This is a genomic window from Arthrobacter sp. B3I4 (assembly GCF_030816855.1).
In the GTDB taxonomy this organism is placed as follows: Bacteria; Actinomycetota; Actinomycetes; order Actinomycetales; family Micrococcaceae; genus Arthrobacter.
The window spans coordinates 2944940-3002610 of sequence record NZ_JAUSYK010000001.1; the positions used below are offsets into that span (position 1 = coordinate 2944940).

General features: G+C 68.0%; 49 protein-coding genes, 1 tRNA gene and 2 pseudogenes (2 of these 52 running past the window's edge). 9 read left to right on the top strand and 43 right to left on the bottom strand.

The window, feature by feature from the left end; translation table 11 throughout:
• From dnaE to dinB, 23 genes and pseudogenes are all read right to left on the bottom strand, one after another.
• A protein-coding gene (gene dnaE, locus QFZ61_RS13950; protein WP_307037006.1) for a DNA polymerase III subunit alpha crosses the window boundary here: on the bottom strand, positions 1-2408 show its 5' portion. 1156 nt of this gene lie to the left of the window's left edge; only the first 2408 of its 3564 coding nucleotides appear in the window; the start codon lies at positions 2406-2408; its stop codon lies beyond the left edge, outside the window.
• Between the two features lie 51 nt (positions 2409-2459).
• Positions 2460-3413 carry an RluA family pseudouridine synthase gene (locus QFZ61_RS13955; protein ID WP_307037008.1) on the bottom strand — a complete coding sequence of 318 codons (954 nt, stop codon included), beginning with the start codon at positions 3411-3413 and terminating at the stop codon, positions 2460-2462.
• Positions 3406-4155: a signal peptidase II gene (lspA, locus tag QFZ61_RS13960; RefSeq protein ID WP_307037010.1), complete on the bottom strand. Its 750-nt coding sequence runs from the start codon at positions 4153-4155 to the stop codon at positions 3406-3408. Before lspA ends, QFZ61_RS13955 begins: the two co-directional genes overlap by 8 nt.
• Before the next feature lie 86 nt (positions 4156-4241).
• On the bottom strand, positions 4242-4925 hold the full coding sequence (locus QFZ61_RS13965) for a DivIVA domain-containing protein (RefSeq protein ID WP_307037011.1): 684 nt from the start codon (positions 4923-4925) through the stop codon (positions 4242-4244).
• 150 nt (positions 4926-5075) lie between these two features.
• On the bottom strand, positions 5076-5384 hold the full coding sequence (locus QFZ61_RS13970; protein WP_307037013.1) for a YggT family protein: 309 nt from the start codon (positions 5382-5384) through the stop codon (positions 5076-5078).
• 150 nt (positions 5385-5534) lie between these two features.
• Positions 5535-6065 carry a cell division protein SepF gene (locus tag QFZ61_RS13975; protein WP_307037015.1) on the bottom strand — a complete coding sequence of 177 codons (531 nt, stop codon included), beginning with the start codon at positions 6063-6065 and terminating at the stop codon, positions 5535-5537.
• Between the two features lie 112 nt (positions 6066-6177).
• Positions 6178-6918, bottom strand: a complete 741-nt coding sequence (locus QFZ61_RS13980; RefSeq protein WP_307037017.1) for a YggS family pyridoxal phosphate-dependent enzyme — start codon at positions 6916-6918, stop codon at positions 6178-6180.
• On the bottom strand, positions 6915-7694 hold the full coding sequence (locus QFZ61_RS13985) for a polyphenol oxidase family protein (protein ID WP_307037019.1): 780 nt from the start codon (positions 7692-7694) through the stop codon (positions 6915-6917). Before QFZ61_RS13985 ends, QFZ61_RS13980 begins: the two co-directional genes overlap by 4 nt.
• A gap of 126 nt (positions 7695-7820) precedes the next feature.
• Positions 7821-9035 carry a cell division protein FtsZ gene (gene ftsZ, locus QFZ61_RS13990; RefSeq protein WP_307037020.1) on the bottom strand — a complete coding sequence of 405 codons (1215 nt, stop codon included), beginning with the start codon at positions 9033-9035 and terminating at the stop codon, positions 7821-7823.
• A gap of 197 nt (positions 9036-9232) precedes the next feature.
• On the bottom strand, positions 9233-10147 hold the full coding sequence (locus QFZ61_RS13995; RefSeq protein ID WP_307037022.1) for an FtsQ-type POTRA domain-containing protein: 915 nt from the start codon (positions 10145-10147) through the stop codon (positions 9233-9235).
• The gene (murC, locus tag QFZ61_RS14000; protein WP_307037023.1) at positions 10140-11552 is read right to left on the bottom strand and encodes a UDP-N-acetylmuramate--L-alanine ligase; all 1413 of its coding nucleotides are present in this window, start codon (positions 11550-11552) and stop codon (positions 10140-10142) included. Before murC ends, QFZ61_RS13995 begins: the two co-directional genes overlap by 8 nt.
• Before the next feature lie 26 nt (positions 11553-11578).
• On the bottom strand, positions 11579-12733 hold the full coding sequence (gene murG, locus QFZ61_RS14005; protein WP_307037025.1) for an undecaprenyldiphospho-muramoylpentapeptide beta-N-acetylglucosaminyltransferase: 1155 nt from the start codon (positions 12731-12733) through the stop codon (positions 11579-11581).
• 268 nt (positions 12734-13001) lie between these two features.
• Positions 13002-14351, bottom strand: a pseudogene (ftsW, locus tag QFZ61_RS14010) (putative lipid II flippase FtsW); the annotation flags it as partial.
• A 2-nt stretch (positions 14352-14353) separates the two neighbouring features.
• Complete coding sequence (murD, locus tag QFZ61_RS14015; protein WP_307037030.1) at positions 14354-15955, bottom strand: UDP-N-acetylmuramoyl-L-alanine--D-glutamate ligase; 1602 nt, start codon at positions 15953-15955, stop codon at positions 14354-14356.
• Positions 15937-17046, bottom strand: a complete 1110-nt coding sequence (gene mraY, locus QFZ61_RS14020) for a phospho-N-acetylmuramoyl-pentapeptide-transferase (RefSeq protein WP_307037032.1) — start codon at positions 17044-17046, stop codon at positions 15937-15939. Before mraY ends, murD begins: the two co-directional genes overlap by 19 nt.
• On the bottom strand, positions 17043-18530 hold the full coding sequence (gene murF / locus QFZ61_RS14025) for a UDP-N-acetylmuramoyl-tripeptide--D-alanyl-D-alanine ligase (RefSeq protein ID WP_307037034.1): 1488 nt from the start codon (positions 18528-18530) through the stop codon (positions 17043-17045). Before murF ends, mraY begins: the two co-directional genes overlap by 4 nt.
• 6 nt (positions 18531-18536) lie before the next feature.
• A complete protein-coding gene (locus QFZ61_RS14030; RefSeq protein ID WP_307037036.1) occupies positions 18537-20204 on the bottom strand; it encodes a UDP-N-acetylmuramoyl-L-alanyl-D-glutamate--2,6-diaminopimelate ligase in 1668 nt (555 codons plus the stop codon).
• Positions 20205-20318: 114 nt separating this feature from the next.
• Positions 20319-22121, bottom strand: a complete 1803-nt coding sequence (locus QFZ61_RS14035) for a penicillin-binding protein 2 (protein WP_307037039.1) — start codon at positions 22119-22121, stop codon at positions 20319-20321.
• A 57-nt stretch (positions 22122-22178) separates the two neighbouring features.
• Positions 22179-22898 (bottom strand): hypothetical protein, encoded by a 720-nt coding sequence (locus tag QFZ61_RS14040; RefSeq protein WP_307037040.1) that lies wholly within the window; start codon positions 22896-22898, stop codon positions 22179-22181.
• Complete coding sequence (gene rsmH, locus QFZ61_RS14045; protein WP_307037042.1) at positions 22895-23896, bottom strand: 16S rRNA (cytosine(1402)-N(4))-methyltransferase RsmH; 1002 nt, start codon at positions 23894-23896, stop codon at positions 22895-22897. The genes QFZ61_RS14040 and rsmH overlap by 4 nt, the downstream gene beginning before the upstream one ends.
• Before the next feature lie 194 nt (positions 23897-24090).
• Positions 24091-24519, bottom strand: a complete 429-nt coding sequence (gene mraZ, locus QFZ61_RS14050) for a division/cell wall cluster transcriptional repressor MraZ (protein ID WP_160666519.1) — start codon at positions 24517-24519, stop codon at positions 24091-24093.
• A gap of 466 nt (positions 24520-24985) precedes the next feature.
• On the bottom strand, positions 24986-25357 hold the full coding sequence (locus QFZ61_RS14055) for a DUF3040 domain-containing protein (RefSeq protein WP_307037044.1): 372 nt from the start codon (positions 25355-25357) through the stop codon (positions 24986-24988).
• Positions 25358-25651: 294 nt separating this feature from the next.
• Positions 25652-26875 carry a DNA polymerase IV gene (gene dinB, locus QFZ61_RS14060; RefSeq protein WP_307037046.1) on the bottom strand — a complete coding sequence of 408 codons (1224 nt, stop codon included), beginning with the start codon at positions 26873-26875 and terminating at the stop codon, positions 25652-25654.
• 183 nt (positions 26876-27058) lie between these two features.
• Between dinB and QFZ61_RS14065 the strand changes: the two genes are divergently transcribed.
• Together QFZ61_RS14065 and QFZ61_RS14070 are read left to right on the top strand one after the other, a co-directional pair.
• Entirely contained in the window at positions 27059-27601 is a 543-nt protein-coding gene (locus tag QFZ61_RS14065) for a hypothetical protein (RefSeq protein ID WP_307037047.1), read from the top strand.
• The gene (locus tag QFZ61_RS14070; protein WP_307037048.1) at positions 27598-28692 is read left to right on the top strand and encodes a polyprenyl synthetase family protein; all 1095 of its coding nucleotides are present in this window, start codon (positions 27598-27600) and stop codon (positions 28690-28692) included. Before QFZ61_RS14065 ends, QFZ61_RS14070 begins: the two co-directional genes overlap by 4 nt.
• 192 nt (positions 28693-28884) lie before the next feature.
• On the opposite strand, the gene QFZ61_RS14075 is transcribed toward QFZ61_RS14070, so the two are convergent.
• On the bottom strand, positions 28885-29238 hold the full coding sequence (locus QFZ61_RS14075; protein ID WP_307037050.1) for an Rv2175c family DNA-binding protein: 354 nt from the start codon (positions 29236-29238) through the stop codon (positions 28885-28887).
• Positions 29239-29528: 290 nt separating this feature from the next.
• Between QFZ61_RS14075 and QFZ61_RS14080 the strand changes: the two genes are divergently transcribed.
• Together QFZ61_RS14080 and QFZ61_RS14085 are read left to right on the top strand one after the other, a co-directional pair.
• Positions 29529-30914 carry a LysM peptidoglycan-binding domain-containing protein gene (locus QFZ61_RS14080; protein WP_307037052.1) on the top strand — a complete coding sequence of 462 codons (1386 nt, stop codon included), beginning with the start codon at positions 29529-29531 and terminating at the stop codon, positions 30912-30914.
• 101 nt (positions 30915-31015) lie between these two features.
• Positions 31016-33229, top strand: a complete 2214-nt coding sequence (locus QFZ61_RS14085) for a Stk1 family PASTA domain-containing Ser/Thr kinase (RefSeq protein ID WP_307037053.1) — start codon at positions 31016-31018, stop codon at positions 33227-33229.
• Between the two features lie 12 nt (positions 33230-33241).
• On the opposite strand, the gene QFZ61_RS14090 is transcribed toward QFZ61_RS14085, so the two are convergent.
• Positions 33242-34693 carry a class II 3-deoxy-7-phosphoheptulonate synthase gene (locus QFZ61_RS14090; protein WP_373427160.1) on the bottom strand — a complete coding sequence of 484 codons (1452 nt, stop codon included), beginning with the start codon at positions 34691-34693 and terminating at the stop codon, positions 33242-33244.
• Between the two features lie 66 nt (positions 34694-34759).
• Positions 34760-35500 carry a 1-acyl-sn-glycerol-3-phosphate acyltransferase gene (locus tag QFZ61_RS14095; protein ID WP_307038217.1) on the bottom strand — a complete coding sequence of 247 codons (741 nt, stop codon included), beginning with the start codon at positions 35498-35500 and terminating at the stop codon, positions 34760-34762.
• Positions 35501-35723: 223 nt separating this feature from the next.
• On the opposite strand from QFZ61_RS14095, the gene QFZ61_RS14100 reads away from it, so the two are divergent.
• Positions 35724-36572, top strand: a complete 849-nt coding sequence (locus QFZ61_RS14100) for a carboxylesterase (protein ID WP_307037055.1) — start codon at positions 35724-35726, stop codon at positions 36570-36572.
• Positions 36565-37116, top strand: a complete 552-nt coding sequence (locus QFZ61_RS14105) for a hypothetical protein (RefSeq protein WP_307037057.1) — start codon at positions 36565-36567, stop codon at positions 37114-37116. Before QFZ61_RS14100 ends, QFZ61_RS14105 begins: the two co-directional genes overlap by 8 nt.
• 42 nt (positions 37117-37158) lie before the next feature.
• Here the strand turns inward: QFZ61_RS14105 and QFZ61_RS14110 are convergent, their stop codons facing one another.
• Complete coding sequence (locus QFZ61_RS14110; protein ID WP_307037059.1) at positions 37159-38247, bottom strand: ROK family glucokinase; 1089 nt, start codon at positions 38245-38247, stop codon at positions 37159-37161.
• Between the two features lie 186 nt (positions 38248-38433).
• Between QFZ61_RS14110 and QFZ61_RS14115 the strand changes: the two genes are divergently transcribed.
• Positions 38434-40254: a long-chain fatty acid--CoA ligase gene (locus QFZ61_RS14115; RefSeq protein WP_307037061.1), complete on the top strand. Its 1821-nt coding sequence runs from the start codon at positions 38434-38436 to the stop codon at positions 40252-40254.
• A 95-nt stretch (positions 40255-40349) separates the two neighbouring features.
• Here QFZ61_RS14115 and QFZ61_RS14120 read toward each other — a convergent pair.
• Positions 40350-43746 (bottom strand): annotated as a pseudogene (locus tag QFZ61_RS14120) (pyruvate carboxylase).
• Positions 43747-44063: 317 nt separating this feature from the next.
• Here QFZ61_RS14120 and QFZ61_RS14125 point away from each other — a divergent pair.
• Positions 44064-44915, top strand: a complete 852-nt coding sequence (locus QFZ61_RS14125) for a ParA family protein (protein WP_307037064.1) — start codon at positions 44064-44066, stop codon at positions 44913-44915.
• 115 nt (positions 44916-45030) lie between these two features.
• Here the strand turns inward: QFZ61_RS14125 and QFZ61_RS14130 are convergent, their stop codons facing one another.
• From QFZ61_RS14130 to gcvH, 5 genes are all read right to left on the bottom strand, one after another.
• Entirely contained in the window at positions 45031-45627 is a 597-nt protein-coding gene (locus tag QFZ61_RS14130; RefSeq protein ID WP_028275903.1) for a MerR family transcriptional regulator, read from the bottom strand.
• A 261-nt stretch (positions 45628-45888) separates the two neighbouring features.
• Positions 45889-46392 carry a bifunctional nuclease family protein gene (locus QFZ61_RS14135; protein ID WP_307037067.1) on the bottom strand — a complete coding sequence of 168 codons (504 nt, stop codon included), beginning with the start codon at positions 46390-46392 and terminating at the stop codon, positions 45889-45891.
• Complete coding sequence (locus QFZ61_RS14140; RefSeq protein WP_307038218.1) at positions 46392-47108, bottom strand: MerR family transcriptional regulator; 717 nt, start codon at positions 47106-47108, stop codon at positions 46392-46394. Before QFZ61_RS14140 ends, QFZ61_RS14135 begins: the two co-directional genes overlap by 1 nt.
• 23 nt (positions 47109-47131) lie before the next feature.
• Entirely contained in the window at positions 47132-47605 is a 474-nt protein-coding gene (locus QFZ61_RS14145; protein WP_307037069.1) for an FHA domain-containing protein, read from the bottom strand.
• A gap of 83 nt (positions 47606-47688) precedes the next feature.
• Entirely contained in the window at positions 47689-48075 is a 387-nt protein-coding gene (gcvH, locus tag QFZ61_RS14150; RefSeq protein WP_307037071.1) for a glycine cleavage system protein GcvH, read from the bottom strand.
• Positions 48076-48225: 150 nt separating this feature from the next.
• Between gcvH and QFZ61_RS14155 the strand changes: the two genes are divergently transcribed.
• Complete coding sequence (locus QFZ61_RS14155; protein ID WP_307037073.1) at positions 48226-49095, top strand: Fpg/Nei family DNA glycosylase; 870 nt, start codon at positions 48226-48228, stop codon at positions 49093-49095.
• 79 nt (positions 49096-49174) lie between these two features.
• On the opposite strand, the gene QFZ61_RS14160 is transcribed toward QFZ61_RS14155, so the two are convergent.
• From QFZ61_RS14160 to QFZ61_RS14205, 10 genes are all read right to left on the bottom strand, one after another.
• A tRNA-Pro gene (locus tag QFZ61_RS14160) sits at positions 49175-49251 on the bottom strand.
• Between the two features lie 162 nt (positions 49252-49413).
• On the bottom strand, positions 49414-50964 hold the full coding sequence (gene der / locus QFZ61_RS14165; RefSeq protein WP_307037075.1) for a ribosome biogenesis GTPase Der: 1551 nt from the start codon (positions 50962-50964) through the stop codon (positions 49414-49416).
• A complete protein-coding gene (locus QFZ61_RS14170; protein ID WP_307038221.1) occupies positions 50961-51659 on the bottom strand; it encodes a 1-acyl-sn-glycerol-3-phosphate acyltransferase in 699 nt (232 codons plus the stop codon). The genes der and QFZ61_RS14170 overlap by 4 nt, the downstream gene beginning before the upstream one ends.
• Before the next feature lie 49 nt (positions 51660-51708).
• Positions 51709-52437, bottom strand: coding sequence for a (d)CMP kinase (cmk, locus tag QFZ61_RS14175; RefSeq protein ID WP_307037077.1), 729 nt, complete (start codon positions 52435-52437; stop codon positions 51709-51711).
• The gene (locus QFZ61_RS14180; protein ID WP_307037079.1) at positions 52437-53546 is read right to left on the bottom strand and encodes a prephenate dehydrogenase; all 1110 of its coding nucleotides are present in this window, start codon (positions 53544-53546) and stop codon (positions 52437-52439) included. The genes cmk and QFZ61_RS14180 overlap by 1 nt, the downstream gene beginning before the upstream one ends.
• Positions 53547-53549: 3 nt before the next feature.
• Complete coding sequence (locus QFZ61_RS14185) at positions 53550-54740, bottom strand: pseudouridine synthase (protein ID WP_307037081.1); 1191 nt, start codon at positions 54738-54740, stop codon at positions 53550-53552.
• A gap of 106 nt (positions 54741-54846) precedes the next feature.
• Positions 54847-55482 (bottom strand): SMC-Scp complex subunit ScpB, encoded by a 636-nt coding sequence (locus QFZ61_RS14190; protein WP_307037083.1) that lies wholly within the window; start codon positions 55480-55482, stop codon positions 54847-54849.
• The gene (locus tag QFZ61_RS14195) at positions 55479-56327 is read right to left on the bottom strand and encodes a ScpA family protein (RefSeq protein WP_307037084.1); all 849 of its coding nucleotides are present in this window, start codon (positions 56325-56327) and stop codon (positions 55479-55481) included. Before QFZ61_RS14195 ends, QFZ61_RS14190 begins: the two co-directional genes overlap by 4 nt.
• A gap of 6 nt (positions 56328-56333) precedes the next feature.
• A complete protein-coding gene (locus tag QFZ61_RS14200) occupies positions 56334-57233 on the bottom strand; it encodes a ParA family protein (RefSeq protein WP_307037085.1) in 900 nt (299 codons plus the stop codon).
• A gap of 267 nt (positions 57234-57500) precedes the next feature.
• A protein-coding gene (locus tag QFZ61_RS14205) for a cation:dicarboxylate symporter family transporter (RefSeq protein WP_307037087.1) crosses the window boundary here: on the bottom strand, positions 57501-57671 show its 3' end. Its footprint extends 1200 nt past the window's final position; only the last 171 of its 1371 coding nucleotides appear in the window; its start codon lies off the right edge, out of view; it ends in the stop codon at positions 57501-57503.

The window sequence follows — 57671 nt, forward strand, 5'->3', positions numbered from 1 at the left end:
GCCTTCAGATACGCGGTCCAGTAGGAAATGACGCCGTACGCGGCCGAGTGCGCCTTGTTGAACGCGTAGTCGGAGAACGGCAGCAGGATGTCCCAGAGCGTTTTGACCGCGGCCATCGAGTAGCCGTTGTCCTGCATGCCCTGGGAGAAGCCGGCGAACTGCTTGTCCAGCTCGGACTTTTTCTTCTTGCCCATGGCCCGGCGCAGGATGTCGGCCTGGCCCAGGGTGTAGCCGGCGAGCTTCTGCGCTACGGCCATGACCTGCTCCTGGTACACGATCAGGCCGTAGGTGCCGCCGAGGATTTCGGCGAGCGGCTCCTCCAGTTCGGGGTGGATCGGGATGACCTCCTGGATGCCGTTCTTGCGCAGGGCATAGTCGGTGTGGGCGTTGGCGCCCATCGGACCGGGCCGGTAAAGGGCCAGCACGGCGGAAATATCTTCGAAGTTGTCCGGCTTCATCAGCTTCAGCAGCGACCGCATCGGGCCGCCGTCGAGCTGGAACACGCCCAGTGTGTCGCCGCGTGCCAGCAGTTCGTAGGAGGCGGCGTCGTCCAGGGCCAGGGATTCCAGGTCCAGGTCCTCGCCCCGGTTCATTTTGATGTTTTCCAGCGCGTCGGAAATGATCGTGAGGTTCCGCAGCCCGAGGAAGTCCATCTTGATCAGGCCGAGGCCCTCGGAGGTCGGGTAATCGAACTGCGTGATGACCTGGCCGTCCTGGAAGCGGCGCATGATCGGGATGACGTCGATGATCGGGTCCGAGGACATGATGACGCCGGCCGCGTGGACGCCCCACTGCCGCTTCAGTCCCTCAATGCCGAGGGCGGTTTCAAAGACCTTCGCCGCCTCCGGGTCAGTGGAAATCAGCTGCCGGAAGTCCCCGGCCTCGCTGTAGCGCTTGGATTCGGGGTTCTGGATGTCAGCGAGCGGAATGTCCTTGGCCATCACGGCTGGCGGCAGGGCCTTGGTCAGCTGCTCGCCCATGCTGAACGGGTAGCCCAGCACGCGCGATGAGTCCTTCAGCGCCTGCTTGGTCTTGATGGTGCCGTAGGTGACGATCATGGCCACGCGCTCGTCGCCGTACTTGCGCGTGACGTAGTCGATCACTTCGGAGCGGCGCCGGTCATCGAAGTCGACGTCGAAGTCAGGCATGGACACGCGGTCCGGGTTGAGGAAGCGCTCGAAGATCAGGCCGTGGTGCAGCGGGTCGAGGTCGGTGATGCGCATCGCGTACGCGACCATGGAGCCGGCACCCGAGCCACGTCCCGGGCCCACCCGGATGCCGTTGTTCTTGGCCCAGTTGATGAAGTCGGCCACGACGAGGAAGTAGCCGGGGAAGCCCATCGAGGTGATGACTTCCAGCTCATAGTCGGCCTGCTGGCGGACCTTGTCCGGGATGCCTTGCGGGTACCGGTAGTGCAGTCCCTTGTCGACTTCCTTGACCAGCCAGGAGGTCTCGTCCTCCCCCTCCGGGCAGGGGAAGCGGGGCATGTAGTTCGCTCCGGTGTTGAAGGACACCTCGCAGCGTTCGGCGATCAGCAGCGTGTTGTCGCAGGCGTCGGGGTGGTCGCGGAAAAGTTCGCGCATTTCCTGCGGTGACTTCAGGTAGTAGCCGCTGCCGGAGAACGCGAAGCGCGATCCGCCGTTGTCGTAGGTGGGCTCCAGCAGGGTGGAGCCGGACTGGATGGCGAGCAGGGCTTCGTGCGCCTTGGCGTCGTGCTCGTGCGTGTAGTGCAGGTCGTTGGTGGCCACCAGCGGCAGGTTCAGTTCCTTGGCCAGGCGCAGCAGGTCACCGGTGACGCGCCGCTCAATATCCAGGCCGTGGTCCATGAGCTCGCAGAAGTAATTCTCGGCGCCAAAGATATCGCGGAACTCGGCGGCCGCTTCGAGGGCCTCGCGGTACTGCCCGAGTCGGAGCCTGGTCTGAACTTCGCCGGACGGGCAGCCGGTGGTGGCGATCAGGCCTTCGGAGTAGGTGTTCAGCAGTTCCCGGTCCAGCCGCGGCCACTTGCCGAAAACCGAGTCGAGGGAGGCGATCGAGGAGGCCCGGAACAGGTTGCGCATGCCCGTGTTGTTGTAGCTCAGCAGCGTCATGTGCGTGTACGCGCCGCCGCCGGAGACGTCGTCTTTGCGCTGGTGCTCTTCGCCCCAGCGCACCCGGGTCTTGTCCCCGCGCGCGGTTCCGGGGCTGACGTACGCCTCGACGCCGATGATCGGCTTGATGCCCTGGTCCGTGGCGCGCTTCCAGAAGTCGAACGCCCCGAAGAGGTAGCCGTGGTCCGTTGTGGCGAGGGCAGGCATGCCCAGCCGCTCGGTTTCATCGAAGAGTTCCCCGAGCCGTGCCGCACCGTCCAACATGGAGTACTCGGTGTGGTTGTGGAGATGGACGAACGAGTTGTTGCTGGAAGTCACCGATTCATTCTAGTGCCGGGCACCGACACTTCCGTGCCCGGCACGCGGCGGCTACGCCTCCCCAGACTCCAGCACCTCAAGGGCGTACCGGAGGTCCTGCGGGTACTCGCTGGTCACGGTGACCCGCTCCCCCGTCCGGGGGTGGTCGAAGGACAGCTGGCGGGCGTGCAGCCATTGCCGGGTCAGGCCCAGGGTGGCGGCGAGCCGCGGATCGGCACCGTAGGTCAGGTCCCCGGCGCACGGGTGGCGCAGCGCGGAGAAGTGCACCCGGATCTGGTGGGTGCGGCCGGTTTCCAGGTGCACTTCGACCAGCGAGGCTTTGCCGAACGCTTCGAGCACCTCGTAGTGGGTCACCGAGTCGCGGCCGTCCTCGATCACGGCGAAGCGCCAGTCGTGGCCGGGGTGTCGGCCGATCGGGGCGTCGATGGTGCCGGCCAGCGGGTCGGGCAGGCCCTGCACGACGGCGTGGTAGACCTTGTCCACGGTTCGTTCCTTGAAGGCCCGCTTGAGCGCCGTGTAGGCGTTCTCGGTCTTGGCGACGACCATGACGCCGGAGGTGCCGACGTCGAGCCGGTGCACGATGCCGGCCCGTTCCGGCGAGCCGGAGGTGGAGATCCGGTATCCGGCGCCGGCCAGACCGCCGACAACGGTGGGCCCGACCCAGCCCGGGGACGGGTGCGCGGCCACGCCCACGGGTTTGTCGACGACGACGAACTCGTCGTCGTCGAGCAGGATCTTTAAGCCTTCCACAATTTCCTCCACGACTTCCAGGGGGTCCCGGCGGTCCGGCACGACTACGTCGAGCCCGGCGCCGGCGCTGAGCTTCAATGACTTGCCCACCGGTTTGCCGTTGCTGCTGACGTTGCCCTCGGCAATCAGCGTGGCCGCCTGCGACCGGGAGATGTCCATCAGCCTGGCCAGGCCGGCGTCCACCCGGGTGCCGCCCAGCTCGGCCGGGACGGTGAAATGCCGGGGCGCCGGTACGCCCGGTGCCGGCTCAGACATTCGGTCCCTGCGCTTTTGGTCCCTGGGCTTTTGCTTCCTGCGCTTGTGGTTCCGGGGCTTTCGCGCCCGGGGCTTTTGCTTCCTGCGCCGGCGTTCCGGCGCCGGCCGCGCCGGAGTGCGGGTGCTGGCGCGAGCCGTCGAGACCGATGCCGCGCAGCGTCAGCAGGCAGATGATGACCACCGAGGACACGACGGCCGAGTCGGCGATGTTGAAGATCGCGAAATTCGGCAGCTGGATGAAGTCCACGACGTGGCCCATGGCGAACGACGGCTCCCGGAACAGCCGGTCGGTCAGGTTGCCCAGCGCGCCGCCGAGCAGCAGCCCCAGCGCCAGCGCCCACCAGGCCGAACCCAGCTTGCGCAGCTGCAGCAGGATCGCGATGGAGACCGACGCAATGATGATGGTGAAGACCCAGGTGACGTTCTCCCCGATCGAGAAGGCGGCTCCGGAATTGCGGATGTAGTACCAGTGCAGCAGCGGCGGCAGCACCGGGATCCGTTCCCCCTCGGTCATGGTCGCGGTGACCCAGAGCTTGCTCAGCTGGTCGAAGATGTAGGCGAACGCGGCGAATCCGACAAACACGGACAGCAGCAGTGCGCGCCGCGGCCTGCGCGGCGCCAGTTGTGTGGCGGCAGCGGGCTGTGCGGCGTCCGCGGGCGGACCGGCGTCCGGGGTTGGTGCATCAGAGGGCTGCGCGGCGTCCGTGGGCCGGGCGGCATCTGGGGTTGGGGCGTCAGTCATAGCGCTTTCGGTTGGTGCGGTTAATGCAGAAAGCCGGCGGCCGAGGAGTCCTCAGCCACCGGCTTTCAGAATACGTGCTAAACGTCCTAGTTGGCTTCGACCTCGGGGGCCGCCACCGAACCGCGGGCATCCAGGTCGCGCAGCTGGCCTTCGATGTAGGCCTTGAGGCGGGACCGGTAGTCGCGCTCGAAGCCGCGCAGCTGCTCGACCTTGCGTTCCAGCACCGAGCGCTGCTGCTCGAGGGCACCGAGGATCTTGCGGGATTTTTCCTGTGCGTCGTTGACGAGGCTGCTGGCTTCGATCTGCGCTTCGGCGATGATCTTGTCGCGCTGCTGCTCGCCGTCGGCGACGTGCTTGTCGTGCATCTGCTGCGCCATGGCCAGCAGGCCTGCCGCGGACTCGGCGGAGGCGGAGGCGGCGACGGGGGCGGCCGGGGCTGCTGCAGCCGGGGCCGGCGCCTGCTCGGCTTCCTTCTTCTTGGCGACTTCGGCGGCCTTGGCCTCGGCTTCTGCCTTGGCGCGGTCGTCCTTTTCGGCCTTGACGGGTGCCGGGACCTTCTCCACGACGGGAGCACCAGCAGCGGAGCTGGCGGCCGTGCCGGAACCGGCTTCGGCGAGCTTCTTGCGCAGCTCGTCGTTTTCCTGGTTCAGGCGTCGCAGTTCGACGACGATCTCGTCCAGGAAGTCATCAACCTCGTCCTGGTCGTAGCCTTCACGGAACTTGGTCGGCTGAAAGCGCTTGTTGACAACGTCTTCTGGCGTCAAAGCCATCTGGTCACCTCGTTGGTCTAGTTAGTCAGGAGGCCTTCCGGCCGTCCAAACTACGGTACCTAAATATGGTCTGGTTCCTCTAATTCAACACCGCAGTGTCAAACCGGAGTTTTCTATCTTTTTTCGCTCCGCTGAGCGCGTCCGCCGCCGCTACGAAGCGATGGGCTGCGCGTAGGTGAAGGATCTGGCGAGGCCCATGGCAATCGAGACGGCCAGGAAGAGCACCAGAAATGCGAGGTCCAGCGAAATCCCGCCGAGCCGCAGCGGCGGCAGGAGCCGGCGGAGGAGTTTGAGGGGCTTGTCGGTGATGGAGTAGACAGCGTGCGCAGCGACGAGGGCCGCGCCGCGCGGACGCCAACTGTGCGCGAACATCTGGACCCAGTCAAAGACCAGCCGGACGATCAGGGCGACGAAGAAGAGCAGCAGCGCGATGTAGACGAGTCCGAAAACGATTCCCATGAGTTAGTTCAGCTCTCCATGTTCATTCCGGATACCGCAGTAGCCTGACAGTTGTTGCGCCTCTATTCCAGCACGTCTATTCCAACACGGATATTCCAGCACGGATGCCAGGCAGGTGTTCCTGCCTGGCATCCGTGCTGGAATCCTGGACTAGCTTTGGTTGAAGAAGCTTGCCTGCGTCTCGCTGATCTTCTTGTCATCGCCGATCACTTCGACATACGACGGCGAGAGCAGGAAGACCTTGTTGGTCACCCGCTCGATGCTGCCGCGCAGGCCGAACACGAGGCCGGCGGAGAAATCGACCAGGCGTTTGGCGTCCGCTTCGCCCATATCGGTGACGTTCATGATGACGGGGATACCGTCACGGAAGCTTTCACCGATCAGCTTGGCATCGTTGTAGGACCGGGGGTGGATCGTGGTGATCTGCCGGAGGCCGGTGGATTCTTCGCGGCTTGCAGCCGCTCGCTTGATGGGTGTCACGGGTGCGCGGTATTCCTCTTCAGCGGCGGAGGGTTCTTCCCGCGGCGCCTCCCGGACGGGGGCCGGCGCGCGGCGCTCCTCGCGGTCGTGCTCCATGGTTTCGTCCTCGTCCTTGTGCGGTGTGTGATGGTCGGACTCGTAGTGTTCGTCGCCATCAGCGAGCCCAAGATAGATCATTGTCTTGCGCAGAGCGCCAGCCATGGTCGACTCCTAATCGTGTCCGTATGCGGGCCGCTCAGTGCCTTGACTGTGGAGTCACAGCTTTGAATTCACACTATTGGAATCCCCGCGATTACCTTCCAACACGTTGAACCTACCGCAACGCCGGGCGCGGGCCGAGAATATCGGAGCCAATGCGAAGGTGTGTCGCCCCGAAACGGACGGCAGCTTCCAGGTCCTGGCTCATTCCTGCGGAGATCCCCGTCGCCAGGGGGTGGCCGGCCCGGAGCCTGCCCGCAATGGCTGCGAGTTTTTCGAACGCCGGTTCGGGAGCGGCCCCCAGCGGTGCCACCGCCATGACGCCGGCAAGCCGGAGCCCGTTGGCGGCGGCGAGCTGGTCGGCCAGGGCCGGGACCTCGGAGGGCAGGGCACCGCCGCGGTGCCCGCCGGCGCCGTCGTCGAGGCCCACCTGGATGAAGCAGTCCAGGTCCGGCCGGCCCGTGCGCTCCTGCTCCCCCGTCACGGCTTTCGCCAGGGCCGCGACGAGCTGGGCCCGGTCCACTGAGTGCACCGCGGAGGCGTACTTCACGACGGACTTGGCCTTGTTGCTTTGCAGCTGGCCGATGAAGTGCCAGCGCAGTCGGAGGTCAGCCAGCCGGGCAGCCTTGTCCGCCGCTTCCTGGTCCCGGTTCTCGCCCACGTCGGTGACCCCGAGGGCGGCCAGCCGGGTCACATCCTCTGCGGGGTGGAATTTGGTGACCACGATCAGCTGCGGGGCGGCGTCCTGCCGTCCCGCGGCGGCCATGGCGGCGCCGATCCGCTCCCGCACGGCGCCGAGCCGCTGCTGCAGCTGGGCCAACCGCGGGTCACCCGCGTCCGGCGCCGGGGCCGTCATCGGCGGGCCTCCGCAGCGGCGGGAGCTGCAGGGGGTGCGGGGGCTTCGGTCGCGTCCGCGGACCAGACGAGGCCGGCGAAGCGGCCGGTGGACTTGTTGCGGCGGTAGGAGAAGAGTTTTTCATCCTCCCTGGTGCAGCCGCCGGAATACTCCACGGCCACGCCCTCCGCCGCTAGCTGGCTGCGCACCCCGGCGGGCAGGTCCAGCCCCGGCGTGCCCTGGGCGGTGATGCACCAGGCTGCGGGGACAACCGCGGCCACTTCCGCGCGCAGCGATTCCGGGACTTCGTAGCACTGCCCGCAGATGGACGGCCCGATCCAGGCGGCGATGTTCACGGCGCCGAGCTCCCGCATACGCGCGACGGCGGCGGGAATGACGCCGGCGGCCATTCCGGGCCGGCCGGCATGGACAGCGCCGAAGACCGGCGCCGCGCCGTCCGCGGGGCCCTCGCCCACCAGCACGACGGGCACACAGTCCGCGACCAGCACCGCTAGCGGCTCTCCCGCTGCGACCAGGGCGTCTGCGGTCGGGGCGGGGCCAGGCTCGGTTCCGGCCGCGGGCTCCCCCGCTGCGCAGACCACGGCCACGTCGTTGCCGTGCACCTGGTTCATGAACCGGAAACCTCGGGAGTCGAGCCCGGCCGTCTCAGCGAGCCGCCCGCGGCGTTGCTGCACGGCCGCGGGGTCGTCCCCTACATGGAGCGCCAGGTTCCCTGCCGCAGTGTCCGTGAAAGCGACCCAGACCCCGGGCCGCACCTCAGCCCGCCAGGAGAACACTCAGCACACCGCCAGATTCAAAACCATGAAAAACTTCATACCCACTACCGTAACGTGCACCAAAGCACCATGGCACCGCCCTAAGGGCAGTGCCATGGTGCTTGTCGCTGAGGGCCGAACGGGGCCCTACTTCAGGAAGTCGGGGACATCCAGATCGTCGGAGTGGCGGCCGGAGAGGTCCGGCTCGACCACCGAGGGCAGGTCGACGTCGAAACCCGAGTCGGCGGGCACGGCGGAGGGCCGCTGCTGGCCCCAGTTGCTCAGCCCGGAGGCGCCGACGCCGGCATGCAGGGGCTGGACCTGCGCGGAGGCAGGGGCCTGAGCCGGGGCGGGAGCCGGGGCTGCGGGCCGCGCCGGTGCGGGCTGCGACTGGTCCATCGACGGCGAAGTGGCCTTGACGTCGTCGAACCCGGCCGCGATCACGGTGACGCGGGCTTCGTCGCCCAGGGCGTCGTCGATCACGGCACCGAAGATGATGTTGGCCTCCGGGTGCGCGACCTCCTGAACCAGGCGCGCGGCCTCATTGATCTCAAACAGGCCCAAGTCCGAGCCGCCCTGGATGGAAAGCAGCACGCCGTGGGCGCCGTCGATGGACGCTTCCAGCAGCGGCGAGGCGATCGCCAGCTCGGCGGCCTTGACCGCGCGGTCTTCACCGCGCGCCGAACCGATACCCATCAGGGCCGAGCCGGCGCCCTGCATCACGGACTTGACGTCGGCGAAGTCAAGGTTGATCAGGCCCGGTGTGGTGATCAGGTCGGTGATGCCTTGCACGCCGGAGAGCAGCACCTGGTCGGCGGAGCGGAAGGCGTCCAGCACCGAGACGTTGCGGTCGCTGATCGAGAGCAGCCGGTCGTTCGGGATGACGATCAGGGTGTCGACCTCGTCGCGGAGCGCGTCGATGCCGGCTTCGGCGGAACCGGCGCGGCGGCGTCCCTCGAAGGTGAAGGGGCGGGTAACGACGCCGATTGTCAGGGCACCGAGCGAGCGGGCGATGCGTGCCACGACGGGCGCGCCGCCGGTACCGGTGCCGCCACCCTCACCGGCGGTAACGAACACCATGTCGGCGCCGCGGATCACCTCTTCGATCTCGTCGGCGTGGTCCTCCGCAGCCTGCCGGCCGACCTCAGGATTCGCACCGGCTCCCAGGCCGCGGGTCAGCTCTCGGCCAACATCGAGCTTGACGTCGGCGTCTGACATCAACAGCGCCTGCGCGTCGGTGTTGATGGCGATGAATTCGACGCCGCGAAGGCCGACCTCAATCATGCGGTTGACTGCGTTCACGCCACCGCCGCCGATGCCGACGACCTTGATGACGGCCAAGTAATTCTGCGGAGCTGCCACGTTACGTGTCCCTTGTTCGTGTTCTATTGCGAAAACTGATGGAGTCAAGCTTGAAGCTTGCGACCTTAACCCTCGAGTTGAAGGTTATAGTTATGTCAACTAACTCTTGTTGGAACGCTATTTCCTATGCCCGGGACATTCAATGACCGGCTCCGCGTGTCGCGGTAATACCGGGCAATTGCCCCGTGGTTCTGCGTTCACTGTCTGGTGACCGGATGCCGGGGCGCGCTGACGTCATAGGTCCGGACCGGGTTTTTCGGGTCCGCCGGAGCCTTCAGCAGGGCCGCGAGCACCCTTGCCTTGAGCTCCTTCTCCCCCGCGTTGCCCCACACGATGGTCTGTCCGTCCACGAGCCTAAGTTCGACGGCGTCGACGGACTTGGCGGAGGCGTCGGAGAGCCGCGCGAGCACGTCCGGCGGCAGGGCCCCGAGGACTCCGGTGATGGCATGGAAGAGCTCCTGCGGCAGTGCGCCTCCCCCGCTGTCGATGACCGGAAGTTTGACGGTGGCGGGATCGGCGGTGGTACCGAGCTGGACGCCGTCCGGGTCCACCAACTGGAAGGACGCGCCCTGCTTGAGCAGCGCCACCGGAACCCGCTCGATGACGTGCACCTGCAGGGTCGACGGCGGGCGGGCCTGGCTGGTCACTGCTTTGACTTGGACGAGGGGCTGCAGCAAGGCGCGTACGTCCTCGTCGCTGACCTGCGGCAGGGGTTTGCCCTGCAGCGGCGCCAGCGCGGCGGTGACCTGGTCGGTGCTGAGCAGCCGGGTGCCCTCGACGCTGACCGTCCGGACCGCCAGCCACGGCGAGTACACGGCTGCCGCAAGGATTCCCGCGACCACGACGGCGATGACCGCGACCGTGCTGAGCACTATCCGGCGGCGGCGTTTGGCTTTGGGCTCGGGGAAGGACAGCACGTTGCCGCGCCCGGGAGAACCTGCACCCAGGGCGGTGGCGCCGGAGTGCGCCGCACCCGCGGCCGGAGAGGCTGCGGAGTCCGACTTGGACGCCGAGATCACGTCCGGCTGCCCGCCGGAAGGCCGCCCGGAGGCGGGCCCGGAGCCGGTGCCGCGCGGGCCCGGGGTGTAGCTGGGCCGCCGCGTGCTAGGCATCCGGAGCCTCCGCGGCGAGTGCCTGGACAATGAGCGGGCCGTAGGCGGTGACGTCGCCGGCGCCGGCGGTGAGCACAATGTCCCCCGGCGCGGCGGCGTCAAGCACCGCCCGGACGGCTTCCTCGCCCGGGCCGGCGAGCCGCCCGCGGGGGCCGAGGTGGTCCGCAATCAGCAGGCTGGTGACGCCCGGGATGGGGTCTTCCCTGGCCGGGTAGATGTCCAGCACCAGGGCCGTGTCGGCGGTGTTGAGCGCTTCGGCGAACTCCTGCGCGAATTCCCGGGTCCGTGAAAACAGATGCGGCTGGAACAGGACGTGGACCCGGTGCTCACCGGCGACCGAGCGGGCCGCGGCGAGGGCCGCCCGCACCTCGGTGGGATGGTGGGCGTAGTCGTCGTAGACCCGCACGCCGCGGCCCGCACCCTTGAATTCGAAGCGGCGGGAGGCTCCGGAGAAGGCGGCGAGGGCGCCGGCGGCAGTCCCGGGAGCGATCCCGAGGTCCAGCGCCACGGCGAAGGCCGCGGCCGCGTTCAGCGCGTTGTGCCGGCCCGGGACCTGGAGTTCGACGGCGAAGCGTCCTGCCGGGGTGGAGATCCAGACGTCGCCGGGCCCGCCGTCGTGCAGGATGATGTCGGCGTCTGCCGACGTGCCGTAGAGGACAACCCGTGTAGTGGCGCGTTCCCGGGCGCGCAGCGCCAGGGCGCGGGCGCCGTCGTCGTCCGCGCAGGCGACCAGCAGGCCGTCCGCGGGGAGCAGGGCGGCGAAGCGGTCGAAAGACTCGTAGACCGCTTCTGCGGTGCCGTAGTGATCCAAGTGGTCCGGTTCAACGTTGGTCACGACGGCGATCTGCGGGCGGTAGTTCAGGAACGACCCGTCCGATTCGTCAGCCTCCGCGACGAAGACCGGAGAGGTCCCGGAGGCTGCGTTCACGCCCAGGGCCGGGACGTTGGCGCCGATGGCGAAGGACGGGTCCAGCCCGGCGCCCTGCAGGAGCACGGTAATCATGGACGTTGTGGTGGATTTGCCGTGGGTGCCTGCCACCGCGATGGCGGTGTCCTGCCCCATGATGGCGGCCAGCGCTTCGGAGCGGTGCAGCACCGGCAGTCCGGCGGCGCGGGCCGCGGCCAGCTCCGGGTTGTCCGGCCGGATGGCCGAGCCCGCCACGACGGTCTGGGCGTCCCCCACATTGGTGGCGTCGTAGCCGACGGCGATCCGGGCGCCGGCCGCGGCGAGCTCCGCCATGACCGGCAGATCCTTCGCGTCGGAGCCGCTCACGGGCAGGCCGCGGGCCACCATGACGCGCGCGACGGCCGACATGCCTACGCCGCCGATGCCGATGAAGTGCACCCGTCCCAGCGAGTCCTGGGTGCGGGCCGCCGGCGGGGTGTCGTGCTGGGTCTGGGACATTGGTTTGCTGCTTCCTGCCGTGCCGGTCACTGCTCGGGCTCGCTGTTGGAAAGGCCGCTGCGCGTTCGGTGCCCGGCGCCGGAGGCCGCGGCCTCGAGGACCAGGGCGGCCATCCGCCGGTCGGCGTCGCGGATGCCGAGCTGTTCGGCGGCGGCGGCCATCCGGTCCAGCCGGGCGCTGTCGCCCAGCAGCGGAATGATGTTCGCGCTGACCCAGCCGGCGTCGAAGCCGGCGTCATCGACTACCAGCGCGGCGCCGGCGTTGACCAGGCCGTCGGCGTTGAGGGCCTGTTCGCCGTTGCCGATCGGCAGCGGGACGAAGACTGCCGGGAGACCGACGGCGGCAACCTCGCAGACGGTGGCAGCGCCCGAGCGTGCCAGCAGCAGGTCGGCCGCGGCGTAGGCCAGTTCCATGCCGTCGACGTATTCGACCTGGCGGTAGCCCGGCGCGGCGAGTAAAACGCCGTTGGCGTCATGGACGGTCTTGCCCCGCCCGGTGATGTGCAGGGTCTGGATCCCCGCCTCGGCGAGGGCTGCCACGGAGGCGGCGACCGCGCGGTTGATGCTTTGCGCCCCGGACGAGCCGCCGGTGACGATCAGGGTGGGCGTATCCTGCGCCAGCCCGAGGGCGGTGCGTGCGGCGGAGCGGGCCGCCGCCCGGTCCAGGTTGGAGATCTCGCGCCGCATCGGCATGCCGACGTGCCGCGCTCCCCGGATCCGGGTGGCCGCGAACGCCACCGCCACGTGCCGGCTCAGCCGGGCACCGACGCGGTTCGCGAGCCCTGCCCGGGTGTTGGCCTCATGCACCACGATCGGGATTCTGCGGCGCCAGGCGGCCAGATAGAGCGGGGTGCAGACGTACCCGCCGACACCGACCAAGACGTCCGCCCGGGCCCCGTCCAGAATGGTCCCGGCCTGCCGCACCGCGCCGGCAAGCTTGCCGGGCAGCCGCAGCAGTTCCAGTGACGGCTTGCGCGGAAACGGTACCCGGCTGACGGTGGCGAGCTCCAGCCCGGCGGCAGGAACCAGCCGGGCCTCCATGCCGCCGGGGGTTCCCACGGCAAGCAGCCGCGCGTCGGGGCGGACCTCCTGGACGGCATTGGCGATGGCCAGCAGCGGGCTGATGTGCCCGGCGGTGCCGCCGCCGGCGAGCACGACGGACAGGGACGATTCGGTCTTCATGGGGCTAGGTACGCTTTCGTGCGGGGTTCTTGGGGGCGGGGGTCCTGGTGCCGGGCTTCCGGACTGCCGTGCTTCCCGCCGTCGTGCGCTGGCCGGACGCCGCAGCAGCCGGCGTCCGGGCCCCGGTCACCTTGACCGCCGGGGCTTTAACTGCCGGGGCTTTGGCGGGCACCTTGACGGCCCGCGACTTGGCGGGCGCTGCTGCTGCCGGGGCTTTGGCGGCCCGCCGTGCCGCCGCCCGCTTGCGCAGGGCGGCGGCGAATCCGGCAGGGCCGAACCGAATGAGCCTCTTCGGCTGTATGTCCGGATCCATCTGCGCCCTGGCCAGGGACAACACGACGCCGATGGCGCACAGGGACATGAGCAGGGCCGAGCCGCCGTAGGAAATGAACGGCAGCGGGATGCCGACGACGGGCAGCAGCCCGGTTACGACGGCCATGTTGACGGACGCCTGGCCCAGCAGCCACACCATGATGGCACCGGCGAGCACGCGGTGGAACAGGCCCTGCTGCGCGACCACCACGCGGTAGATCGCGGTGCCGAGGATTGCGAAGAGGAGCAGGACGACGATGGTGCCGATCAGGCCGAGCTCTTCGCCGATGATGGCGAAGATGAAGTCGTTGTGGGCTTCGGGGATCCAGCTGTACTTTTGCCGGCTCTGACCCAGCCCCACACCGAACCAGCCGCCGGACGCGAGAGCGTAGAGGCCGTTGGTGGACTGGTAGTTCACGTCCGAACCGTCGGCGCAGGTCTGCCCGGTCCAGGACAGGATGCGGCAGACGCGGTTCGGGCTGGTGATGGCGAGCACGATGGTGCCGACCGCCAGGACGATGCCGGCGATGCCGAACAGGTACAGCCGCACCCCTGCGAAGTACAGGGCCGCGGCGGTGATCAGCATGACGATCATGGCGGTGCCCAGGTCGTTGCCCATCAGGATCAGGCCGATCACTCCGGCCGCTCCCGGGATGACCACGGGGACGAGAGCGTGTTTGGCCTGATGAAGGAGCTTGGCTTTGGCGTGCAGCACCGTCGCCATCCAGAGCGCCAGCGCCAGTTTGGCCGCCTCGGAGGGCTGGAAAGTGAAGGGCCCGACGTCGATCCAGTTCTGGTTGCCCAAAGCGCTTCGTCCCACCAGGAGCACCAGGACCAGCAGCACGAAGGAGAGGATGATGGCGAACCACGCGCCGCGTTTGAGCCAGACGACGTTCACCCGGGAGAGGACGAACATGCAGAACAGTCCGATCCCCGCGAAAAGGCCCTGCTTGCCGGCTGCCGAGTAAGCCGACTCCCCCGCGGCGATCGCTTCCACGCTGGAGGCGGACAGCACCATCATGATTCCGATCGCGGTCAGCGCGAGGGTTGAGCCAAGGATGAGGTAGTAGGTGGAACCGTTCCGGGATTTGCCGGTGCCTTCGAGGGCAGACCAGAAGCCCCGGTACCAGTCCCGGACGCGGGTTGCCGGGGTGGGACGGAAACCGGCAGCAGTTGCTCCCGCGCTGGCGGGCCTGACGGCGCGGGCGCCGGCTTTGTTGCCTGTTGGGTTGCCTGGTTTTCCGGCTGGTTTTCCACCTGCGGCGGGGGTCCGTGCCGCGGCGGAACGGGTGGGCGTGCTGACCATTGCTACTCCTCGGTGGTCTGAGCCTGCCCTTCCACGAGCTCGCGGACAGCTTCGATGAAGGCGTCGCCACGGTGAGCATAGGAAGAGAACTGATCCATGGACGCAGCCGCCGGGGCCAGCAGCACAGTGTCCCCGGAGGTGGCCAGCTGTGCGGCTGAAGCAACGGCCCGCGCCATCACAGTCTCGCCGAAAATCGGCGAGGGGCCTGCGTCGGCGTTGGCCGTTCCGGCAGTCTGCTCCGTTTCAGTTTCGCCCTTGGCGTGGCCGATCACGGGGACATCGGGCGCGTGTCGCTGCAGTGAAGCCAGCAGACCCGAGGAGTCAGCGCCGATCAGCACGACGGCCTTGAGCCGGCGGGCGTTGTCGCGGACCAGTGAGTCGTAATTCACACCCTTGGACAGGCCGCCGGCGATCCATACGACGTTCTCGAAGGCGGAGAGCGAGGCCGCTGCCGCGTGCGGGTTGGTGGCCTTGGAGTCGTTGATCCAGAGCACGCCCTCGTGCCGGGCGACCGGCTGGATGCGGTGGTCCCCCGGCAGGTAGTTCTGCAGCCCCTGCCGCACCGCGGCCGGCGCCACCCCGTAGGCACGCACGAGCGCAGCGGCGGCGAGGGCGTTGGCAACCATATGCCGTGGCGCCACGGGTCCGAGGTCGGACATCGCGGCAAGTTCGGCGGCGCTGTCCTTGCGTTCGGGAATGAAGGCCCGGTCCACCAGGAGGCCCTCGACCACGCCGAGCATGCTGATGGCCGGCACGAGTGTCGTGAAGCCCACGGCGCGGCAGCCCTCGACGACGTCGGCGTCCTCGACCATGCGTTCGGTTTCGATCTGCTCCGCGTTGTAGATGCAGGCTTTCTGCGTGCGCTCATAGACCCTGGCCTTGTCGGCCAGGTACGAGTCGTAGGAGCCGTGCCAGTCGACGTGGTCCTCGGCGACGTTGAGGCAGACGCTGGCCAGCGGCGACACGGAGTGGCTCCAGTGCAGCTGGAAGCTGGAAAGCTCGACGGCGAAGACGTCGTAGTCCACCGGGTCCCGGAGCGCGTCCAGGATCGGTGTGCCGACGTTGCCGACGGCGATGGCCTTGAGCCCGGCGGCCTGCAGCATCGATTCGGTCAGCCCGACCGTCGTCGTCTTGCCGTTGGTGCCGGTGATGGTGAGCCAGTCCGCCGTCTTGCGTCCCTTGCGTTCGCGGACCCGCCAGGCGAGTTCCACGTCGCCCCAGACCGGGATGTGGGCGCGGGCCGCGGCGGCGAGCAGGGCCTGGTCCGGCCGCCAGCCCGGCGACGTGACGATCAGGTCGGGCGTTTCGCCGTCGACCCTGGGCACCGTGTTCACGGCTTCCTCGCCCAGCAGCACAGCGGCGGCGCCGACGATCCGGAGCGTGTCCGCCTGCGCCCGCGCCTTCGCGCTGTCCGCCGCGTCCACGACGACGACGCGGGCCCCGAGCTCGATCAGGGTGTCCGCGGCCGCGAAGCCGGAGATTCCGATGCCGGTGACCACCACGCGGAGGCCCGCCCAGTCCGCGTCCCAGCTGGTGAGGTGCTCGAGCCGGGGTGAGCTGGCCAGCGGCTCGGGGATCGCGCCGCTCACAGCAGCACCACCCATTCGGCGTAGAAGATCCCCAGGCCGGCGGCGACGAAGAGCCCGCAGAGGATCCAGAACCGGACCACGACGGTGACTTCGGCCCAGCCTTTGAGTTCGAAGTGGTGCTGCAGGGGTGCCATCTTGAAGAAGCGCTTTCCCTTGGTGACCTTGAAGTAACCCACCTGGATGATGACCGAGAGGGTGATGAGGACGAACAGGCCGCCGATGAAGGCGAGCAGCAGTTCGGTGCGGGACAGGACGGCGAAGCCGGCGACGGCGCCGCCGATCGCCAGCGAACCGGTGTCGCCCATGAAGATCTTCGCCGGCGAGGTGTTCCACCACAGGAACCCGACCAGCGCGGCGCTGAGGATCGCGGCGAGCAGCGCAAGGTCGAGCGGGTCCCGGACGGTGTAGCAGCCGCTGCCGGCTTGCCGCGGGGATCCGCAGGACTGGTTGCTTTGCCAGATCCCAATCAGCGTGTACGCGCCGAACACCATGATCGATGCGCCGGCGGCGAGGCCGTCGAGCCCGTCGGTGAGGTTCACGCCGTTGGTGGCGGCGGTGACGATCAGGTTGGACCACAGCACGAACAGGATGGCCCCGAGCACGGTGCCGCCGAAAGCGAGGTTCAGCCAGGGAATGTCGCGGACCAGGGAGATCTGGTACGACGCCGGGGTGACGCCGTTGGCATTCGGGAAGTTCAGTGCCAGAAGCGCGAAGGCGATGCCGACGGCGGCCTGCAGGATCAGTTTGGCCTTGGCGTTCAGGCCCAGGCTGCGCTGCGCGGAGATCTTGATGAAGTCGTCCAGGAACCCGACCAGCCCCATGCCCACCATGAGGAAGAGCAACAGCAGGGCCGAGGCGGACGGACCCGGCGAGTCCGGGTTCAACATCCACATGATGAGGTGCGTGATGCCGTAGCTGGCCAGCACCGCGACCACAACCACCGTGCCGCCCATCGTGGGCGTGCCGCGCTTGGTGTGGTGCGAGGTGGGGCCGTCGTCACGGATGAACTGCCCGTAGCCCTTGCGGACCAGGAAGCGGATGAACAGCGGGGTTCCGAGGAAAGAGAGCAGCAGGGCAAGTCCGGAGCCCGTCAGCAGAGCGATCACAGCAGGGTGTTCCCTTCAGTGGCGGTTCCGACGGCCGCTTCCGGCGGCAGTGGTGGTAAGGCTATCCGGTCCCCCAGGTGGCGCAGGCCGATGCTGTTGGAGGATTTGAAGAGGACCAGGTCGCCTGGTTCCAGGTCGGTGCGCAGGATGTCGTAGGCCTCGTCCAGCGTTTCGGCGAAGAGGCATTCGTCGCCCCACGAACCCTCGTTGACGGCTGAGACGTAAAGTGCCCGGGCTTCCCGGCCGATCACCAGCAGCCGGGAGATGTTGAGCCGGACCACCTGGGTGCCCACGGCGGTGTGCTCCCGGATGGAGTCCTCGCCCAGTTCCAGCATGGCGCCGAGCACAGCCCAGGTCCGGCGGCCGCGGCCCAGGTCGGCCAGGGTCCGCAGCGCGGCGCGCATGGACTCCGGGTTGGCGTTGTAGGCGTCGTTGATGATCGTGACGCCGTCGGGACGCTCAGTGCGTTCCATCCGCCAGCGGCTCGCGGCGGTCTGGGCGCTCAACGACGCTGCGATCTGCGCGCCGGGAATACCGGCGGCGTAGGCTGCACCGGCGGCGGCCAGCAGGTTGGCCACGTGGTGGGCCCCGATCAGCTTGGCAGCGACGTGGTGCCGGGTGCCGTCAGGAAGCAGCAGGTCGAATTCGGGGCTGCCCCCGGCGTTCAACTCGACATCCTCGGCGCGGACCGGAGCCGGCGGGGCGTCGGGCCGGGCCGGCTCGGAGGAGAAGCCGAGGACGGCCGCCGCGGTCCGGCCGGCCATCGCGGAAACCCGGGCATCGTCCAGGTTCAGCACGGCGGTGCCGTCGGCCGGGAGGGCTTCGACCAGTTCACCCTTGGCCAGGGCGATGTTGTCCACGCCGCCAAATTCGCCGGCGTGGGCGGTGCCGACGCAGAGCACAACGCCGATTTCGGGGCGGACCATGTCCGCGAGGTAGCGGATGTGGCCGACACCGGTCGCGCCCATTTCAATCACGAGGTAGCGGGTTTCGAAGCCGGCTTTGAAGACCGTCAGCGGAACACCGACCTCGCCGTTGTAGGATCCCTGCGGCGCCACGGTCTCGCCGTGTCCGGTGAGGATTCCGGCCAACAGGTCCTTGGTGGTGGTCTTGCCGGCGGAGCCGGTGATGCCGATGACGGTGAGCGCCTGGCCCGCGGCGGCCCGGTGCTCCCGGATCCTGCGGACGGCTTCGGCGGCGAGGGCGCCCATGGCGAGGACCGAGTCCTCAACGACGATCGCCGGGTAGGGCCGGCCGGCCGGGTTGTTGACGTCGTGCTCGACCAGTGCCAGCACCGCGCCGCGGTCGAAGGCGGCGGCCACAAAGTCGTGGCCGTCGGCTGCCTCCCCCGGCTTGGCCACGTACAGGGATCCTGCCGTGGCTTCACGGGAGTCGGTCACCACCGAACCGGGCGTGACGTCCGGTTCGGCATCCAGCCGGCCATGGGTTATGTCGGCGATTTCCGCCGCTGTAAATGCAATCATCTCGGTTTAGGACTCTATCCGTTGGTCGTCGAGAACGGTGAATCCCCGGGCTGTCAAGGCGGTGCGCAGCTCCACCCGGTCATCGAGGGCCAGGTTGACGCCCTTGACCTCCTGCCAGACCTCGTGGCCGCGTCCGGCGACCAGGATGGTGTCCCCGGCACGGGCAAGTTCCGCGGCTTTACGGATGGCGGCATCGCGGGGGAAAACTTCCAGCACGGTGCAGCCCAGGTCCTCGTCTTCCTTGGCCTGGCGGGCACCGGCCAGCACGCCGGCCCGGATGGCGGCCGCGTCCTCGTCGTGCGGGTCGTCGTCGCTGATGATCACGATGTCCGCCAGCCGCGCCGCGATAGCACCCATGGCCGGCCGCTTGCCCTGGTCACGCTGGCCGGTGGCGCCGAACACGACAATCACCTTTGACTCCGGCTCCGGCGAGCGGACCGCTTCGAGGGCGCGGGCAAGGGCGTCAGGGTTGTGCGCAAAGTCGACGACGGCGGCCGGGGCCGTCGCCACCAGCTGCATGCGGCCCGGAACGGCGACGGTGAACGGGTCCGCGCTGTCCAGTGCGGCCTGCACTTCTTCCCGACCGCTGCCGGCGGCAAGGACCATGGCGGTGGCCAGCGCGGCGTTGGCGACGTTGAAGCTGCCGGGCAGCCCGGTGTGGACGCGCAGCGCAGTGCCGTCACGGTGGCGCAGGCTGAACTCGGTGCCCAGGCCGCGCGGCTTCTGATCCACAACGCTCCAATCCGCGGTGGACGCGCCCGCGGCGGCGGCGCCCCCGGAGGCGCCCGCGGCGGCGGTTGACAGGGTGGTGACCGGGATGTCGGCGCCTGCGGCCAGCTTGCGGCCCCATTCGTCGTCGACGGTCACGACGGCGGTGCGGGCCCGTTCCGGTGTGAAGAGCCGTGATTTGGTCTGGAAGTACTCTTCCATGGTCCCGTGCAGGTCCAGGTGGTCCTGGGTCAGATTGGTGAAGCCCGCGACGTCGAACAGCACACCGTCGACCCGGTGGAAGGAGATGGCGTGCGAGGACACCTCCATCGACGCGGCGTCCAGGCCGCGCTCCCGCATCAGCGCCAGCAGAGCATGGACATCGGTCGACTCGGGGGTGGTGAGCAGGCTGGGAATCGCGTCGCCGCCGGCGAGGATTTCGATGGTGCCGATCAGCCCGGTCCTGCGGCCAAGGGCTCGGAGCAGCGAGTTGAGGAAGTACGTCGTCGTGGTCTTGCCGTTGGTCCCGGTGACGCCGAACAGTGCCGGCGCGGGGGCGTCTGCCGGGCGGCTGCGGTAGATCCGCGCGGCCAGGCCGCCGACAAGGCTGCGTGGCTCTTCGGCCAGCAGCACCGGCACGGGGATGTCGTTGGAGAGGGCCAGCAGGCGTGCCCCGGCGGCGTCGGTCAGCACGGCGACGGCGCCGGCGTCCACCGCCTGGGCCACGAAGTCCGCGCCATGCCTGCTGGCTCCGGGCAGTGCCACGTAGAGGTCTCCGGGCAGCACGGCCCGGGAGTTCAGCGAGATCCCGGTGACCGGGATGGCAGCGGAGGATTCGGGGACGGCGACGCCGATCCCTTTCCCGATGGCTTCCAGCGGCACCGGGGTGACTGCCGCGGGCCGGAACGCCGCGGCTGAGTCCTGACCGGACAGCGCAGCCGTCTGCTGGGCATTGAGCTCTGACAAGGGAATCTCCGTTGGTGGTGCTGGCGCACCGTACGCCGCGCGCGGAGGATTGCCCCGCACACAGGCTACGGCTGCGTGGAACTGGATCTTGCTGCTGACTCGTGGTGCTGGGTGCTACTTCGCGTACTGCGGCAGCCTGACCGGCTGCCCGGTTGAGGGCTGGACGTTGTAGGTGCGCAGCGTCTGGCCCATCACCGAACGGAACACCGGCCCGTTGGTGATGCCGTAGATGCTGCCCTTGGGCCGTTGCAGGACAACCTCCACAATAAACCGCGGATCGTCCATCGGCGCCATCCCCACCATCGAGGCGGTGTAGCCACAGAACCCGGACTTACCGTCGTCGCACGGCGACTCGGAGGTGCCGGTCTTCGCCCCGACGCGGTAGCCGTCGATCGCCGCGTCCTTGATTTCACCCTCGGTAACGGCGCTTTCGAGGATGTCCCGGACCTGCTTGGCGGTGTCCTTGGAGACGACCTGCCGGCTGTCCTTGGCGGGGACTTTCTCCTCGGTGCCGTCGGGGCCGACGTAGCTGTCGATCAGGCGCGGCTGGAGCATGACCCCGTCGTTGGCGATGGACTGGTAGGCGCGGACCGTCTGCAGGGTCGACTGGGCGACGCCCTGGCCGAACAGGACCGTGTACTGCTGGCGGCCGTCCCATTGGTCGGCCGGCGTCAGGATGCCCTTCGACTGGGCCGGCAGGCCGATGTCCGGGGCCTCACCGATACCGAACTTCTGCAGCCAGTCGTGCCGCTTTTCCTTGCTGAGCCGCTGGCCGACCATGACCGTTCCGGTATTCATGGAATAGCCAATGATGCCCGCCAGGGTCCGCCGCTCGGTGCCGTGATCAAAAGCATCGCTGAAAGTCTGGCCGTCCACGGTGTAGGTCGGCGGAATGGTGAAGGTCTCCTGCAGGTTGGCGGTTCCCTCCTCGATGGCCGACGCAGCGGTGATCATCTTCTCCACCGAGCCGGGTTCATAGGAGGCGGTCACGGCCCGGACGCCGCGGTTCCCGGGTGCGACCTTGCCCGGATCGTTGGGGTCCGGCGAGTCGGTGTCCGCCATTGCGAGGATGTTGCCGTTTTTGGCGTCGGCGATGACGATGGTCCCCCACTCGGCACTCAGCTTGTCTTTTTGGCTCTGGATGGCCTGCTGGGCAAAGTACTGCAGGTCCGAGTTGAGCGTGAGTTTGATGTCTTTGCCGTTCACCGCCGGTGTGAACTGATCGACGCCGACCGGGATCCGCAGGCCGTCGGCACCGATTTCGAAGAGCCGCTTGCCGGCGGTGCCCTTGAGTACTTCGTCCTGGGTCTGTTCCAGTCCCGCCTGGCCGGTGGTGCCGTCTTGGAGGAAGCCGACAATTCCGCCGGCCACGGAGCCGTTGGGGTACACCCGTTTGCTGGTGCCCTCGGTGACGATGCCGGGGATCTGCAGCTTGGAGATGCGGTCCTCGACGTCGGGCCGGATGTCCTTTGCCACGATGTAGTAGCGCTGCTGGCCGGTCAGCGCTTCCTTGAGGTCGTCCTTTTTCATTCCGAGCACGTTCGCGAGTTCTTCGATGCCCTGGTCGCGGGGGATCTTGACGACAGTGTCCTTGCCGTCGATCTTTTCAAGCCGCGGGAAGGACTCAGTCTTGGTGTTGACGGTCTGGTCCACGACGACGTTGTAGCGGATGACGCTGCTGGCCAGGACCGTGCCGTGGGCGTCGAGGATGCTGCCGCGCTCCGCCGGCAGCTCCATCGGTTTGAGCCGGTTCTGCAGGGCCGCCTCGGCCATGCCGCCGACGTCGAGGCCCTGGACCAGGAAGAGTTTGCCGCCGACCACCAGCAGGAGCGAGAGCATGATTCCGAGCCCGAGGCGCAGCCGCCGGGTGGCGCTCGGCGTCGTTGCGGTGCGTGCCTTGCCGGTTTTCTGCGCCACGATATTTCCTTGCTGCTTGGCTCGCTGGTTGGTCCTGCCCGCTGGTGGGTTCGGCCGTTACTTTCCGGGAACCTTCTGGGCGGGGGCCGGAACGGATCCGCCGTGCAGGTCCGCGGCAGGGGCAGGCGCCGGAACAGCAGGTGCTGCCGGGGCGGGTGCCCGCAGAGCCGGTGCTGCCGGCGCGGCGGGTGCTTCGGCCGCGGGAGCTGCAGCAGCCGGGGCGGCAGGCGCCGGAACGCTTTCGGCCGGCCTGCGGTTGGCCAGCGGCTCCTTGGCGGAAGCGGGCGGAACCACGTTGACCGCACCGGCGACGGCGGGCGCCGCGATGACGGCGGCGGGGGCGTCGCCCTTGACGGCGGGCTTGGCCTTTCCGGTCACGGCAAGGGTGGACAGGTCGATCTGGCCCTTGCTGGTGGACGCGACCATGCCCAGGTCCGCGGCCTTGGCGGCGAGGTTCTGCGGGGCATCGAAGTTCTGCACCTGCTGGGTGAGGTCCTGGTTCTGCTTGGTCAGCGTGGTCTGCTTCGCCCGCAACTCCACCAGCTGGTACTGCGCGGAGGAGACGGAGATGTTCAGCACCAGCACCGCTATCAGCGCCAGCGCCAGGATGCCGAAGCACATCACGACGAACGGGGCACGGCGCTTGCGCGGGGCGCTTTGGACGACGGAGAGCGGCGTGCGGGCCCTGCGGCCGGGCGTCCCGGGTTGCGAGTCCGGGAGGGCGCGGGCCGTGGCTGCGGTGGCAACGGGGAACCTGTTGACGGCGGCGGTGCTCATGCGACTCTCCTGGCTTTGATGCGTTCCACGGCGCGGAGCCTCGCGGAAGCTGCGCGTGGGTTTTCTTCGATTTCTGCGGCGGTGGGCACTTCGGTGCCCTTCGTCAGGGTCTTCAGTTCGGGTTTATGTTCCTCAAGCTCCACCGGGAATCCGAGGGGGGCCGAGGATTTGGAGCCGGCCTGGAAGACGCTCTTGACGATCTTGTCTTCCAGCGAGTGGTAGGACATCACCACGATCCGGCCGCCCAGGGCGATGGACGCCACGGCTGCCGGAATGGCCCGTTCCAGGACGTCGAGTTCCTCGTTGACTTCAATGCGGAGCGCCTGGAAGGTGCGTTTGGCGGGGTGCCCACCGGTCTTGGCGGCGCCGGCGGGGACGACGGCGCGGATCGTGTCGACCAGCTGGCCGGTCGTGGTGAACGGCTTTTCCGCCCGGGCGGCGACAATCCGGTTGGCAATCCGGCCGGCGAACTTTTCCTCGCCCCACTTCCGGATGATCCGGACGAGGTCCTCTTCGCTGTAGTTGTTGACGACGTCGGCGGCGGTCTGGCCCCGGCTGGTGTCCATCCGCATGTCCAGCGGCGCGTCAAAAGAGTAGGCAAATCCGCGTTCCCGTTCGTCCAGCTGCAGGGAGGAGACGCCGAGGTCCATCAGGATGCCGTGCACTTCGCTGAAGCCGAGATCTTCGATGACGTCCGGAATCTCGTCGTAGACCGCGTGGACCAGGTCGGTCCGGCTGGCGAAGGGCTTGAGCCGCTCCCCTGCCAGGGCGAGGGCCTCTTCGTCGCGGTCAATGCCGACCAGGTGCAGGTCCGGAAACCGCTGCAGCATCGCTTCCGAGTGGCCGCCCATGCCGAGGGTGGCGTCGACGACGACGGGGGTCTCACCCCGGCGCCGGGCTTCCTCCAGTGCCGGGGCCAACAAATTGATGCACCGGTCCTTCAGGACCGGTACATGGCGTTCGGACGTCGGCTTCGCCTGGGGGGAGTCATCGCTCATGCCTGCGTCCTTTCAGGGGCTGGAGGATAAGTGGGGGGATGTTCGAAGTGTGCTTCTTGGTCCAGATCCCCATCCGCGCCTACCCTGCTGTCCGCCTGGCTCCGGGGAAGTGAGCCAGGTGGACCGCCGGATGGGCGGCTGGAGATCTTGATCAAGAAACGGTTGGTGCCGGCGGTGCAGGCGCTTCCGGGCCCCTAGAGGATGCCCGGGATGGCGTCGTCGGTTTCCGAGAAGGCGGTTTCCTTTTCGGCCAGGTACTCGTTCCAGGCCTGGGCGTCCCAGATCTCCGCCCGGGTGCCAGCGCCAATGACGGCCAGCTCCCTGCCGAGACCTGCGTATTCCCGGAGCGCCGGCGGAATCGTCACGCGCCCCTGCTTGTCAGGTACCTCGTCGGAGGCTCCAGAGAGGAAAACACGGATGTAGTCACGAGCCTGCTTGGAGGAAATTGGCGCCTCCCGCATCTGTTCGTGAACCCGGCCGAATTCCGCCTCACTGAAGACGTAGATGCAGCGTTCCTGGCCCCTTGTGAGAACCAGGCCTCCGGCAAGTTCCTCGCGGAACTTGGCCGGCAGGATGATTCGACCCTTTTCGTCCAGGCGTGGCGAATGAGTGCCGAGAAACACGGCCCACCGCCCGTCTGTTTATAGGAAGTCCAACGTCCCCTGTGCTGCCACTACCCTCTTACGTCCTCCACATTACTCCACTTCGCTCCCCCGTCAACGTCATTCGGTGTTTTTCAGCGCAGATTCGACGCATTTTTTGCCCGGAAGTTCCTTGTGAGCACAGGGAAGCCCCGGAAGTGGGGCGCAGTGGAGGGATCAACCCCGATCGACTGCCCCAGAACGGCCCTTTCAGCGCCCCTTAGCGCCCCGAAAACACTTTCGGAGCACTCGATTCCCCGGTTAACGGCAAAAGACCCGCCGAAGCGAGTCTTGTGGTTGCCTACCGGAGGCGCCTGTGGTGGAAAGTGGAGGCGCTGCCGGTGGTGCTTGGTGGAGGGCCTACCGGTGGTGAAAAGTGGAGGCGCTGCCGGTGGTGCTTAGTGGAGGGCCGGTCCCGGGAACGGAACGGCCGGCCGGCAAACACCGGTCAGGGTTCCCCCCGGTGCCTCTCGTCCCAGCGCTGTTCAAGGTTGCTCATGAAGGAACTGCGCGGCTTTCCGGGCTTGCGGCCGGCGCCGGCTGCTTTGCCCTTGCCGCTGGAACTGCGCATGGTGGCGAAGTACACGCCGCCGCCCATCACCACGAATCCCAGGACTCCCACGATAATGCTTTGCAAAGAAACGCCAAGCAACAGCAAAAGGACCCCTGCGAGGGTGCCGAGGACCCCTATGACCAGGTGACGGGTGGACCAGGAACGACCCGGGTCCGAGCCCATGGAGCTGGCAAACTTGGGATCGTCCTCGTGCAGCTGCTTCTCAAGTTGCTCCAGCAACTTCTGTTCGTGCTCCGAGAGCGGCATCACGACCTCCTTAAGTCGGCCAACGTCCGGACGTGACGCGGCCATTGTCCCTAAACCCCTAACGTCTGGGACACCCGCCTGGTTCCCGCTCCCCGCCACTGGACGAAGGGTGGATTTCCGGCTCCCCGAGAGATGTTTAGTTGGCACGACCGGCAGTCCGAACGTTCGATCCAGTCGTTCGAAATCTACGTATAAATAAGGATAGTTTGTTGCGCCCTGTTCTGGTAGACGCCGTGGCGGCAGCGGCACAAGCGGTGCTCTGCACCCGGAGCCGGGCGCAGCGCGGCGGGCAGCTCAGCCCGGGCCGGGCCCGGGGTCCAGCAGCCGGGCCGGAAGGACCGATTTGTTGCCGAACTTGCGGCTCACCCGGTCCAGCGCCTGCTCCGCGGCACGCCAGTTGTCGTCCCTGCGGTCCAGGCTGAGCTGGAGCGGAGCCTGCGCCGCTTCCTCCAGTTGCTCAGCCCTGATTCCGACCAGCCGTACCGCCATCGGCCTGGGCCCGACCGAGTCGAGCAACTGCAGGGCAACGCTGTACAGCAGTTGGGCGCTGTCCAGGGGCGTGCTCACCGTCCGGCTGCGGGTGATGGTGGAGAAATCCGCGTACCGCAGCTTCAGTGCGACAGTCCGGGCGTGCATGCCGGCGTTGCGCAGGCGCTCGGCAGTGCGGTGCGAGAGCCGCAGCAGCTCCCTGTGCAACTGCGCGTCGTCGGCGGTATCCACGGCGAAGGTCTCTTCCGCGCCGATGCTCTTTTCCAGCCGGACCGGGGTGACCGGCCGGGGGTCTATACCCCAGGACAGGCGGTAGACGTGTTCTCCGGTGGCGCCCAGGATCTTCCGCAGGGACGGCAGCGGGGTCGCGGCAACATCCGCCACCGTGCGGATTCCCATCCTGGCCAGCACCTCGACCGTCTTGGCGCCCACGCCCCAGAGCGCGCTGACCGGGAGGGTGTGCAGGTAGGGGACGGTTTCGTCGGGTCCGATGAGCAGCAGCCCGTCCGGCTTGCAGCGGGTCGAGGCGATCTTGGCGACGAACTTGCTGGCCGCGATCCCCACGGACGCCGTGATGCCCAGTTCGCCTGCGACCCGGCGCCGGATCAGCTCACCGATCTCCCGGGGCGGCCCCAGCCGCCGGATCGCGCCGCCGACGTCGAGGAAAGCCTCATCGACGCTCAAAGGTTCCACCAGATCCGTGACGGATCCGAAGATGGCCATGATCTGCCCCGAGACTTCCTGGTAGAGCTTATGGCGCGGTTCGATGACGACGGCGGAGGGGCACATCCGGGTCGCGACCGCCATGGGCATGGCCGACTTAACGCCGAACTTCCGCGCCTCGTAGGACCCGGACAGCACCACGGACCGCTCCGCCGGGTAACCAACGATCACAGGTCTGCCCTTCAGCTGCGGGCGGCTGCGGAGCTCCACCGAGACGTAGAAGGCGTCCATATCCACGTGCAGGATGCTGCTGCGCCGGAGCTCGCGAAGGTCCGCCTCGCTGTACTGGCGCGCACCTTGATTCACGCCCTGTCTATTGCTGGATTTGTCACTGGGTTGATCACTGGCTCTATTGCTGCGTTGATCGCTGCGTTGATCACTGTGTTTATCGAGATGATTCTCGCTGTCCGGCCCCACACACCAATCCTATGCGCAGGGCCTGACTAAACTGGAGGCTGCATCCGGCTCAACACCAGGAGGAACACCCCCGTGAAGGTTTTTGGAGAGCGCAACCGCGCCGCGGCAGCTGTCGCGGCCGCCGGCGCCTTGTTGGCCCTGGCAGCCTGCACCCCGGGCCAGTCGGCACCTGCCGCATCCCCGGAAGTGTCGTCGGTGACGGCGCCATCGACGGGCTCCACTGCCCAGGCCTCAACCACCGCTCCCCCCAGCCCGTCGGCCGCTCCCGGGACGTCCGCCACCGTGGGAGCCCTCGTCGCGGGGTTCCCGCAGAAACTGCTGCCGGTCATGCCCGGCGCCAAAGTCCAATCCAGCAGTTTCGATAAAACCGGGGTCCCGGCGACCGTCGCCCTGGTGGGGAAAATCGCTTCACCGGCCGCCGACGTCGTGGGCTACTACACCAAGGAACTTGAGAAGCAGGGCTTTAAGGCGGTCCCGGGCGAGACCGTCGGAACCGTCGCGTCAAAGGATTTCCTTCGCGGTGACAACGAAACCGTGAACATCGCGGTTGTGGAGGCGGCCGGGAGCTCCACGTTCACCATTGGCGCCAACGTTGCCGCTGAGTCCGTCAAGTGAGCCTCGCTGAACAACTGCGGATTGAGCAGACGGACTTTGTCGCGGCCGTAGCGGGCAAGCTCACCGACTTCCTGGGCGAGCGCGCCACAGTCATGTCCGCCATTTCCCCGGACATCGACCCGCTGATGGGGTCCATTTCCAATCTCGTCACCGGCGGCAAGCGGCTCCGCGCCCTGATGTGCTACTGGGGCTGGCGGGGCGCCGGCGGCGGCGCCGGTGCTCCCGAGGTGGTCACGGCCGGTTCCGCGCTTGAACTGTTCCAGGCCGCGGCGTTGATCCACGACGACATCATCGACCGGTCGGACACCCGCCGCGGCGGACCGAGCGTCCACCGGCGCTTCAGCGAACTGCATGCTGACCGGGGCTGGGCACTCGATCCCGAGCGCTTCGGCCATGCCGCGGCCATTCTGACCGGCGACCTGTGCCTGTCCTTCAGCGAAGAATCCTTCACCGAGATCGGCGACCGGGCAGCCTCCGGAAGCCGCGCCCGGCTGATCTTTAACCTGATGCGCGCCGAGGTCATGGCCGGGCAGTACCTGGACATCCTGGAAGAGGTTGCCGGCCCGCACCGGGACCGTGCCGGCGCCGTCAGCCGGGCGCAGTCCATCATCCGTTTCAAGTCAGCCAAGTATTCAACCGAGCATCCACTGGCCCTCGGGGGTGCGCTGGCCGGAGCAACGGATGAGCTGCTGCGCGGCTACTCGGCCTTCGCCCTGCCGCTGGGCGAGGCGTTCCAGCTCCGCGACGACGTCCTGGGGGTCTTCGGCGACCCGGTGACCACCGGCAAACCGGCGGGCGATGACCTGCGTGAGGGCAAGCGGACGGTCCTAGTCGCCTTCGCCCTGGACCAGGCTGCACCGGCTGAATCGGAGTTCATTGACGCCCGGCTGGGCGAGCCGGAACTCACCACGGAGGACGTAGAGGAGATCCGCCGCATCATCATCGACTGCGGCGCGCTGCAGGCCACCGAGTCCCTGATTGCGGAGTTCGGCCAGGCGGCTTTCGCTGCCCTCGATCTGCTGCCGCTGGACGAGCTTCCCAAGACAGCATTGCGGAAGCTCGCCGAGGCGGCAGTCAGCCGCACCGCCTAGGCCGGCCTCCAGCCGGCTGCGGGTCGGGCAGGTCGTGCGGATCCTGCGGGTCGGGCAGGTCGTGCGGACGCCGCGGGCCATGCAGGTCGTGCGGATCCTGCGGGTCGTGCGGATGCACGAAAGGCCGTGCACGGGGCCGGCGTCGGACTGCCGCTCCGTGCACGGCCCTGGCCGCGCTGCTGTTAAGGGGTGTTACCAGGCCATCGTCTGGGCCCGGCGGCGGATTTCCGTTTTCCGGCCTTCGCGGAGGGCATCGATGGGACGCCCGCGCAGCGACTCGTCCGCGGTGAACAGCCAGGTGATGAGCTCTTCGTCCGTATAGCCGGCGTCGGCGAGGACAATGATGGTGCCTTTCAAGCTTTCCACCGCGTGGCCATCCTGGATAAAAGCTGCCGGTACGGAGCGGATCCGCCGGTCCCCGACCCGCAGGGCCGCCAGAGCGCGTTCATCCAGCAGCGCGTGGACTTTCGTAATGGATACGTTCAGCAACTGGGCCACGTCGGGCAGGGGCAGCCATTCGCCTACAAGGCTTTCTACAGTACTCACGGATCAAGATTGCCATGCCGGACTGGATTGCGCCTAGTCAGCCGCGGACCGGAAATACGGGCACTGGACAGAACCGTTTTCCGCCCTTTGGTGACGCAGCCCAACTAAAGCCGCGCGACACTCCAAAAGACCCTCTTTGCGGAATGTCAAACACTTCTTGTGCTATTTCGCAATTCGTGAGAGATTCACATAGATCACATTTGTAACTGGAGTATCTAGGGTCACACTAGTAACACCAGAAACACCGGCCTGACCCGCGGCGTTGACCGCTGAGAAGAGGATCTTTCCCCATGACGACGTTCCGTTCGCCGAAGCCCACTACGAGGCCAGGCTTCCCGCTGATCGCGGCGACGACGGCGGCTTTGCCCGCCGTCGTACTTTCTTCTTTGGCGATCGCCCAGCCGGCTTCGGCCGAACCGCGCCCCCGGGCGATTCCCGCCACGCTTGCCGCGGCGATGCAGGCGCAGGCCCAGGGCTTGACCGCTCGCTCGCTGCCGTCCGTGCTGATTCCGGCCGGCTCCGTTTCGGCCGCCATCCCGACGTCGTTCCGGCCGGCCCAGGCCGCTGCTCCCGCGGAGTACACGATTGCGCGCGGTGACACGATCAGCGGGGTTGCCGGCAGGTTCGGCCTGGACACCTATGCAGTTCTGAAGCTGAACAACCTGCAGGGCAACACGGTGATCTACCCGGGCCAGAAGATCAAGCTCACCGGTTCCGCGACGGCACCGGCACCGGCTGCACCGTCGGCTCCGGCCTCCGCCCCCGCCGGCGGCAAGGTGTACACCGTGAAGTCCGGTGACACGCTGAGCGCAATCGCCGCACGGCACGGCGTCCAGCTGTCCGAGGTCTTCAACTGGAACGGGCTGAACATGCGCTCGGTGATTTACCCGGGCCAGCAGATCAAGGTCGGCGGCGGCACGTCAGCGCCCGCCGCCCCGGCCCCCGCGCCGGCCCCTGCCCCCGCTCCGGTCGCAGCCCCCGCCCCGGCTTCGGGGTCCTACACCATCAAGGCAGGCGACACCCTTTCCGGCATCGCCGCCCGGCACAGCGTGAAACTTTCCGACATCCTGTCCGCCAACCGGCTGACCATGAGCAGCGTCATCTACCCGGGCAACAAGCTGGTCATCCCCGGTGCCAGCACCGGCTCGGTCAATCCGTCGTCGAGCCAGCCGCCGGCCAAGGTGACCCCGCTGGTGCCGAACACCTTCCTCGGCTTCAGCTACCCGGACGCCGTCGTCAGCTCGGCCAACCAGAACAAGGCCCTGCTCAACGCCGCGCCGGTTCCCAGCCGTGAGCAGATGAAGCAGATTGTGGCCGACACAGCCCGCCGGATGGGAGTTGACCCCTCGCTCGCCATGGCGTTCGCGTTCCAGGAGTCCAGCTTCGACCACCGCTCGGTGTCCCCGGCCAACGCGATCGGCGCCATGCAGGTGATCCCCTCCTCGGGGCAGTGGGCCTCGGATCTCGTGGGCCGGAAACTGAACCTCCTGGACCCGTACGACAACGCCACCGCCGGCGTCGCGATCATCCGCCAGCTGGTCCGCACCAGCAAGGACCTGGATAACGCCATCGCGGGTTACTACCAGGGCCAGTATTCGGTGAGCAAGAACGGCATGTACGACGATACGAAGGTCTACGTGGCTTCGATCAAGAAACTGCAGAAACAGTTCAGCTAAACCGCAGCATCGCGCGGGGCTGAGCCCTCCGTCGCGTAACGATACGGGTCCGGATTGCATGTCAATCCGGGCCCGTTCCCGTGCAGAGAGCTTAGGATCGAATGGTGCAGGACTACACATCGGACGCTCTCGTCGGGACCCTGGTGGATAACCGGTACCTGATCCGCTCAAGGCTTGCCAGGGGCGGCATGTCCACGGTTTACCTCGCCACCGACCGGAGGCTGGAGCGGGATGTTGCGCTTAAGGTGATGCATCCCCACATGGCCGGCGACCCCCAGTTCCTGGACCGGCTGGGCCGCGAGGCCAAAGCGGCGGCCAGGCTGTCGCACCCGCACGTGGTGGGCGTGCTGGACCAGGGCGAAGACGGCCCCCTGGCGTATCTGGTGATGGAGTACATCAAGGGCCACACGCTCCGGGACGTGCTCAAGGAAAAGGGTGCCCTCACTCCGCGGCTGGCCCTGGCCCTCGTGGACCCGGTGGTGGAGGGCCTGGGGGCAGCACATGCCGCCGGCCTCATCCACCGGGACGTCAAGCCGGAGAACGTGCTCATCGCAGACGACGGCCGGATCAAGATCGGCGACTTCGGCCTCGCCCGGGCCATTACGACGACGACCAGCACCGGGGCGTTGATCGGCACCGTCGCGTATCTCTCCCCCGAGCTGGTGATGGGCCGCCAGGCCGATGCCCGAAGCGACATCTACTCGCTGGGGATCATGCTTTACGAGATGATCACCGGCCGGCAGCCCTTCGACGGGGAAGTCCCCATCCAGGTGGCATACCAGCACGTGAACTCCAGTGTGGGCGCCCCGTCCGCCCTGGTGCCCGGGCTGGCCGCCGAGCTGGACGAACTGGTGCAGTGGTGCACGGCCAACGACCCTGACAAGCGCCCGGTGGACGGCAATGCCCTGCTGTCCGAGCTGCGCCACATCCGGACCAACCTCAGCGACGCGGAGCTGGACCTGCAGCCACCCGCCGCCCTCCGGTCCGCCGCCCTTCCGCCCGCGGGCGGCGCCGTCGCAGGTACCGCGGCAGCGGCAGCAGGCGGGGCGGCAGCGGCAGCAGCTGCCCGTGGCGCCCACACCGAGCGGCTGGGCCGCACCCCGCAGCCGACCGAAGTCATCAGCCGCGGCAGCAACCCGACCACGATCCTCTCGGCCACGCCGCGCTCCAACGCCCCCCGCCCCTCCTACGAACCCGGAGCCTATGCACCCGGCGCCTACTCGCCCGGATCCAGTCGGCCCGGAACCGGCGCGTACGGGGCGCTCGCCCCGCCGGAGGAACGTGAATTCGGTGCCTCCGCCGTCGACGTCCCGTACGACCGGGCGGCCCCGGCCAGCAAACGGGCCCAGCGCAAGCAGGACCGGGACGAGGAAAAGGCCCGGCAACGGGCCGCGGCCACGCCCAGCCGGACCCTCCGCCCGGGCAACCCGAGGCGCCGGGGCCTGATCTGGATCGTGGCGCTGGTCCTCATCGCGCTGCTCGCGGCCGGTGCCGGCTGGTTCTTCGGGATGGGACCCGGCTCGCCGGGCACCATCCCGCAACTGGCCAACAAGACAGTTGCCGAGGCCCAGCAGCTGCTCCGCACGGCAGGGTTTCAGTCGTCCACGCGGGACGTGTTCCATGACGACGTACCGCCCGGGCTGGTGGTCGACTCCGAGCCCGCGGCCGGGCAGGTGGTCCGTAAGTTTGAGTCCGTCTCCCTCGCCGTATCCAAGGGTCCGGAACAGTTTCCCCTTCCCGAGCTGACGGGCAAGCCGCTCGACGCCGCGAAGACAGCGCTCAACGGCGCCGGAATGGCCCTGGGCCCGATCACCGAAATCTACGACGAAGCGGCAGCAGCCGGCACCGTGCTGGCCCAGGACCCGGCCAAAGGCACCCCGGCACGGCACGGCACGCCGGTGGGACTGACGGTTTCCAAAGGCCCGAAGCCCATCCCGGTCCCTGATGTGCGCGGTAAAGACCAGGACGCCGCGGTGAAGACCCTGCAGGCGGCCGGCCTCAAGCCGGTGGTGGCTCCGGAACCCGTGTTTGACCGCACGGCACCCAAGGGCACCGTTGCCGTCCAGGACCCGGCTACCGGGAACCTCACGAAGGGCGGGGAGGTCAACCTTACGATTTCCAAGGGCCCGAAGTTCGTCCTGGTTCCGGACGTGTTCAGCAAGCCCGAGGCGGACGCAGTGCGGGCCCTGAAGGACGCCGGCTTTGAGGTGAAGGTCAAGTACGCCTTCGGCTCGTCGGTGCTGGGCCTGGTCGCCGGGCAGGACAAGACCGGACGGCAGCCCGAGGGGTCGCTCGTCACGATCACGGTCACCTAAGCGGCCGGCGGGCTACCGCTTGGAGAGGGCCCCTGCCACCAGGAACGCCATTTCGAGGGACTGCATGTGGTTCAACCGCGGATCGCAGACGGACTCGTAACGGTCCAGGAAGGCGTCCTGGTCGATCGGATCGGCGCCGCCGAGGCACTCCGCGACGTCGTCCCCGGTCATCTCCACGTGCAGGCCGCCCGGGACGGTGCCCAGGCCGTGGTGCACCTCAAAGAAGCCGCGCACCTCGTCGATGACGTCGTCGAAGTTGCGGGTCTTGTAGCCGTTGGGCGAGGTCACCGTGTTGCCGTGCATCGGGTCGGTGACCCAGAGGACCTGGGCGCCCGAGGCGGTGACGCGCTCGACAATCGGAGGCAGCTTCTCGCGGATGTTGCCGGCGCCCATCCGGGTGATGAACGTCAGGCGGCCCGGTTCGCGGTTCGGGTCAAGCTTTTCGATCAGGCGGAGCGCATCGTCCCCGGTGGTGGACGGGCCCAGCTTCACGCCGATCGGGTTGCGGACCCGGGAGAGGAAGTCGACGTGCGCGTGGTCCAGCTCGCGGGTGCGTTCCCCGATCCAGAGGAAATGCGCCGAGGTGTCGTAGGGCAGGCCGGTGCGCGAATCGATCCGGGTCAGGGCCCGCTCGTAATCGAGCAGCAGCGCCTCGTGGCTGGCGTAAAACTCGACCCGTTTCAGCGCCTCGAAGTCCGCCCCGCAGGACGCCATGAACTTGATCGCGCGGTCGATGTCGCGGGCCAGCGACTCGTAGCGCGCGTGCGCCGGGTTTTCGGTGAAGCCCTTGTTCCACTGGTGCACGAGCCGCAGGTCGGCGAAGCCGCCCTGGGTGAAGGCCCGGATCAGGTTCAGGGTCGAGGCGGAGGTGTGGTACGCCTTGAGCATCCGGCCGGCGTCGTGCGCGCGGGATTCCGGCGTGAAGTCGTAGCCGTTGACGATGTCGCCCCGGTAGGCCGGCAGGGTGACGCCCTCGCGGGTTTCGTCGTTGGAGGAGCGCGGCTTGGCGAACTGCCCGGCCATCCGGCCCATCTTGATGACGGGCATCGCGGCGCCGTAGGTGAGGACCACAGCCATCTGCAGAATGGTTTTGACCCGGGCGCTGATCTTGTCCGCCGTCGCGGCTTCGAAGGTTTCCGCGCAGTCCCCGCCCTGCAGCAGGAACGCCTTGCCCTGGGCCGCGGCGGCGAGCCGTTCACGCAGGATGTCCACTTCGCCGGCGAACACCAGCGGCGGAAGCGCGGAAAGTTCCTTCACCGAGGCTTCGAAGACGGCCGCGTCGGACCAGCTGGGCTGCTGCGACGCGGGCAGCTCCCGCCAGTGGTCAAGGCCGGGATAGTTGGCCGCGCCGCTCTGGGCCGTGCTGGAAAAAGCACCGCCGGGCAGGGCGCCGCCGGCGACGGCGGCTCCGGCATGCGGGGAGGTGCTGAAAGGGGACGTCAGGGGCGCAGATAGCTCAGTCACCCTTCAAGGATAGTTGTCCCGCGATGGTTCAGTGACGCCGGGGCGTCATTGACCGGCGGTACTCCGTCACACAGCTTCGGGAGTCCCGCTGCCCTGCCCGGGGCCCGGCTCAGGGGCTTCGGTGGCTTTGCCGGCAAGCCGCAGCTTCACCACGGCGGCGTACTCGTCGACGTAGTCCTGGCCGGAGAGCCGCATCAGTTCGTGCATGATCTCATCGGTTACGGAGCGCTGGACCGCACGGTCGTCCTCCATGCCGTAGTAGCGGCTGAAGTCCAGCGGTTCGCCGAAAATCATCCCGATCCGGCGGATGTTCGGCATCCGCTTCCCAATCGGCTGGACTTTGTCGGTGCCGATCATTGCCACCGGGATCACCGGAACCCGGGCCTGCAACGCGAGCCGGGCCACGCCGACCTTGCCGCGGTGCAGGCGGGAATCGGGGCTGCGGGTGCCTTCGGGGTAGATCCCCAGGAGCGAGCCGTTCTTCAGGACGTCCATGCCGGCGTTAAGCGAAAGTGCCGACGCCGCTCCCCCGGACCGGTCCATCGGAAGCTGGTTGGTCAGGCGGAAGAACGCTGCCGTGAGCCGGCCTTTGATGCCCTTGCCGGTGAAGTACTCGGATTTCGCCAGGAAGACGACTGGCCGCGGCACCATCAGCGGCATGAAAATGGAGTCCGAGAAGGAAAGGTGGTTGGAGGCCAGGATCGCGGCACCGTCGGACGGGACGTTGTCCAGCCCCTTGACCCACGGCCGGAACAAGGTCTTCAGGACCGGCCCAAGGACGAACGTCTTCATGAACCAATAAAACACGTGGTGTACCTCTCCGGCAGGCATCTGGCCGGCCCTTCCCTGGGCCCGGCGAGGACTTCAATGAAACCCTACTCTAGTGAATTATGTGCCCAACAGTGACACGATGGGCGCATGAGTGAAAGCAGCACTCCGATGGCGCACGCCGCTTTCCGATCCCCCGGCCACCGCACCCGCGCCTGCACCAGCGCGGCCATCGGCCACGCAGCCAGAAGACGGAGCAGCCATGAATCCCGCCCCTGACCACTCCCCGTTCAGCCGCACCTTCACCGGGAACGGCGCCCGGACCGGCGTCGTGGTCTCCCACGGCTTCACCGGCAGCCCCCACGGCGTCCGGGCATGGGCCGAGTCCCTCGCCGAAGCCGGGTACGCCGTGCGGATGCCGCTGCTGCCCGGGCACGGCACCAGCTGGCAGGAGCTGGCCCGGACCCGCTGGCAGGACTGGCACGCCGGGCTGGACGCCGCCTACCTGGAGCTGGCCGGCGAATGCGAGCACGTCGTGGTGGCAGGACTTTCGATGGGCGGTGCGCTGGCCCTGCGGCTCGCCGCGACCCGTCCGGTGGCGGGGGCTGTGCTGGTGAACCCCGGACTGGTCATCGACGACCCGCGGGCTCCGCTGGCCGGAATTCTGCGGTTCGTGCTCAAGAGCACCCCGGCCATCGCCAACGACATCCTCAAGGAGGGCGTCGACGAGGGCGCCTATCCGCGGACGCCCGTTGCAGCCGCACACGAATTGAACAAGATGTTCAAGGACACCGTCCGGCTGCTGCCCCGGATCACCGCCCCGGTGCGGGTCTATCGGTCCACGGTGGACCACGTGGTCTCGGACACCAGCATGTTGGCGCTGCGCCGGGGCCTGGTCAACGCCCCGCTGGAGGTGATCCCGCTGGAGAACAGCTACCACGTCGCTACCATGGACAACGACGCGCCCCGGATCTTCAGCGGCACCATCGAATTCATCCGCACGCTGGTGGAGGCGCGCGAGCCGGGCGGCGCCAGCACCGGCCCTGTCCCCGGCAGCCCTGAACCCGGCAGCCCTGTCCCCAGCAGCCAGAAAGAAACGGCAGATGACTAAATCCGACTCCGGGACCCCGGACCCGGACTCCGGCGCCAACCAGGACGACGCCGTCTGGCTGGACCTGGTGGCACGGCTCGAGAGCACCGATTCAGGTTCCGGCACGGAGGCCGGTGCACATCCGGTATCCGGGCAGGCGCCCGGCCCGAGGGCGTTCCGGGACTTCGACCCGCTGGGTCTTGCCGCGCCGCCGCCAGCGGAAGCGCCCGCCGCCGGCCCACGAGACGCCGGCGCCCGGGACTTCAGCCAGCGGGATTCCGGCCAGCGGTATTCCGGCCCGAGGGACTATGAGCCGGACGACGACGACGGCGCCTTCATCCCCGAGGAACCGCCCAGTCTGGCGGGCTCGGACCCGCTGACGGTGCTGGCCTGGCTGGGCGCCGTCGGCGGCCCCATCGCCTTGTTGCTGTCGGCCATGTTCTGGCGGTCCGCGCCGTTGCTGGCCGTGATGGGCATCGTGGCTGCCTTCGCCGTGTCGGTGGTGTTCCTGATTCTGAAACTCCCGCACGAAAAAGACGAGCACGACGACGGGGCCCGGGTCTAAAAGGACCGGCCGCCGGGCAGCGGCGGAGCAGGCACGGCCCCGCTAGCTGTGCATCCTGCTGCTGACCCGGGACAGGTCCGCGGCCCCGATCAGTCCGGCGTTGGGGCCAAGGGCGGCCAGCTCGATCCTGGCGGCAGGCCGGAAGCCGCGGCCGGTCAGGTTCCGGGCAAACGCCTTCCGGGCAGGCCCGGCCAGAAGCTCGCCGGCGTCACAGAGTCCGCCGCCGATGACGAAGGTGCCAGGGTCCAGGGCAGCCGCCAGGTTCGCCAGGCCCAGTCCGAGCCACTCCCCGACTTCTTCGAGGAGCTCGCGTGAGGCGGGATCGCCGGCCCTGGCCAGCTCGGTGACGGTCACGCCGGTGATGTCCCCCGGCCCGCCGTCCACCGCCTTGAGCAGTTCCTGGGCGACCGGCGAGTTCGCCGCAGCCAGTTCCCTGGCCTCACGGCCGAGCGCGTTACCGGAGGCGTACTGTTCCCAGCAGCCCCGGTTGCCGCACTCGCAGCGGTGGCCCCCGGGCACCACAATCTGGTGCCCGAACTCACCGGCGACCCCGAAACGGCCGCGTTCCAGCCGCCCGTCCATCACCATGGCTCCGCCGATCCCGGTGCCCAGGGTGATGCAGACCAGCCGGTCCTCGCCGCGTCCGGCACCGAAGCGCCACTCTGCCCAGGCGGCGGCGTCGGCGTCGTTGGTCAAAAGCACCGGCCGGCGCAGCAGCCGCTGCAGGTTGGCCCGCAGCGGCTCGTTCCGCCAGGCCAGATGCGGGCTGAACAGCACGGTGGCGCCGTCGAGGTCCATCCAGCCGGCCGCGCCGATCCCCACCGACCAGATCCGGTGGCCCCGGCCCAGCTCCTCCACCAGCTCGACGATCACCCGCTCCACGGCGCGCGGGTCATTGCCGGGCGTGGAACGCCTCGCCTGGCTCAGGATGCGCCCCTCGGCATCCACCACTCCGGCCGCCACCTTCGTGCCGCCGATGTCGACGCCGATGGCGAGGCCCTTGCGGCCGAGCCGCAGGTGTCCGCGCAGCCTGCCGCCGTGCACCGTTTCCGGGCGGCTTTGAATCCTGCGCCGCCAGGCGGCCGTCCTGGGTTGCGGGGCCGGCTGCTGGCCAGGCGTTGGTGTTTGCATCGTTCCCCATTCTAGGACCCGCCGGACGGTGGCAACCGGTCCGCTTGGCCGCGGCGAAAGTAGCTTTCACGCGGACCCGGCCGTAAAGTTACTCGCCAGTAGGGTGAAATGCACCACACCGTGCGGGCGCCGCATACTACTGTTAGTCATACCCCCTGGGGGTCAATGGATATCAAAGGAGCTATCGTGCGAGAAATCAGTGTCCCGCCCCTGGTGACCGTCCCGCCGGAAACCAACGTCACGGACCTGGTCCTGCGCCAGGCCGCCAAGGCGTCCAACCCTGCGCTGTTCTCCCGGCTGGACGCTGCCGGCCAATGGCAGGACGTCCGGGCCACCGACTTCCTCGCCGACGTGTCCCTGCTCGCGAAGGGCCTGATGGCCAGCGGCGTCGCAGCCGGTGACCGCGTCGGCATCATGTCCCGTACCCGGTATGAATGGACCCTGGTGGATTTCGCCATCTGGTTCGCCGGGGCTGTCTCGGTGCCGATTTACGAGACTTCCTCCCCCTCCCAGGTGGCCTGGAACCTCGGTGACTCGGGCGCCGTCGCCGCATTCGGCGAGTCGGCCCACCATGAGGACATCATCCGGCAGGCGGCTTCCTCCGAAGGGCTGACCGCGCTGCAGCACGTCTGGCAGCTCGAAGGCGACGGCCTCGACGAGGTCCGTGCTGCCGGCTCCGGGGTCAGCGACGAGGAACTGGAGGAACGGCGCAGCCGGGCTTCATTGAAGGACCTCGCGACCATCATCTACACCTCGGGCACCACCGGCCGGCCCAAGGGCTGCGAACTGACGCACGGCAACTTCGTGGAGCTCTCCGACAACGTACTGGCCACGTCGCTGGGCCAGACCGTCCACGAGCACGCCCGGACCATCATGTTCCTCCCGCTGGCGCATGTTTTCGCCCGCTTCATCTCGGTGCTGGCGGTGGCCGCGGGCGTAACCGTCGCGCACACCCCGGACATCAAGAACCTGCTGCCGGACCTGCAAAGCTACAAACCGACCTTCATCCTCGCGGTGCCGCGGGTCTTTGAAAAGGTCTACAACTCCGCCCTGACCAAGGCCGAGGACGGGGGCAAGGGCGCGATCTTCCACCGGGCCGCGGAAACCGCCATCGCCTACTCGCGGGCACGCCAGGACGGCAAGGTGGGACTGGGCCTGCGGCTCAGGCACGCCCTCTTCGACAGGCTCGTCTACGGCAAGCTCCGCGACGCGATGGGCGGGCAGGTCGCCCACGCCGTCTCCGGCGGCGGTCCGCTCGGTGCCCGGCTCGGCCACTTCTTCCAAGGCATCGGCCTGCAGATCCTCGAAGGCTACGGCCTGACTGAAACCACTGCCCCGGTCACGGTCAACACGCCGTCGCTGATCAAAATCGGCACCGTCGGCGCCCCGATTCCCGGCAACGCCGTGAAGATCGCCGACGACGGCGAGATCCTCGCCAAGGGCGTCTGCGTGATGCGCGGCTACTTCAACCGTGAGGACCTGACGGCGGAGACGTTTGCGGACGGCTGGTTCCGCACCGGTGACATCGGCCAGCTCGACGAACAGGGATTCCTGACCATCACCGGCCGGAAGAAGGAAATCATCGTCACCGCCGGCGGCAAGAATGTGGTGCCCGCACTGCTGGAGGACCAGATCCGCGCCGACGCGCTGGTTTCTCAGGTCCTCGTCGTGGGCGACAACCGTCCGTTCATCGGCGCTTTGGTGACCCTGGATGAGGAGGCATTGCCCGGCTGGCTGCAGCGCCACGGCCTCCCGGCCTCCACCACCGTGGCCGAGGCGACCGGCAACCCCGCCGTCCAGGCGGCGGTCCAGGAGCTCATCAACAAGGCGAACCAGTCCGTGTCGCAGGCCGAGGCGATCAAGTCCTTCCGGATCGTCCCGTCGGACTTCACCGAAGCGTCCGGGCACCTCACGCCGTCGATGAAGGTCAAGCGCGCCCAGGTGCTGAAGGACTTCGAGGACGTCATCGAGGAGATGTACGCCGCGAAGCGCCCCACGCACGCCTGACGCACGCCAGACACTGAAAGGGCTCCCCCGGCCGCTAGAACCCAAGCGGCCGGAGGAGCCCTTTCTGCTGGGCAGCGGAGCCGCTGCCGGCGCTGCTATTCGATAACCAGCAGCAGGTCCCCGCCCTGGACCTGCTCCACCGCACCGACAGCGAGCCTGGCCACCGTGCCGGCCACCGGCGTCGTGATGGATGCTTCCATCTTCATCGCCTCAATGGTCGCGACCGTGTCGCCGGCCTTGACCGCGTCGCCGGCCTTGACGGTCAGCGTCACGGCGCCCGCGAACGGTGCGGCGACCTGGCCCGGGCTGGGCGGCGTCGGCCCGCTCCGCCGCCTTGACGTTGCTGACCACTGAACGGTCACGGACCACCACGGGCCGGGACTGGCCGTTCAGGGTACACATCACCGTGCGCATGCCCTTTTCGTCCGGTTCGGAGACAGCCTCCAGCGACGCGATCAGGCGGACGCCCTTCTCCAGCTCGATCTCGTGTTCGGCGCCGCGCTGCAGGCCGAAGAGGTAATCGCGGGTGTCAAGCACCGAAAGGTTGCCGTAGGCCTCGACGCTCTTCAGGTAGTCCTTGGTGGGGCCGGCGAAGAGCAGCCGGTTGAGGGTCTGCTGCACCGTGGCGGAATCCCCCTTGAGGGCTGCGCTGTCTTCGGCGCTGAGCTCGGCGTTCCGGACCTTGACGCTGCGGCCCTGCAGGGCCTTGGTCCGGAACGGCTCCGGCCAGCCGCCGGGCGGGTCGCCGAGTTCACCGGAGAGGAAGCCGATGACGGAGTCCGGGATGTCGTACTTTTGCGGGTTCTCGTTGAAGTCCGCCGGGTCCGCGTTCAGGCCCACCAGGTGCAGGGCGAGGTCGCCCACCACCTTGGAGGACGGGGTGACCTTCACGAGCCGGCCGAGGATCCGGTCGGCGGCGGTGTACATGTCCTCGATCGCCTCGAAGCGTTCACCGAGTCCGAGGGCGATCGCCTGCTGCCGCAGGTTGGAGAGCTGACCGCCGGGGATCTCGTGCTGGTAGACCCGGCCTGTGGGGCCGGGAAGGCCCGATTCGAACGGCGCGTAGACCCGGCGTACCGCCTCCCAGTACGGTTCCAGCGAGCAGACGCTGGCCAGGTCCAGGCCGGTGTCCCGCGGCGTGTGCGCCAGCGCCGCGACCAGGGCCGACGCGGCCGGCTGGCTGGTGGTGCCGGCGAGCGACGCCGAAGCGACGTCCACAGCATCGACGCCGGCGTCCACGGCAGCCAGCAGGGTGGCCAGCTGGCCGCCCGCGGTGTCGTGGGTGTGCAGGTGCACCGGCAGGTCGAACTTCTCCCGCAGCGCCGTCACCAGGCGCGCGGCAGCCGCCGGGCGCAACAGTCCGGCCATGTCCTTGATCGCGAGGATGTGCGCACCGGTGTCGACAATCTTCTGCGCCAGCTCAAGGTAGTAGTCGAGCGTGTACAGCTTCTCGTCCGGGTCGAGCATGTCCGCGGTGTAGCAAAGCGCCACCTCGGCCACCGCGGTGCCGGTGTCGCGGACGGCGCGGATCGCGGGCGCCATCTGGTTGACGTCGTTGAGGGCGTCGAAGATCCGGAAGATGTCGATGCCGGTCGCGGCCGCCTCATTGACGAAGGCCACCGTGACCTCTTCCGGGTACGGCGTGTAACCGACCGTGTTGCGGCCGCGGAGCAGCATCTGCAGGCAGATGTTCGGCAGCGCTTTGCGCAGCGCGGCCAGGCGGTCCCAGGGGTTCTCGCCCAGGAAGCGCAGCGCGACGTCGTAGGTGGCACCGCCCCAGGCTTCGACCGACAGCAGTTCCGGGAGCAGCTTGGACACTGCCGGGCCGGCCGCGACGAGGTCCCGGGTGCGGACCCGGGTCGCCAGCAGCGACTGGTGGGCGTCGCGGAACGTGGTGTCGGTGACGGCGACGGCGTCCTGGTCACGGAGGGCCTTGGCGAAGCCGACCGGTCCCAGTTCGAGCAGCCGCTGCCGGGACCCGGCGGGCGCTTCTGCCTCGTCCACGGCGGGCAGCTTGTCCGCAGGGGCGGTGTGCGCGGTGAGTTCACCGTTGGGCTTGTTGACCGTGACGTCGGCGAGCCAGGTCAGCAGCTTGGTGCCCCGGTCGGCGGACACACGGGCTTTGAGCAGTTCGGGCCGTTCATCGATGAAGGACGTGGCGACGTCGCCGGCGACGAAGTCCGGGTCGTCCAGGACCGCCTGCAGGAACGAGATGTTAGTGGACACGCCCCGGATCCGGAATTCGGCGAGGGCGCGGCGGGCCCGCGCGACGGCGGTCGGGTAGTCCCGGCCGCGGCAGGTCAGTTTCACCAGCATGGAGTCGAAGTGCGGGCTGATTTCGGCACCGGAGTAGACGGTGCCGCCGTCGAGCCGCACGCCGGCGCCGCCGGCCGAGCGGTAGCCGGTGATTTTTCCGACGTCGGGCCGGAAACCGTTTGCCGGGTCCTCGGTGGTGATGCGCGACTGCAGAGCTGCGCCCCGGAGCCGGACGGTGTCCTGCGAGAGGCCGAGGTCGGCCAGGGTCTCACCCGACGCGATGCGCAGCTGGGCCTGGACGAGGTCGACGTCGGTGACTTCCTCGGTGACGGTGTGCTCGACCTGGATGCGCGGGTTCATCTCGATGAAGACGTGCTGGCCGGCCCGCTCGCCGACGGTATCGACCAGGAACTCCACGGTGCCGGCGTTGACGTAGTTCAAAGCCTTGGCGAACTTCACGGCGTCCCGGTAGAGCGCCTGCCGAATGCCCTCGTCGAGGTTCGGCGCGGGGGCGATCTCGATCACCTTCTGGTGGCGGCGCTGGATGGAGCAGTCCCGCTCAAAGAGGTGCATGACGTTGCCCTCGGCGTCGGCGAGGATCTGCACTTCAATGTGGCGGGGGCGCAGCACGGCCTGTTCCAGGAACATGGTGGGGTCACCGAACGCGGCATCAGCCTCGCGCATGGCGGCCTGCAGCGCTTCGGGCAGCGCCTCCCTGGTGTCTACCCGGCGCATGCCGCGGCCGCCGCCGCCGGCGACTGCCTTCGCGAAGATGGGAAAGCCGATCTCGTCGGCTGCGGCGATAAGTTCGTCGACGTCCTTGGAGGGCTGGCTGGATTTCAGCACCGGAACGCCGGCCTTGCGGGCAGCGTCGAGGGCGGCGACCTTGTTGCCGGCCAGTTCCAGCACTTCCGCCGGCGGACCGACGAAGGTGATGCCGGCGGCTGCGGCGGCGCGGGCGAGGTTGGGGTTTTCGGAGAGGAAGCCGTAGCCGGGGTAGATCGCGTCGGCGCCGGCTTCCTTCGCCACCCGCACGACTTCATCGACGTCGAGGTAGGCCCGGACCGGGTGGCCTTCTTCCCCGATGAGGTACGCCTCGTCCGCTTTCTGCCGGTGGATCGAGTTGCGGTCCTCGGTCGGGAACACCGCGACGGTCTTGGCACCCAGCTCGTAGCTGGCACGGAAGGCGCGGATCGCGATTTCGCCGCGGTTAGCCACCAGAATCTTGGAAAACATACTTCTCCTGCATCATCGCGGGCGGTTCGGTAAGTTGTCACAGTTTCTAGGACTGGTGCGCGCAAACACAAATCATTGTGGTGCCCGTCACAGCATTATGCGTCATTTGGGCCGCGATCGGCAGCCGGCCGCCGTTCCCGCCGCCAGCATCACCGGCAAGCGCGCGACGGCGGCCCCGGCCGGACCGGATGAGACAGGTTTAGCTGGCGCGCCAACATATGATGAGGTGGTGGGTGGCGCATGCCCGCACCGGCCCAGGAACGCACGGGCCGGCACGACCCAGTCTCGGCAACCGGCGTTAGGTATTGGTTTTTTAAGTGCAAGTAGTCAGCATCAGCAGCCTCAAAGGCGGTGTCGGCAAGACATCCGTGACAACCGGACTGGCGTCGGCCGCTCTCTCCGCCGGAATCCCCACCCTCGTAGTCGACCTCGACCCGCACGCGGATGCCAGCACTGCCCTCGGCGTACGGCCCGGTGAGCAGCAGCTGGACATTGGCCGCATGCTGAAATCCCCGCGCCGGGCACGCCTCGCCGACAACGTCGTTCCCAGCGGCTGGCTGGAGCATGCCAACGCCGCCTCCGCCGGCAGCTCGAATGCGTCCAGGCTGGACGTAGCGGTGGGTTCGGCTTACACCGGGATCTATGACCGGCCCGATCTCGGCCGCCGCGACCTGCGCCGGCTTTCCTCCGTACTGGCCGGTGCCGCCGGCTACGACCTGGTCCTGATCGACTGCCCGCCGTCGCTCAACGGCCTGACCCGGATGGCGTGGTCGGCCAGCGACAAAGTCGCCCTGGTCGCCGAGCCCGGACTGTTCTCCGTCGCAGGCACCGAACGCACGATGCGCGCCATCCAGCTGTTCCGGCAGGAATTCGCGCCCAGACTCGCCCCCGCCGGCATCGTCGCCAACCGTGTGCGCAGCGGTTCCGCGGAACACACCTTCCGCCTGTCAGAGATGCAATCCATGTTCGGCGACCTGCTGCTGAACCCGCACATTCCGGAGCAGGCCAACTGGCAGCAGATCCAGGGCGCGGCGCACGCGGTGCACTCGTGGCCCGGCGACTCCGCCAAGAACACAGCGGCCCTGTTCGATGCCCTGCTGGCCAACCTGACCGGAAGCGGGCGCGAACTGGCCGCCGCGGGCCGGGTCCGGAACCGCAGCCAGCGCTGACCGGCCCAGACGCTGACCGGCCCAGACAACAACAACGCGGGGTTCCCTCCCGCCCGTCCGGAACTCCGGAACGGTCGGGGGGAACCCCGCGTTGCTTTAAGTGCTGGGGGCGCTGCTAGCCGATTTTGCGGGCCGCGCGGCGCTTGCTGAGTTCGTCGTCCGGAAAGGACTGGTCCGCGGCGTGCTCGCTCGGAAGGGCCGCCAGGCTTCCTTCCACTTCACGCCAGACCCGGCCGACGGCGATGCCAAAGACACCCTGTCCGCCCTGGACCAGGTCGATGACTTCATCCGCCGAGGTGCATTCGTAGACGCTCGCACCGTCGCTCATAAGGGTGATCTGGGCAAGGTCCTCGACGCCGCGCTCCCGCAGGTGTTCCACGGCAGTGCGGATCTGCTGCAGTGAGACACCGGTATCGAGCAGCCGTTTGACGACTTTCAGGACCAGGATGTCGCGGAAACCGTAGAGCCGCTGGGATCCGGAACCGGCGGCGCCGCGCACCGCGGGCTCGACCAGTCCGGTTCGGGCCCAGTAATCGAGCTGGCGGTAGGTGATCCCGGCCGCCTTGCAGGCGGTCGGACCGCGGTACCCGGCGTCTTCGTCCAGGACGGGAAGATCCTCGGTGAAGAGCAGGCCCTGGGCACCGCTCGCGGGCACAGCAACGCCTGCGGTCGACGCCTGCTTGAGCTCGCCTGCTTCGCCTTTCGGACTCACGTGGATCCTCCTTGTTCTGAGCTCCCGCGGGGACTTGCAACAACAGCACGCCCTCCGGGACGGGCGTCGGGCCGGGACACAAAAATCATCAGTGTCATTTCGGCGCCGGCTGCTCTGTCCAGTGTGACTTGCGCGGCTCTTGCTTGCAATGGGAACTTGTACCTCTGACGTTAGGCCCGCCGGGGCCCTAGGTCAAAGACGTTGGGGCTATTGCGGTGGCGTGTCGAAAGTTTCGACCTCGACTTTAACCTTAGGGGCGTTTCAGCCGGCAAAATCTTCCGGTTCAACGTCGTCCAGGAACTCCCGGAAGCGGCGCAGTTCGCCCTCTTCGTCGACGGCGGGACCCGGTTCGGCTTCCTCGCCGTCGTCGTGCTCGGTGATCCGCACGCCCGCTTCTTCCATCACCGAATCCGCGCACCAGATCCGGCATTTGGCGCGCAGGGCCAGGGCGAGGGCGTCGGAGGCCCGCGAGCTGACAGTGGTGCCGTCCTCGAACTGAAGCTGGCCGTAAAAAATGTTGTCCTCGACGGCCACGATGTTCACGCTGACAATGGTGTGGCCCAGCGCCTCGACGACGTCCACCAGCAGGTCGTGGGTCATCGGCCGGGGCGGGACCACGCCCTGCTGCGCGAGGGCGATGGCGCTTGCCTCCGGGGTGCCGATCCAGATGGGCACGTGGCGCTCACCGTGCATCTCCTTGAGCAGGACCAGCGGCTGGTTCGATGGCAGCTCGATCCGTACCCCTACGATCTCCACTTCGATCATCAGCTGTCCATCCTCGAAATGCGGTCCTGGACCAGGGCGCGGTGCAGCGACAGGCAAAGTTCGCTGATTTCGCGGGCGGCCTCGGCGGCGCGGGCGTGGGACGCGGCGTCCTTGCGGGACGTCAGGGTTGCCACCGCCCGTTCCACCAGACCGAATTCGCGGTCGGCCGCGGCCTGAATCGGCCGCAGGTGCCGCGGTTCGAGGCCGTGGCTCTCGAGCTGGACACAGGCGCGGGCCACCTGCAAGGCGTGTTCGTCGAATTTGCCGTTGACGTGCCCGATCAGGCCGAAGCTCAGCAGGGACTCCAGCAGCGGGACGCTGGCGCCGGACTCGGCGCGGAGCTGTTCTTCGCTGAGCTTGCGCACGCGGTTGTTCAGCTCGGAGGCAAGCTCGTCGGAAACGATGCGCGGCGAGACCGTAACGCCGGGCGGCAGGTTGTCCGGGCGCTCCCCGCGGTCGATCGCGTCAAGGTAATCCTTGATGACCTTCAGGGGGAGGTACTGGTCCCGCTGCAGGGCCAGCACGAAGCGCAGGCGTTCGACGTCGCTCTCGGAGTACTGCCGGTAACCCGCGGGGGTCCGCTGCGGGTTGATGAGTCCCTTTTCTTCAAGGAACCTGATTTTCGACGCGGTCATGTTGGGGAAGTCGTCGCTCAGCTGCGCCAGGACCTCCCCAATGTTCAGGACCTGGGGTCCGCGCCGTTCGGCCTGTGCCATTGCCACCGGCAGCTACCCCGATATCAGACGTTGCCTGCGGTACGGACAGGGCTGAGGTAGAAAGTGAGCCGGAACTTGCCGATCTGCACCTCGTTACCGGACTTTAGCTCCACGCTGTCGACCCGGTCGTGGTTGACGTAGGTGCCGTTCAGGCTGCCGGTATCCACGACCTCGAAGCTGCGTGCGGTGCGGCGGAACTCGACGTGGCGGCGCGAGACCGTCACGTCGTCGAGGAAGATATCGGCATCCGGGTGGCGGCCGGCGGTGGTGACATCGGAGTCCAGCAGGAAGCGGGCACCGGCGTTCGGGCCGCTGTGCGCCACCAGCAGGGCGGAACCGGCCGGCAGTGACTCGACCGCGGTGCGTTCATCAGCGGAAACTTTGGGCGTGAGGGTGGGCTCGTCGCGCACCGGAGTGAGGTTGATCGAGGTGGTCTCCGAGGCTCTCACTCCACCCGTGCCGTGATCACCGGTTTCGTGCCGTCCGTGCCGAGCCATTGAGTCCTCCTCATTCGCTGCAGGTGTCCCCCCTGCAAACAACGCATGCCGTCCGGAAAAGCCTGGCAGTTCCGGTAATCCCCTTAGCCTACCTGTTGTTCGTACTCGGATGCACTGAGCAGCGACTCCACCGCGTCGGCCTCGGCGAGCTTGATTTCGATCAGCCAGCCCTCGCCGTAGGGGTCGGAATTGATCAGCGCGGAATCGGTGTCCAGCGATTCGTTGCGGGACACCACTTCGCCGCTGACCGGGGCGTAGATGTCACTGACGCTCTTGGTTGATTCCACCTCGCCCACGACGTCGTTCGCGGTGATTTTGGTGCCTACCTCCGGCATCTGGGCGTACACGACATCGCCGAGGGCGTCCTGGGCAAAGTCCGTGATTCCGACCCGCACGACGCCGTCGGCGTCCGGCGCGGTCACCCATTCGTGCTCGGCGGTGTAGGACAGCTCTTCGGGAATGTTGCTCATGACGGGCCTTTCGTCGGGTCAATCACCAGGTCGCGGCGGCCGCTGGAACGGGCCGCCGCTGAAAGTATAGGCACACCCGGACCCGCCCGGCAGGACTCTGGCATGATGGGGCCATGCCAGCATCAGGCCCAGATCCGGACGGAGATGCCCATGCCTGAATTACCCGAAGTGGCGGCTCTGGCCGACTTTTTGGCGGCGCGCCTGCAGGGAGCAGTGGTGTCAAAGGTGCAGATCGTCTCCTTCGCGGTGCTGAAGACAGCGGATCCGCCCATCTCCGACCTCGAGGGCAGGACGGTCACCGCGGTGCGCCGCTACGGCAAGTTCGTGGCGGTGGAGGCGGACGGAATCCACCTCGTCTTCCACCTGGCCCGCGCCGGCTGGGTCCGGCTCACCGATGCCCCCACCGGGGCGCTGCTGAAGCGCGGCGGCGGGCATATCGCTGTGCGGCTGTCGTTTTCCAGCGCGGGCGGTCCGCTGGATTTGGACCTGACCGAGGCGGGCACGAAGAAGAGCCTGGCGGTCTACCTGGTCCGGGACCCGTCCGACGTGCCCGGCATTGCCGCGCTGGGACCGGATCCGTTCAGTCCGGGGTTCGACGTCGAATCCCTGGCCGCGATCCTGACGTCCAGCAAGCAGCAGATTAAGGGGGTGCTGCGGAGCCAGGGCATCATCGCCGGCATCGGCAACGCCTACAGCGACGAGATTCTGCACGCGGCCAGAATCTCGCCCTTCGCGATCGCGAGTTCCCTGGACCGGCCGGCAACGGAGCGCCTCTATGACGCCATTCACGACATCCTGGGCACCGCGCTGGCGGAGGCCAGCGGAAAACCGGCCAGCGAACTAAAGGACGCCAAGCGCAGCCACATGCGGGTGCACGGCCGGGCGGGCGAAGCGTGCCCGGTCTGCGGTGACACCGTGCGGGAGGTGTCCTTTGCGGACACGGCACTGCAGTACTGCCCGACCTGCCAGACCAAGGGGAAGATCCTGGCGGACCGCCGGACGTCCCGCTTCCTGAAGTAGGGAGGTTACCGGACCGACCGGGCCGGGAAACAGAAAACCCCGCCATGTCCGTTGCCGGAAATGGCGGGGTACTTTCTGTTGGTCGGGCTGACAGGATTTGAACCTGCGACCCCTTGACCCCCAGTCAAGTGCGCTACCAAGCTGCGCTACAGCCCGCTGGTTCCGCCGTTCTCCGCTCCTGATGCTTCCGTTGGAAATCCAAAGGAATTCATCTGAGCAGTCCGGCCGAACCACCTTGAAAAGCTTACACGATTCCGGAGGGTGCCTGTGACACCCTGGCCCGGGCCGGGAACTTTTCTCCCGGCCCGGGCGCCCGGATTAACGCTTCTTGCCGCGCTTTTCCCGCACCCGCATGTTGACCTCGATCGGAGTGCCCTCGAAGCTGAAGGTTTCGCGGAGCCGGCGGGTGATGAAGCGTCGGTAGCCGGGGTCCAGGAAGCCGGTGGTGAACAGCACGAACTTCGGCGGCCGGCTCGAGGCCTGGGTGCCGAAAAGGATACGGGGCTGCTTGCCGCCGCGGACCGGGTGCGGGTGCGCCGCGACCAGTTCGCCGAGGAAGGCGTTGAGCCGGCCGGTGGGGATGCGCCGGTCCCAGCTCTCCAGGGCGGTGTCCAGGGCCGGAACCAGCCGGTCCTTGTGCCAGCCGGTCTTGGCGGAGATGTTCACCCGCGGCGCCCAGGCCACGTGGGCCAGGTCCTGCTCGATTTCGCGTTCCAGGTAGCTGCGGCGTTCGTCGTCCAGCAGGTCCCACTTGTTGAAAGCAAGCACCAGCGCCCGGCCGGATTCGATAGCCAGCTGCAGGATCCGCACGTCCTGCTCGCTGAGCACCTCGTCCACCGCGAGGAGCACGACGGCGACCTCGGCCTTCTCCAGGGCGCTCTGGGTGCGCAGCGAAGCGTAGAAATCCGCGCCCTGGGCCATGTGCTGGCGGCGGCGGATGCCTGCGGTGTCCACGAAACGCCAGGTGCGGCCGCCGAGTTCGATGAACTCATCGACCGGGTCGCGGGTGGTGCCGGCGGTGTTGTCGACGACGACGCGCTCGGAGCCGGCGAGCTTGTTCAGCAGCGAGGATTTGCCGACGTTCGGGCGGCCGATGAGGGCGATCCGGCGGGGTCCGCCGGTGCGCTCGAGCCCTTCGATGGTGGAGAACTCCGGCAGGGTGTCCATCACGTGGTCCAGCAGGTCGGCGACGCCGCGGCCGTGCAGGGCGGACACCGGGTAGGGCTCGCCGAAGCCGAGGCCCCACAGCGCGGCCGAGTCTGCTTCCTGGGCGAAGTCGTCCACCTTGTTCGCGACCATGATGACCGGCTTCTTGGACTTGCGCAGCATTTTCATGACGCCTTCGTCCGTGGCGGTCGCGCCGACGGCGGAGTCGACGACGAACAAGACCGCGTCGGCGAGTTCCACGGCCATCTCGGCCTGCTCGGCGACCCGGGCGTGGATGCCGCGGGCGTCGTGCTCCCAGCCGCCGGTGTCGACGACGGTGAAGTTCCGGCCGTTCCAGTGCGCGGAGTACATGACCCGGTCGCGGGTGACGCCGGGGGTATCCTCGACGACGGCTTCGCGGCGGCCCAGGATGCGGTTGACCAGGGTGGACTTGCCGACGTTCGGGCGGCCGATGATGGCCAGGACCGGGTCAAGTTTGACCGGTCCGTCGAAATCCTCGTCCTCGTAGCGGCCGCTGAGCAGCGCGGCGTCTTCCTCGTCCAGCTCGTAGTCGTCCAGGCCGGCGCGCAGCGAAGCCGCGCGCAGCTCGGCCTCGTCGTCGTCCAGGGCGGCGAGGTTTTCGGCCACCTGGTCCGTGCCGGTGGGCGTGTATTCGTCTTCGCCGGCGCCGAAGTTGCCGGAGGTTTGAGTCGTATCGCTCATTGCACGTTCCTTAGGTGGTGATCTGCCGGCGTCCCGGCTACTGCTTGCTGAAGTTCTTGCGGGGAATCCGCGTCGGGCAGGCCCTGCCCGCTGGCGGAAACGGTGTCCTGAACGTGCCGCGCCAGTGCGGCGCGGATCTCGGTTCCCACCCTGTCCATTGAAGCACGCCCGGTCTCGCCGGGTTTCCGGCTGAGATTGAGGGCGCCGCCGAAGCTGACATGCAGCCGGCGGCCGGGCCGGGGCACGGTGTTGAGGTGCTCGCCGTTGATCCTGGTGCCGAGGATGGCGACCGGGATGACCGTGGCCCCGGAGTTCAAGGCCAGCCAGGCTACGCCGTTGTTGATGGCGGCTGCCTGCCCGCTCCCCCGGGTGCCTTCGGGCAGGATCCCGACGCACCGTCCGGCGTCGAGGATGCTTTTGGCCCGCTGCAGCGCCGCCCGGTCCCCCGAGCGGTCCACTGCCAGCTGGCCGGAGGCGTTCAACACCAGGCCCAGGGAGCCCCTGAACATCTCCTTCTTGACCAAGATGTGCATGGGCCGGGGCGCGGCGCCGAACATCACCGGCCCGTCAAGGAAGCTGATGTGGTTGCCGGCGAAGATGACCGGGCCTGCTGCCGGGACGTTGGTGCGGCCGGTCACCGTGGTCCGGTAAACCACGCGGTCCAGGAGCCAGCCGACGGGACGGCTCCAGGCCATGGTCCCGTCCAGGAACGCCCGCCCCGGCCGGCGCGTACCGGCTGCGGACTCAGTCACGGTGGAAAGCCGTGTGGTTGATGACCCGGTGCACGATCCCCAGGGCCGCGTCGACGGTCTCGGCGAAGTCCAGGTCCGAGGAATCCAAAGTCACCACGCCGTCGGCGGCCTGGGTGAAGTTGACCACGGTGGAGTCCTTGGCGTCCCGCGCCGTGACCTGCGCCGCGAGCTGCTCGGCGTTCTGGCTGCCGCCGAGCTGGATGCCACGGCGGCGAAGCCGGGCCTCTTCGCTGGCCGTGAGCAGCATGCGGACCTCGGCGTGCGGCGCGACGACGGTGGTGATGTCCCGGCCCTCCACCACCATCCGGCGGTGGTGCGTTTCAATCAGGGCACGCTGGCGCCGGATCAGCTCGGTGCGGGCGCCCAGCGTGGTGGCGACGGCGCTGACCGCGGCGGATATGGCCGGTTCGCGGATGGCCTCGGTTATGTCGGTCCCGCCGACCCGGACGTACTCTTCCCGGGTGCTGGTGCTGATCTCCAGATCGAGCGCCTCTGCGGCGTCTTCCACAGCCTGGCCGTCGGCCAGGTCCGTGCCGCTCTGGAGGCAGAACCAGGTCAGCGCCCGGTACATGGCGCCGGTGTCGAGGTAGGCGAGCCGGAGCCGGCGTGCCACCTCTTTGCTGACGCTGGACTTGCCGGAGCCGGAGGGGCCGTCGATTGCGACGACGAGGCTCTTTCCGGGGCGGACGATATCCACCGTCTGAATCAGTTCCTGGGTCATTACTGGAGTACCCGCCATCCGCGGTCGTTGAGGGCTTCGATGAGCAATTCGTGCTTGTTCGGCAGCACGGAGATTTCCACCATGCCGACATTCTGTCCTGAGGAGTGGTCCAGGCGGAGGTCCTCGAGGTTGACGCCGATCTCGCCGATTTCGGTGAGCAGCCTGGCGATCTGTCCCGGAGTGTCGTCGACCAGGACGGTCAGCCAGGAATACGCCTGCGGCGGTCCGCCGTGCTTGCCCGGGATCCGGGCCTGGCCGGCGTTGCCTTCGCTGATCAGCTGGGCCAGGTCCAGGCGGGCGCCCTGGGCGGTCGGGTCCTCAAGGGTTCCGATCAGCCGGTTCAGGTCCTCGCGGACGCCGTGGAGGATTTCGACGACCTTGTCCGCGTTGGCGCCGAGGATCTGCACCCAGAGCGTGGGGTCGCTGGCCGCTATCCGGGTCACGTCGCGCAGCCCGTTCCCGGCCAGGGACAAGGCATGCAGCGGCGTACCCTGCAGCCGGCTGGCCAGCAGGGAGGACATGACCTGGGGCAAATGCGAGACCAGGGCCACGGCTTCGTCGTGTTCCTCCGCCCCGAATTCGGAGATCACCGCACCCAGGTCCGTGGCCAGGGCGCGCGCCGTCTGCAGGGCCTCGGGCCGGGTTTCTGCCGAGGGGCACAGCACCCACGGCATGGAGGTAAACAGTTCACCGCGGGCGGCGACCGGCCCGGATTTCTCCCGGCCGGCCATCGGGTGCGTGCCGACGTAGCGGCCCAGGTCGGCGCCGCGTTCGCGCAGCTGCGCCTGGATGCCGGCCTTGACGCTGGCGATGTCCACCACCACGGCGGCCGGGTAGTCCGCCAGGGCCCGGGCGACGACGTCGGCGGTCACGTCCGGCGGCGCGGCGACGACAACGAGTTCCGGGGCTTCGCCGTCCAGGCGCTCCAACGGCAGGCCCGCACCGATGTCGACGGCGACGGCCAGGTTGGTGGGCGAGGGGTCGGTGAGGAACACGGCGACGCCCCGGCCGCGAAGTCCCAGGCCGATGCTGGTGCCCAACAGCCCCGTCCCCACGACCACGACCGGCCCGTTCAGGTGGCCGCGCCCGTGGGTGCGAAAAGCGGACATGGGCTACAGCCCCACGGATGCCAGCAGGTGGCCGACTTCCTGCTTGCCGAGGTTGCGGATGCTGCCCTGGCGCTGGTCGCCCAGACCGATGGGGCCGACCTTGACGCGCACCAGGCGCAGCACCGGGAAGCCGACGGCGTCGAAGAGCCGGCGCACGATGCGGTTCTTGCCCGAGTGCAGCACCACCTCGATCAGCACGTGGCCCGGGGTCGAGTCGACCAGCTTGAAGGAGTCGACCGAGGCCATGCCGTCTTCAAGTTCGATTCCGGCCTTGAGCTGGGCTCCGACGCCCTGCGGGAACGGCCCGCGGACCTGGACCAGGTAGGTCTTGGGAACCTCGTAGGACGGGTGCGTCAGGCGGTTGGCGAGTTCGCCGTCGTTGGTCAGCAGCAGCAGGCCCTCGGTGGCGACGTCGAGCCGTCCGACGTGGAAGAGGCGTTCACCGTGGTGGTTGCGGACAAAGTCACTGACGCAGGGGCGGCCGTCCGGGTCTTCCATCGTGGAGACAACGCCCTTGGGCTTGTTGAACACCATGTAGACCATGTTCTCGTCCAGCTGGATGCGCAGGCCGTCCACGTGGATCACCGAGGTCTTGGGGTCAACCCGGACACCGAGCTCGGTGACGACCTGGCCATCGACCTCGACGCGGCCTTCAGCAATCATTTCCTCGCACACGCGGCGGGAGGCCACACCGGCCGAAGCCATGACCTTTTGCAGCCGCACGCCGTCCGCGTCGTGCAGTTCAGACTGGGGCACCTCGGAGCGGGGACCGCGCTTGCGAGCCGGTTTCCGGACCGGGCCGAGGCTCTGGCCGAAGCGTTCGCCGCCGAAGGCGCGGGAGCCGGCGGCCTTGGCCGCGCCGGCGCCGACCCGGGGCTTGGGTTTGAGCGCGCCGGGCGTGCCGGGAACCTTGCCCGCGCCGGGCTTGCGGGCACCGGGCTTCCGGGCCGCCGGCTTGCCGGCGCCCTTGCGGTCAGCCTGGTCCGGGGTTCCGGCGTCGGGGTTGAGATCGGGATCGACGAAAGCTTCTTCGCGCGGCTTGGGCCGCTTGAACGGCCGGTCGCCGCCGCCCTTGGGGAAGTCGCGCTGGCCGCGGCCGGCGCCGCCCGCACCCGCGGTGCGTGCTGATTGGTGTCCGGCGCTGGTGCGTCCCGAACCGTTACGTGGTGAACCCTGGCGTCCCGCCTGTGTCATGACCCGTCCTTCGTTTGTTGGCCTGCGGCGGCTGCCTCCCGGCAGTGCCCACCGGCCGGGCAGAGGTGCTGCCCGCGTGGATATCTTGCGGCTGCAGGCATTGCGCCTACATTCTTCCTTCGTCGTAAAACTCTGCTATGCCTTCAAGCCCTGGAAGATGGGGTGAAAGCTGAGGCAGCTCAGCCACCGAGCCGATTCCCATCCGTTCCAGGAAATACGACGTCGTGCGGTACAGGATGGCCCCCGACTCGGGATCGTGTCCCGAGTCCTCGATCAGGCCGCGCTGGATCAGCGTCCGCACCACAGAGTCAACGTTGACCCCTCGAATTGCCGACACCCGCGCCCGCGACACGGGCTGGCGGTAGGCGATCACGGCGAGCGTTTCAAGCGCCGCCTGCGTCAGCCTGGCCGTCTGGCCTTCGAGGACGAACCCGCCTACGACGTCGGCGAATTCGGCACGGGAATAGATCCGCCAGCCACCGGCAATGTTCCGCAATTCAAAACCCCGGGGGGCGGCACTGAAACCAGCGTCCGCATCCGGGGCATTACCAGTATACCCGTTATACTCCCGCTGCAGTTCCCCGAGCAGGTCCTCCACGACGTCGAGCGTGAGGTTCAGCCCGGCGGCCAGGGCGGGGGCGGTCGCCGGTTCGTCGATCACCATGAGAACTGCTTCGAGGGCGGCACGCGGTCCGCCGGGCAGCACGGAGAGGTCCGGACCGTTCGTTTCTGCGTCGTTCACGGCTGCTCCTCGTATTCTTCGCTCAGGTTTTCGCTGCTCCAGTCCGCGCCGTCGGCGGTCCAGTGCACGGACAATTCGCCCAGGGGCAGCAGCTGGTCGAAAGCGACAGCCTTGTCCCGGAACATTTCCAGCAGGGCGAGGAACCGCGCCACCACCACCAGGGTGGACTCGGCGTCGGCGATCAGTGCCCGGAAGGTGAGGGCCCTGCCCAGCCGAAGCCGGTGACCGATGATCTCGGCCTGTTCCTTCACGCTGACCGGCGTCCCGTGCAGGTGCGCGAGGCCGACTTCGGTGGGGGCCGCTTCTTTGGGCTTCAGGGCCGCTTCGGCCAGGGCCGCGAACTCCTGCGGGCTGTGCTTCCAGACCAGTTCGGGCAGCAGCGCGGCGAAGTGGCCCTCGAGGGCGACCTGGCGCGGGTAGCGCTGCGCTTCCTGCTCGAGTGTTGACTCGAGCAGGCCGGCGACGTGCTTGAAGGCCTTGTACTGCAGCAGCCGGGCGAACAGCAGGTCACGGGCTTCGAGGAGGGCGATGTCTTCGTCGTCCTCGACCTCGCCGGCGGGCAGCAGGCGGGCGGCCTTGAGGTCCAGCAGGGTTGCGGCGACGACGAGGAATTCGCTGGCCTCATCGAGGGCCCAGTCCTCCCCCAGCCGCTGCAGCCGCTTGATGTACTTGATGAACTCGTCGGTGACGGTGGCCAGGGCCACCTCGGTGATGTCCAGCTGGTGCTTGGAGATCAGGCCGAGGAGCAGGTCGAACGGTCCGGTGAAGTTGGCCAGCCGGACCTCGAAACCGGGTTTCTTCCCGGACGGGGCCAGCTCCGCCGTCGGGGCGCCTGTCGCCGCCACGCCTGGTTAGGGCGCGCCGCCGCGCGAGATCAGCTCTTTGGCCAGCCGGCGGTAAGCATCAGCGCCGACGTGGTTGCCGGCATAGCTGGTGATGGGTTCGGCGGCCACGGTGGCGTCGGCGAACTTGATGGAGCGCTTGATCACGGTCTCGAAGACCTTGTCGCCGAAGGCCTCCACGAGGCGGGTGATTACCTCGCGGCTGTGCAGGGTGCGGGCGTCGTACATGGTGGCGAGGACGCCGTCGACCTGCAGCCGCGGGTTCAGCCGGTCCTGGACCTTGTCGATCGTTTCGACCAGCAGTGCCACAGCGCGCAGGGCAAAGAATTCGCAGATCAGCGGGATGACGACGCCGTGGGAGGCGGTCAGGGCGTTGACGGTCAGCAGTCCGAGGGAGGGCTGGCAGTCGATCAGGACGACGTCGTAGTCGTCCTCGACCTTTTTCAGGGCACGGTCCAGCACCTGTTCACGGGCGACTTCGTTGACGAGCTGGACTTCCGCGGCGGAAAGGTCGATGTTCGCCGGGAGCAGGTCCAGGTTGTCCACGCCGGTTTTGTGGATGGCGTCGCGGATGTCGACCTTGCGGTCCATCAGGACGTTGTAAACCGTGAGGTCCAGTTCGTGCGGGTTGATCCCGAGGCCGGCCGACAGCGCGCCCTGCGGATCGAAGTCCACGACGAGCACGCGGCGGCCGTACTCGGCCAGCGCGGCGGCGAGGTTGATGGTGGACGTTGTCTTCCCGACACCGCCCTTCTGGTTGACCATGGCGATCACGCGGGCCGGGCCATGGGAGGACAGCGGCGCGGGCTCCGGGAATTCGCGTTGCGGGCGCCCGGTGGGGCCCATGACGGCGTCGTCCAGGTCGAGTTCGGTGCCTTCCAGGGTGGCTGACCCCTGTTCGCTGCTCACGTATCTATCCACACTTTCGATGACGGTGATTTTCGTGCCCGACCCTGCAGGCCTTTTGAGCTGCTGCCGGTGTCCGGCGCGGGTCCTTGTTCCTCCCAAGGTTACAGCCCCCGACACGGTATTCCACGGACCTTGACAACCGCCGTTCCGCGCGCCTTGACCCTCTGGTAGAGGTCGAGGGTTGCCTCCGCGGCACCTCGGCGGGGACGCAAAACCGCCCGGACGCAGGTGCTGCGTCCGGGCGGTTTCGGGTGGAGGAAGCGGTGCCTAGACGGTGGCCGGCGCCGGCTGCGCGGGGGCAACTGCGGTGCTGCCCGCGGCCGGTTCGCCGGTGTGGCCGGCGATCATGGTCTGCTCGTCGAACGGCTCGGCGCCGGAGAGGACGCGTTCGACCTGTCCGCCGTCGATCTCCTTGACCCAGGTGCCGATCAGGACGGT

Excerpts from the sequence above, each read along its gene's own strand:
- QFZ61_RS13955 (WP_307037008.1), bottom strand. The coding sequence starts at position 3,413 with ATGTCTGAGCCGGCACCGGGCGTACCGGCGCCCCGGCATTTCACCGTC.
- lspA (WP_307037010.1), bottom strand. The coding sequence starts at position 4,155 with ATGACTGACGCCCCAACCCCAGATGCCGCCCGGCCCACGGACGCCGCG.
- QFZ61_RS13965 (WP_307037011.1), bottom strand. The coding sequence starts at position 4,925 with ATGGCTTTGACGCCAGAAGACGTTGTCAACAAGCGCTTTCAGCCGACC.
- QFZ61_RS13970 (WP_307037013.1), bottom strand. The coding sequence starts at position 5,384 with ATGGGAATCGTTTTCGGACTCGTCTACATCGCGCTGCTGCTCTTCTTC.
- QFZ61_RS13975 (WP_307037015.1), bottom strand. The coding sequence starts at position 6,065 with ATGGCTGGCGCTCTGCGCAAGACAATGATCTATCTTGGGCTCGCTGAT.
- QFZ61_RS13980 (WP_307037017.1), bottom strand. The coding sequence starts at position 6,918 with ATGACGGCCCCGGCGCCGGACGCGGGTGACCCGCGGTTGGCCCAGCTG.
- QFZ61_RS13995 (WP_307037022.1), bottom strand. The coding sequence starts at position 10,147 with ATGCCTAGCACGCGGCGGCCCAGCTACACCCCGGGCCCGCGCGGCACC.
- murC (WP_307037023.1), bottom strand. The coding sequence starts at position 11,552 with ATGTCCCAGACCCAGCACGACACCCCGCCGGCGGCCCGCACCCAGGAC.
- murG (WP_307037025.1), bottom strand. The coding sequence starts at position 12,733 with ATGAAGACCGAATCGTCCCTGTCCGTCGTGCTCGCCGGCGGCGGCACC.
- murD (WP_307037030.1), bottom strand. The coding sequence starts at position 15,955 with ATGGGTGGTGCTGCTGTGAGCGGCGCGATCCCCGAGCCGCTGGCCAGC.
- murF (WP_307037034.1), bottom strand. The coding sequence starts at position 18,530 with ATGATTGCATTTACAGCGGCGGAAATCGCCGACATAACCCATGGCCGG.
- QFZ61_RS14040 (WP_307037040.1), bottom strand. The coding sequence starts at position 22,898 with ATGAGCACCGCCGCCGTCAACAGGTTCCCCGTTGCCACCGCAGCCACG.
- rsmH (WP_307037042.1), bottom strand. The coding sequence starts at position 23,896 with ATGAGCGATGACTCCCCCCAGGCGAAGCCGACGTCCGAACGCCATGTA.
- QFZ61_RS14055 (WP_307037044.1), bottom strand. The coding sequence starts at position 25,357 with ATGCCGCTCTCGGAGCACGAACAGAAGTTGCTGGAGCAACTTGAGAAG.
- QFZ61_RS14080 (WP_307037052.1), top strand. The coding sequence starts at position 29,529 with ATGACGACGTTCCGTTCGCCGAAGCCCACTACGAGGCCAGGCTTCCCG.
- QFZ61_RS14085 (WP_307037053.1), top strand. The coding sequence starts at position 31,016 with ATGGTGCAGGACTACACATCGGACGCTCTCGTCGGGACCCTGGTGGAT.
- QFZ61_RS14100 (WP_307037055.1), top strand. The coding sequence starts at position 35,724 with ATGAATCCCGCCCCTGACCACTCCCCGTTCAGCCGCACCTTCACCGGG.
- QFZ61_RS14105 (WP_307037057.1), top strand. The coding sequence starts at position 36,565 with ATGACTAAATCCGACTCCGGGACCCCGGACCCGGACTCCGGCGCCAAC.
- QFZ61_RS14110 (WP_307037059.1), bottom strand. The coding sequence starts at position 38,247 with ATGCAAACACCAACGCCTGGCCAGCAGCCGGCCCCGCAACCCAGGACG.
- QFZ61_RS14135 (WP_307037067.1), bottom strand. The coding sequence starts at position 46,392 with ATGATCGAAGTGGAGATCGTAGGGGTACGGATCGAGCTGCCATCGAAC.
- QFZ61_RS14140 (WP_307038218.1), bottom strand. The coding sequence starts at position 47,108 with ATGGCACAGGCCGAACGGCGCGGACCCCAGGTCCTGAACATTGGGGAG.
- QFZ61_RS14145 (WP_307037069.1), bottom strand. The coding sequence starts at position 47,605 with ATGGCTCGGCACGGACGGCACGAAACCGGTGATCACGGCACGGGTGGA.
- gcvH (WP_307037071.1), bottom strand. The coding sequence starts at position 48,075 with ATGAGCAACATTCCCGAAGAGCTGTCCTACACCGCCGAGCACGAATGG.
- QFZ61_RS14155 (WP_307037073.1), top strand. The coding sequence starts at position 48,226 with ATGCCTGAATTACCCGAAGTGGCGGCTCTGGCCGACTTTTTGGCGGCG.
- der (WP_307037075.1), bottom strand. The coding sequence starts at position 50,964 with ATGAGCGATACGACTCAAACCTCCGGCAACTTCGGCGCCGGCGAAGAC.
- QFZ61_RS14170 (WP_307038221.1), bottom strand. The coding sequence starts at position 51,659 with ATGGCCTGGAGCCGTCCCGTCGGCTGGCTCCTGGACCGCGTGGTTTAC.
- cmk (WP_307037077.1), bottom strand. The coding sequence starts at position 52,437 with ATGACCCAGGAACTGATTCAGACGGTGGATATCGTCCGCCCCGGAAAG.
- QFZ61_RS14180 (WP_307037079.1), bottom strand. The coding sequence starts at position 53,546 with ATGTCCGCTTTTCGCACCCACGGGCGCGGCCACCTGAACGGGCCGGTC.
- QFZ61_RS14185 (WP_307037081.1), bottom strand. The coding sequence starts at position 54,740 with ATGACACAGGCGGGACGCCAGGGTTCACCACGTAACGGTTCGGGACGC.